This is a genomic window from Thermus sp. NMX2.A1 (assembly GCF_000511705.1).
GTDB classification, from domain to species: Bacteria; Deinococcota; Deinococci; order Deinococcales; family Thermaceae; genus Thermus; species Thermus scotoductus.
Window position 1 is genome coordinate 1 of the sequence record NZ_ATNI01000050.1, and the last position, 54,105, is coordinate 54,105.

At 64.8% G+C, this 54,105-nt stretch carries 56 protein-coding genes and 3 riboswitches (1 of these 59 only partly in view); of the genes, 27 read left to right on the plus strand and 29 right to left on the minus strand.

The annotated features are described in order from the left end of the window. Positions 1-16 precede the first annotated feature (16 nt). The gene (gene truD / locus TNMX_RS03950) at positions 17-1,072 is read left to right on the plus strand and encodes a tRNA pseudouridine(13) synthase TruD (RefSeq protein WP_038029737.1); all 1,056 of its coding nucleotides are present in this window, start codon (positions 17-19) and stop codon (positions 1,070-1,072) included. 25 nt (positions 1,073-1,097) lie between these two features. Here truD and TNMX_RS03955 read toward each other — a convergent pair whose 3' ends face one another. From TNMX_RS03955 to TNMX_RS03965, 3 genes are read right to left on the minus strand one after another with little or no spacing between them, the layout of a single operon-like run. Next, positions 1,098-1,538: a hypothetical protein gene (locus TNMX_RS03955; RefSeq protein ID WP_038029742.1), complete on the minus strand. Its 441-nt coding sequence runs from the start codon at positions 1,536-1,538 to the stop codon at positions 1,098-1,100. 21 nt (positions 1,539-1,559) lie between these two features. Continuing rightward, positions 1,560-1,925 (minus strand): alpha/beta fold hydrolase, encoded by a 366-nt coding sequence (locus TNMX_RS03960; protein ID WP_038029744.1) that lies wholly within the window; start codon positions 1,923-1,925, stop codon positions 1,560-1,562. Continuing rightward, positions 1,922-2,554: an alpha/beta fold hydrolase gene (locus tag TNMX_RS03965; RefSeq protein ID WP_038029747.1), complete on the minus strand. Its 633-nt coding sequence runs from the start codon at positions 2,552-2,554 to the stop codon at positions 1,922-1,924. The genes TNMX_RS03960 and TNMX_RS03965 overlap by 4 nt, the downstream gene beginning before the upstream one ends. A gap of 21 nt (positions 2,555-2,575) precedes the next feature. Between TNMX_RS03965 and TNMX_RS03970 the strand changes: the two genes are divergently transcribed. Next, positions 2,576-2,980 carry a hotdog fold thioesterase gene (locus TNMX_RS03970; protein WP_038029749.1) on the plus strand — a complete coding sequence of 135 codons (405 nt, stop codon included), beginning with the start codon at positions 2,576-2,578 and terminating at the stop codon, positions 2,978-2,980. On the opposite strand, the gene TNMX_RS03975 is transcribed toward TNMX_RS03970, so the two are convergent. Continuing rightward, a complete protein-coding gene (locus TNMX_RS03975) occupies positions 2,963-3,925 on the minus strand; it encodes a dipeptidase (RefSeq protein WP_038029752.1) in 963 nt (320 codons plus the stop codon). The two genes, TNMX_RS03970 and TNMX_RS03975, sit on opposite strands and share 18 nt — an antisense overlap. A 14-nt stretch (positions 3,926-3,939) precedes the next feature. On the opposite strand from TNMX_RS03975, the gene uvrC reads away from it, so the two are divergent. Genes uvrC through TNMX_RS04005 form a run of 6 tightly spaced genes read left to right on the plus strand, consistent with a single transcriptional unit; the run spans position 3,940 to position 11,271 of the window. Then, a complete protein-coding gene (gene uvrC, locus TNMX_RS03980; protein ID WP_038029756.1) occupies positions 3,940-5,718 on the plus strand; it encodes an excinuclease ABC subunit UvrC in 1,779 nt (592 codons plus the stop codon). Between the two features lie 12 nt (positions 5,719-5,730). Continuing rightward, on the plus strand, positions 5,731-7,509 hold the full coding sequence (locus tag TNMX_RS03985; protein ID WP_038029761.1) for an arginine--tRNA ligase: 1,779 nt from the start codon (positions 5,731-5,733) through the stop codon (positions 7,507-7,509). Positions 7,510-7,513: 4 nt separating this feature from the next. Next, a complete protein-coding gene (locus TNMX_RS03990; RefSeq protein ID WP_015717745.1) occupies positions 7,514-8,563 on the plus strand; it encodes a S1C family serine protease in 1,050 nt (349 codons plus the stop codon). Positions 8,564-8,583: 20 nt separating this feature from the next. After that, positions 8,584-9,192 carry a deoxynucleoside kinase gene (locus TNMX_RS03995; RefSeq protein ID WP_015717746.1) on the plus strand — a complete coding sequence of 203 codons (609 nt, stop codon included), beginning with the start codon at positions 8,584-8,586 and terminating at the stop codon, positions 9,190-9,192. A 13-nt stretch (positions 9,193-9,205) separates the two neighbouring features. Next, positions 9,206-9,814 (plus strand): deoxynucleoside kinase, encoded by a 609-nt coding sequence (locus tag TNMX_RS04000; protein WP_015717747.1) that lies wholly within the window; start codon positions 9,206-9,208, stop codon positions 9,812-9,814. Beyond that, positions 9,811-11,271, plus strand: coding sequence for a Mur ligase family protein (locus TNMX_RS04005; RefSeq protein WP_038029766.1), 1,461 nt, complete (start codon positions 9,811-9,813; stop codon positions 11,269-11,271). Before TNMX_RS04000 ends, TNMX_RS04005 begins: the two co-directional genes overlap by 4 nt. Here the strand turns inward: TNMX_RS04005 and trmFO are convergent. Continuing rightward, positions 11,248-12,561 carry a methylenetetrahydrofolate--tRNA-(uracil(54)-C(5))-methyltransferase (FADH(2)-oxidizing) TrmFO gene (trmFO, locus tag TNMX_RS04010; protein WP_038029768.1) on the minus strand — a complete coding sequence of 438 codons (1,314 nt, stop codon included), beginning with the start codon at positions 12,559-12,561 and terminating at the stop codon, positions 11,248-11,250. The two genes, TNMX_RS04005 and trmFO, sit on opposite strands and share 24 nt — an antisense overlap. Before the next feature lie 61 nt (positions 12,562-12,622). Here trmFO and TNMX_RS04015 point away from each other — a divergent pair, with 61 nt between their 5' ends. From TNMX_RS04015 to hisIE, 3 genes are read left to right on the plus strand one after another with little or no spacing between them, the layout of a single operon-like run. Continuing rightward, entirely contained in the window at positions 12,623-13,156 is a 534-nt protein-coding gene (locus TNMX_RS04015) for a Uma2 family endonuclease (RefSeq protein ID WP_038029770.1), read from the plus strand. Then, positions 13,153-13,932 carry an imidazole glycerol phosphate synthase subunit HisF gene (hisF, locus tag TNMX_RS04020; RefSeq protein WP_038029772.1) on the plus strand — a complete coding sequence of 260 codons (780 nt, stop codon included), beginning with the start codon at positions 13,153-13,155 and terminating at the stop codon, positions 13,930-13,932. The genes TNMX_RS04015 and hisF overlap by 4 nt, the downstream gene beginning before the upstream one ends. Further along, complete coding sequence (hisIE, locus tag TNMX_RS04025; RefSeq protein WP_038029774.1) at positions 13,907-14,542, plus strand: bifunctional phosphoribosyl-AMP cyclohydrolase/phosphoribosyl-ATP diphosphatase HisIE; 636 nt, start codon at positions 13,907-13,909, stop codon at positions 14,540-14,542. The genes hisF and hisIE overlap by 26 nt, the downstream gene beginning before the upstream one ends. Before the next feature lie 21 nt (positions 14,543-14,563). On the opposite strand, the gene TNMX_RS04030 is transcribed toward hisIE, so the two are convergent. Continuing rightward, positions 14,564-14,770 carry a hypothetical protein gene (locus tag TNMX_RS04030; protein ID WP_038029776.1) on the minus strand — a complete coding sequence of 69 codons (207 nt, stop codon included), beginning with the start codon at positions 14,768-14,770 and terminating at the stop codon, positions 14,564-14,566. A 34-nt stretch (positions 14,771-14,804) separates the two neighbouring features. Between TNMX_RS04030 and glpX the strand changes: the two genes are divergently transcribed. Genes glpX through TNMX_RS04045 form a run of 3 tightly spaced genes read left to right on the plus strand, consistent with a single transcriptional unit; the run spans position 14,805 to position 18,214 of the window. Next, entirely contained in the window at positions 14,805-15,773 is a 969-nt protein-coding gene (gene glpX, locus TNMX_RS04035; RefSeq protein ID WP_015717753.1) for a class II fructose-bisphosphatase, read from the plus strand. Between the two features lie 9 nt (positions 15,774-15,782). Then, positions 15,783-17,543, plus strand: coding sequence for an adenosylcobalamin-dependent ribonucleoside-diphosphate reductase (locus TNMX_RS04040; RefSeq protein WP_038029779.1), 1,761 nt, complete (start codon positions 15,783-15,785; stop codon positions 17,541-17,543). Next, positions 17,540-18,214: a DUF58 domain-containing protein gene (locus TNMX_RS04045; RefSeq protein ID WP_038029781.1), complete on the plus strand. Its 675-nt coding sequence runs from the start codon at positions 17,540-17,542 to the stop codon at positions 18,212-18,214. Before TNMX_RS04040 ends, TNMX_RS04045 begins: the two co-directional genes overlap by 4 nt. On the opposite strand, the gene TNMX_RS04050 is transcribed toward TNMX_RS04045, so the two are convergent. The 4 genes from TNMX_RS04050 to TNMX_RS04065 are packed head-to-tail and all read right to left on the minus strand — an operon-like array spanning position 18,211 to position 23,810. Further along, positions 18,211-20,073 (minus strand): aldehyde ferredoxin oxidoreductase family protein, encoded by a 1,863-nt coding sequence (locus TNMX_RS04050; protein WP_038029783.1) that lies wholly within the window; start codon positions 20,071-20,073, stop codon positions 18,211-18,213. The two genes, TNMX_RS04045 and TNMX_RS04050, sit on opposite strands and share 4 nt — an antisense overlap. A gap of 53 nt (positions 20,074-20,126) precedes the next feature. Then, positions 20,127-21,380, minus strand: a complete 1,254-nt coding sequence (locus tag TNMX_RS04055) for an ABC transporter substrate-binding protein (protein WP_015717757.1) — start codon at positions 21,378-21,380, stop codon at positions 20,127-20,129. A 53-nt stretch (positions 21,381-21,433) separates the two neighbouring features. After that, the gene (locus TNMX_RS04060) at positions 21,434-22,627 is read right to left on the minus strand and encodes a carbohydrate ABC transporter permease (protein ID WP_015717758.1); all 1,194 of its coding nucleotides are present in this window, start codon (positions 22,625-22,627) and stop codon (positions 21,434-21,436) included. Continuing rightward, positions 22,617-23,810: a carbohydrate ABC transporter permease gene (locus tag TNMX_RS04065; RefSeq protein ID WP_015717759.1), complete on the minus strand. Its 1,194-nt coding sequence runs from the start codon at positions 23,808-23,810 to the stop codon at positions 22,617-22,619. The genes TNMX_RS04060 and TNMX_RS04065 overlap by 11 nt, the downstream gene beginning before the upstream one ends. 28 nt (positions 23,811-23,838) lie before the next feature. Between TNMX_RS04065 and tsaB the strand changes: the two genes are divergently transcribed. Then, a complete protein-coding gene (gene tsaB, locus TNMX_RS04070) occupies positions 23,839-24,393 on the plus strand; it encodes a tRNA (adenosine(37)-N6)-threonylcarbamoyltransferase complex dimerization subunit type 1 TsaB (RefSeq protein ID WP_015717760.1) in 555 nt (184 codons plus the stop codon). Between the two features lie 21 nt (positions 24,394-24,414). Here tsaB and TNMX_RS04075 read toward each other — a convergent pair whose 3' ends face one another. The 6 genes from TNMX_RS04075 to TNMX_RS04105 all read right to left on the minus strand — a co-directional run bounded on the left by TNMX_RS04075 (position 24,415) and on the right by TNMX_RS04105 (position 30,759). Beyond that, complete coding sequence (locus tag TNMX_RS04075; RefSeq protein ID WP_148228663.1) at positions 24,415-26,913, minus strand: DUF4198 domain-containing protein; 2,499 nt, start codon at positions 26,911-26,913, stop codon at positions 24,415-24,417. A 9-nt stretch (positions 26,914-26,922) separates the two neighbouring features. Continuing rightward, positions 26,923-27,528 carry a hypothetical protein gene (locus TNMX_RS04080; RefSeq protein ID WP_015717762.1) on the minus strand — a complete coding sequence of 202 codons (606 nt, stop codon included), beginning with the start codon at positions 27,526-27,528 and terminating at the stop codon, positions 26,923-26,925. After that, positions 27,516-28,259: a hypothetical protein gene (locus tag TNMX_RS04085; protein WP_015717763.1), complete on the minus strand. Its 744-nt coding sequence runs from the start codon at positions 28,257-28,259 to the stop codon at positions 27,516-27,518. Before TNMX_RS04085 ends, TNMX_RS04080 begins: the two co-directional genes overlap by 13 nt. 84 nt (positions 28,260-28,343) lie before the next feature. Next, entirely contained in the window at positions 28,344-28,958 is a 615-nt protein-coding gene (locus tag TNMX_RS04090) for a hypothetical protein (RefSeq protein ID WP_038029786.1), read from the minus strand. Between the two features lie 16 nt (positions 28,959-28,974). After that, positions 28,975-29,062: riboswitch (cyclic di-GMP riboswitch) on the minus strand. A gap of 477 nt (positions 29,063-29,539) precedes the next feature. Beyond that, positions 29,540-29,625, minus strand: a riboswitch (cyclic di-GMP riboswitch). 64 nt (positions 29,626-29,689) lie between these two features. Next, a riboswitch (cyclic di-GMP riboswitch) is annotated at positions 29,690-29,773 on the minus strand. 128 nt (positions 29,774-29,901) lie between these two features. Next, a complete protein-coding gene (locus TNMX_RS04100; RefSeq protein ID WP_038029790.1) occupies positions 29,902-30,555 on the minus strand; it encodes a flavodoxin family protein in 654 nt (217 codons plus the stop codon). Positions 30,556-30,639: 84 nt separating this feature from the next. Then, positions 30,640-30,759, minus strand: a complete 120-nt coding sequence (locus TNMX_RS04105; RefSeq protein ID WP_019551073.1) for a hypothetical protein — start codon at positions 30,757-30,759, stop codon at positions 30,640-30,642. A 130-nt stretch (positions 30,760-30,889) separates the two neighbouring features. Here TNMX_RS04105 and TNMX_RS04110 point away from each other — a divergent pair, with 130 nt between their 5' ends. From TNMX_RS04110 to aspS, 5 genes are all read left to right on the plus strand, one after another. Continuing rightward, complete coding sequence (locus TNMX_RS04110) at positions 30,890-31,870, plus strand: restriction endonuclease (protein ID WP_253269366.1); 981 nt, start codon at positions 30,890-30,892, stop codon at positions 31,868-31,870. Beyond that, complete coding sequence (locus tag TNMX_RS04115) at positions 31,867-32,622, plus strand: TatD family hydrolase (protein WP_038029792.1); 756 nt, start codon at positions 31,867-31,869, stop codon at positions 32,620-32,622. Before TNMX_RS04110 ends, TNMX_RS04115 begins: the two co-directional genes overlap by 4 nt. A gap of 56 nt (positions 32,623-32,678) precedes the next feature. Beyond that, complete coding sequence (locus tag TNMX_RS04120; RefSeq protein ID WP_052037930.1) at positions 32,679-33,977, plus strand: phospholipase D-like domain-containing protein; 1,299 nt, start codon at positions 32,679-32,681, stop codon at positions 33,975-33,977. After that, the gene (locus TNMX_RS04125; protein WP_038029797.1) at positions 33,964-34,263 is read left to right on the plus strand and encodes a hypothetical protein; all 300 of its coding nucleotides are present in this window, start codon (positions 33,964-33,966) and stop codon (positions 34,261-34,263) included. The genes TNMX_RS04120 and TNMX_RS04125 overlap by 14 nt, the downstream gene beginning before the upstream one ends. Positions 34,264-34,377: 114 nt before the next feature. Next, positions 34,378-35,646 carry an aspartate--tRNA(Asn) ligase gene (aspS, locus tag TNMX_RS04130; protein ID WP_038029806.1) on the plus strand — a complete coding sequence of 423 codons (1,269 nt, stop codon included), beginning with the start codon at positions 34,378-34,380 and terminating at the stop codon, positions 35,644-35,646. A 51-nt stretch (positions 35,647-35,697) separates the two neighbouring features. Here aspS and TNMX_RS04135 read toward each other — a convergent pair whose 3' ends face one another. The 4 genes from TNMX_RS04135 to sdhC are packed head-to-tail and all read right to left on the minus strand — an operon-like array spanning position 35,698 to position 38,890. Beyond that, positions 35,698-36,396, minus strand: a complete 699-nt coding sequence (locus TNMX_RS04135; RefSeq protein ID WP_038029813.1) for a succinate dehydrogenase iron-sulfur subunit — start codon at positions 36,394-36,396, stop codon at positions 35,698-35,700. Between the two features lie 8 nt (positions 36,397-36,404). Then, a complete protein-coding gene (gene sdhA / locus TNMX_RS04140) occupies positions 36,405-38,138 on the minus strand; it encodes a succinate dehydrogenase flavoprotein subunit (protein WP_015717775.1) in 1,734 nt (577 codons plus the stop codon). A 1-nt stretch (position 38,139) separates the two neighbouring features. Continuing rightward, positions 38,140-38,535, minus strand: coding sequence for a succinate dehydrogenase hydrophobic membrane anchor subunit (locus TNMX_RS04145; protein WP_015717776.1), 396 nt, complete (start codon positions 38,533-38,535; stop codon positions 38,140-38,142). Beyond that, positions 38,525-38,890: a succinate dehydrogenase, cytochrome b556 subunit gene (gene sdhC / locus TNMX_RS04150; protein WP_015717777.1), complete on the minus strand. Its 366-nt coding sequence runs from the start codon at positions 38,888-38,890 to the stop codon at positions 38,525-38,527. Before sdhC ends, TNMX_RS04145 begins: the two co-directional genes overlap by 11 nt. 279 nt (positions 38,891-39,169) lie before the next feature. Here sdhC and speD point away from each other — a divergent pair, with 279 nt between their 5' ends. From speD to TNMX_RS04170, 4 genes are all read left to right on the plus strand, one after another. Beyond that, complete coding sequence (gene speD / locus TNMX_RS04155; protein WP_015717779.1) at positions 39,170-39,604, plus strand: adenosylmethionine decarboxylase; 435 nt, start codon at positions 39,170-39,172, stop codon at positions 39,602-39,604. Positions 39,605-39,691: 87 nt separating this feature from the next. After that, entirely contained in the window at positions 39,692-40,843 is a 1,152-nt protein-coding gene (locus TNMX_RS04160; protein ID WP_038029816.1) for an NEW3 domain-containing protein, read from the plus strand. A 1-nt stretch (position 40,844) separates the two neighbouring features. Beyond that, a complete protein-coding gene (locus tag TNMX_RS04165) occupies positions 40,845-41,768 on the plus strand; it encodes an ABC transporter ATP-binding protein (protein WP_038029819.1) in 924 nt (307 codons plus the stop codon). Then, entirely contained in the window at positions 41,758-42,714 is a 957-nt protein-coding gene (locus tag TNMX_RS04170; RefSeq protein WP_015717782.1) for an ABC transporter permease, read from the plus strand. The genes TNMX_RS04165 and TNMX_RS04170 overlap by 11 nt, the downstream gene beginning before the upstream one ends. A gap of 45 nt (positions 42,715-42,759) precedes the next feature. On the opposite strand, the gene TNMX_RS04175 is transcribed toward TNMX_RS04170, so the two are convergent. After that, complete coding sequence (locus TNMX_RS04175) at positions 42,760-43,140, minus strand: cupin domain-containing protein (RefSeq protein ID WP_015717783.1); 381 nt, start codon at positions 43,138-43,140, stop codon at positions 42,760-42,762. Further along, complete coding sequence (locus TNMX_RS04180) at positions 43,128-43,754, minus strand: phosphoribosyltransferase (RefSeq protein WP_038029823.1); 627 nt, start codon at positions 43,752-43,754, stop codon at positions 43,128-43,130. Before TNMX_RS04180 ends, TNMX_RS04175 begins: the two co-directional genes overlap by 13 nt. 87 nt (positions 43,755-43,841) lie before the next feature. Between TNMX_RS04180 and TNMX_RS04185 the strand changes: the two genes are divergently transcribed. Beyond that, positions 43,842-45,524, plus strand: a complete 1,683-nt coding sequence (locus TNMX_RS04185) for a long-chain fatty acid--CoA ligase (protein ID WP_038029826.1) — start codon at positions 43,842-43,844, stop codon at positions 45,522-45,524. A gap of 2 nt (positions 45,525-45,526) precedes the next feature. On the opposite strand, the gene TNMX_RS04190 is transcribed toward TNMX_RS04185, so the two are convergent. The 6 genes from TNMX_RS04190 to panB form a co-directional block, all read right to left on the minus strand. Next, positions 45,527-46,672, minus strand: coding sequence for a cysteine desulfurase family protein (locus TNMX_RS04190; RefSeq protein ID WP_038029829.1), 1,146 nt, complete (start codon positions 46,670-46,672; stop codon positions 45,527-45,529). A gap of 48 nt (positions 46,673-46,720) precedes the next feature. Further along, positions 46,721-47,167 (minus strand): Rrf2 family transcriptional regulator, encoded by a 447-nt coding sequence (locus TNMX_RS04195; RefSeq protein WP_038029832.1) that lies wholly within the window; start codon positions 47,165-47,167, stop codon positions 46,721-46,723. Positions 47,168-47,190: 23 nt separating this feature from the next. Continuing rightward, positions 47,191-47,997, minus strand: coding sequence for a metal ABC transporter permease (locus tag TNMX_RS04200; protein ID WP_015717788.1), 807 nt, complete (start codon positions 47,995-47,997; stop codon positions 47,191-47,193). Continuing rightward, positions 47,990-48,730: a metal ABC transporter ATP-binding protein gene (locus tag TNMX_RS04205; protein ID WP_038029835.1), complete on the minus strand. Its 741-nt coding sequence runs from the start codon at positions 48,728-48,730 to the stop codon at positions 47,990-47,992. The genes TNMX_RS04200 and TNMX_RS04205 overlap by 8 nt, the downstream gene beginning before the upstream one ends. A 145-nt stretch (positions 48,731-48,875) precedes the next feature. After that, positions 48,876-50,684, minus strand: a complete 1,809-nt coding sequence (locus TNMX_RS04210) for an ABC transporter ATP-binding protein (protein ID WP_052037932.1) — start codon at positions 50,682-50,684, stop codon at positions 48,876-48,878. Positions 50,685-50,763: 79 nt separating this feature from the next. Continuing rightward, a complete protein-coding gene (gene panB / locus TNMX_RS04215; RefSeq protein ID WP_038029837.1) occupies positions 50,764-51,549 on the minus strand; it encodes a 3-methyl-2-oxobutanoate hydroxymethyltransferase in 786 nt (261 codons plus the stop codon). A gap of 31 nt (positions 51,550-51,580) precedes the next feature. Here panB and ruvB point away from each other — a divergent pair, with 31 nt between their 5' ends. Continuing rightward, complete coding sequence (gene ruvB, locus TNMX_RS04220) at positions 51,581-52,552, plus strand: Holliday junction branch migration DNA helicase RuvB (RefSeq protein WP_038029852.1); 972 nt, start codon at positions 51,581-51,583, stop codon at positions 52,550-52,552. A 3-nt stretch (positions 52,553-52,555) separates the two neighbouring features. Beyond that, the gene (locus tag TNMX_RS04225) at positions 52,556-53,593 is read left to right on the plus strand and encodes a DUF4388 domain-containing protein (protein ID WP_038029839.1); all 1,038 of its coding nucleotides are present in this window, start codon (positions 52,556-52,558) and stop codon (positions 53,591-53,593) included. Here TNMX_RS04225 and TNMX_RS04230 read toward each other — a convergent pair. After that, on the minus strand, positions 53,590-54,105 hold the 3' end of the coding sequence (locus TNMX_RS04230) for a tetratricopeptide repeat protein (RefSeq protein WP_038029841.1). The gene runs 837 nt beyond the window's last position; the window shows 516 of its 1,353 coding nt (coding positions 838-1,353); its start codon lies off the right edge, out of view; the stop codon is at positions 53,590-53,592. The two genes, TNMX_RS04225 and TNMX_RS04230, sit on opposite strands and share 4 nt — an antisense overlap.

The following is a 54,105-nucleotide window of genomic DNA, read 5'->3' on the forward strand; positions in this document are numbered from 1 at the left end:
AAGGCAAAATAAAGGGATGGACCTGGTCTATCGCCCCGGGCGCTACCCCTACCTCACCCAGGACCTCCCCGGCGTGGGGGGGGTTATCCGCCTTCTCCCCCAGGATTTCCAGGTGGAGGAGGTGCCCGCCTACCTGCCCAGCGGGGAAGGGGAACACCTCTACTTCCTCCTGGAGAAGGAAGGCCTCACCACCCGCCAGGTGGTGGAGTTCCTGCGGGACGAGGTGGGGGTCCCGGAAAAGGAGATCGGGGTGGCGGGGCTGAAGGACAAGCGCGCTCAAACCCGCCAGTGGTTCTCCATCCCCCGCAAACACGAGGATGCCCTCTGCTTGCTGGAAAACCTTAAGGGAACCCGGCTTCTGGAAGCCAACCTGCACACCAACAAGCTGCGCACGGGCCACCTCAAGGGAAACCGCTTCCGCATTCTCATTCGCGGGGCCCACCACGTGGAACAGGCCCGGGCCATCCTGAAGACCCTCGAGGCCAAGGGCATTCCCAACTACTACGGCCCCCAGCGCTTTGGCCTCGAGGGGCAGAACCCGGTCAAGGGCTACCAGCTGGTGAAGAAGGGTAAGGGAAGGGGAAATCCCTGGCTTAAGCGCTTCCTGATTGGAAGCCTGCAAAGCCTCCTCTTCAACGACTGGGTGGCCCTAAGGATGGAAAGGGGGCTTTACGACCGGGTCATCCCCGGGGACTGGGCCAAGAAGCACGCCACCGGGGGGGAGTTTCTGGTGGAACGGGAAGAGGAGGCGGAAAGGGCCTTGAGGCTGGAAATCAGCGCCACCGGGCCCCTCTTCGGCAAGAAGTACCCGGAGGCCCAGGGGAAGGCCAGGGCCCTGGAGGACGAGATCCTGGCCCGCTATGACCTGAAGCGGGAGGAGTTCCGCGCCCGCCGGGGGGCCAGGAGGCCCATCCGCATCCCCCTTACGGAGTGGACCCTGGAGGAAACCCCGGAAGGGCTTTGGCTGACCTTCTTCCTGCCCAAGGGCAGCTACGCCACCAGCCTCCTAAGGGAGGTGATGAAGGTGGAGGTGGATGCACCGGAAGAGGAAGAAGCCCTGGGGGAGGGCTAAACCCTCCCCCAGCCCTGGGTAGCCGTTAGAAGCGGTAGCCCACCTTGAGCTGGGCCGCCAGCTTGCCAGCGGCGACACCCAGGTCCCCGCCCAGGAAAAGCGGCGCCCCTAAGGTAGCCTTGAGGTCATACTCGGCATCCGCCCGGAAGTAGAGGCTGGTGTTGCCGAACTGGAAGCCAGGGATGACCACCCCAAGCCCCACGCCCCCCTTCAAACCCTCGGCCAGGGGGTAGAGGTAGCGGAAGAGGAAGGCCCCGTTCCAGTTTCCGTTCACGTCATAACCCACGTCCAAAGCCGGCCGCACCTCCCCCACAGGGGGCTGGAAGAGCTGGCAGTGCCAGGAGGCCTCGAGGCCAAAGCCCTGGGTACCCCCCACCGCCGCCAGGGAGGGCTTTAAGTTCTCCACGGAAAACTGCGCCAAGCCTAAGCCCAATACCACCGCCAAAACACCCAGAATCCTCCGCATACAACACCTCCCATGGGCATGTTAATCCATGTTCACGGCCCTTTTCAAGCCCTCATCTAAGGCATCTCCAGAAAACACCCGATACCCCCTATCCCTAAGCACCTCACCCACCGCCTCCCCTATTCCCCGGACCAGGATGGGGGGCGAGCCCAGGTTGAGCATGACCAAAAAGCCCACCACGTACTCGGCCAGCTCCTCCGGGGCCATGGAAGGCCCACCCGTGCGCCCGTAGCCGGGGAGGTCCAAAAGGTAAAAGGTAAACCCTTGGGGAAGCACCTCGGGCCACACCTCGGCCTCCTCCGCCAGGAGGAGCACCGCTGGACCCCTGCCCAGCCGGTCAAAAACCAGGTTGAGCCCATAGAGGTGAAGGTACCCGGTTCGCCTCATAGGGCAAGGCCTCCGGGCAAGGGACGGAAAGCTTCCCCCAGGAGAAAATCCGCCACCAGGTCCACCACCTCCTCCCTAGCCTCCCAGGGCACCAGGTGACCCGCCTCCTCCAGGGTAAAGCGCAAGGCCTCCCCCTTGGCGAAGTCCGCCACCTCCCTGCCGTAAAAAGGCGGGGTAAAGGCATCCCAGGCCCCCTGGACCACCAGGATCCGGGCCTCCGTGCCCCTAAGCCAGCGGCGTTCATCGGAAAGCCCTTCCATAAGGGCCAGCCAGGCCTGCACCCCTTTCTCCGAAAGCCCTTCCCTCCAGGCGGCGAAGATCTCCTCGCTTCCCGCCGCACGGGGGCCAAAGAAAAGAGCCCGGCCCACCCGGGCAAACCCCTCCATCCCTCCCACCTCCAAACCAAAGCGGAGGGCGGCCAGCTTGGCGGAAAGAAGGGCATCCCGCCGCAGGATGGGGGAAAGGAGCACCAGGCTTCTTGCCCCCTCCTGAAAGCCCACCTTCAAGGCAGCAAGGGCCCCTTCCGCAAAGGCGATCAGGTGAAGCCCCTCCTCCGAGGGGAGGTCCAGGAAAAACTCCAGCCCCGCCGGGGGGGAAAGAAGCCCAGGAAAAAGCCGTATCTCGCCCACGCCCCCTTTATACTCCAAGGCATGGAAGGAAAAACCATTCCCCAGCGGGAAACCCTGGATGCCACCTTGGGGGTGCGCTACCTGAAGCTGGAAAAGGAGGAGGTGGTGGCCGAGCTAGAGGTGACCCCCAGGGTGCACCAGCCCTTTGGCTTCCTCCACGGGGGAGCCACGGTGGCCCTGGCGGAAAGCGTGGCCAGCGTGGGGGGATTCCTCAACTGCCCGCCAGGGCATGCCGCCTTCGGCCTGGAGATCAACTGCAACCACATCCGCAGGAAAAGCTCGGGGACCATCCGGGCCGTGGGAAGACCCCTGCACGTGGGCCGCACCACCCAGGTGTGGGAGGTAAAGGTCTACGACGAGGAGGAGAGGCTGGTGGCGGCAAGCCGTTGCACCCTGGCGGTGGTGCCCCTAGAACCAAGAACGTAACCACCGAAGCCAGTTCCTCCCCAGGAAGTCCTCGTCCCCCAAGGCCCTGAGGTCCCGGTGGCGGTCCAGACCCAAAGGAACCGCCTCGAGGCCGAATCCCCCATCCCAGTCCGTGCCCAGGCCCACCCTCTTGGGGCCCAGGAGGGCTTCCGCATGGACCTTGTGGCGGAGAAAAGCCTCCAGGGGAAGCCTGGGATCGCCCCGCTTCCAACCGGGGTCCAAGAAGGCGTTGAAGGGCACCAAGCCCAAAACCCCATCCCGCTTCCTTAGGGCCTCCATGAGCCGGTCGGAGAGGTGGCGGGGGGAGGGCATCAGGGCCCGGGCGTTGGCATGGGTGGCGCACACCGGGCCCGAGAAGACCTCCAGGGCCTGGAAGGCGGCTTCCTCCGCTAGGTGGGAGAGATCCAGGGCCATTCCCAGGCCCTCCATTTCCCGCAAAAGGGCTTTTCCCAAGTCGGTCAGGGGAGCCTCCTCGGCGTTGCCCCCTGCGTAGGCATTCCGGGTGGCCCAGGTGAGGGAAAGCATCCTGAGGCCCCTTTGCCGCAACGGAGCCAACTCCTCAGGGGAGGCGAGGGCATGGGCGCCTTCCAGGAGGAGCACCAGGCCCGGGATCCGGTCCTCCCGGTGACGGGCGAGGTGCGCCTCCAGATCCCTTCCGTGGCGGAGGATCCTCATCCATCCCTTGGCCTCCCAGGCCTCGTAGAGGGCTAGCTGGGCGTACACCTCCTCCTGCCAGTCCTCGAGGCCCCCTTCCCTGGGGTCCACGAACAAGGTGGCGAAGGCCACTGCCACCCGGGCCTCCCTAAGGCTTTCCAGGGTCACCAAGGGGGTTTCGGGATGGGGGTCCACCTCCCTAAGGCGGTCCAGGGGTAGGGAGAGGTCCCGCTCCAGGATCCGGGCGTTGTAGGCCAAATCCAGGTGGGCGTCCACCATGACGGGGTCCATAGGCAAACTCTACAATGGGGATCGTGCGGCCTTCCGAGCTTCCTCCCCTTCCCGAGGCCCCCGGGGTTTACCTGTGGAAGCAAGGGGAAGAGGTCCTCTACGTGGGCAAGGCCAAAAGCCTGAGGGCCCGGGTGCGGAGCTACTTCCACGCGGAGGGCAAGGCCAGGCGCATCGCCGAGGAGGCCACAGGCCTGGACTTCATCGCCACCCGGGACGAGGTGGAGGCCCTCCTCCTCGAGGCCAACCTCATCAAGGCCCACCGTCCCCCCTACAACGTCCTCCTCAAGGACGACAAGCACTACCCCTTCTTAAAGCTCACCCAGGAGCCCTTCCCTACCCTTTTGGTGGTGCGGCGGGTGGAGGAGGATGGGGCCAAGTACTATGGCCCCTTCCCCGAAGCCAGCGCCCTAAGGCGCATCAAGACCCTGATAGACCGCCTTTTCCCCTTGCGCAAGAACTCCGGCTACCCCATGAAAAAAAGGCGCTACCCCTGCCTGAACTACAGCATGGGCCGCTGCCTGGCCCCTTGCGTGGGCCTTGCCGACCCCAAGGCCTACCAGGAGGTGGTACGCCAGGTGGAGGCGGTGCTGGAGGGAAAGGTGGATGGGCTCCTAAGGGAGCTGGAAGCCAAGATGCGGGAAGCCGCACAGAGGTTAGAGTTTGAGCGGGCAGCGGAAATCCGGGATCAAATGGAGGCCCTAAGGGCCTTCTTCTCCACCGCCCAGCAAGCCTTTGACCCGGAGATGGGGGACCTGGACTTCCTGGGCTTGGCCCAGGCAGGGCCTTTGGCAGTGGTGCAACTGTACCAGGTGCGCTCAGGGCGGATCCTGGGACGCATCAGCCGGGTGGTGGAAAAGGAGGAAGCGAGCCCTGAGGAAATCCTCTGGGCCTTCCTGCGGGACTACTACCTGGAGGCTTCCCCCCTACCCCCCCTGATCCTGCTGCCCTTCCCCCTGGAGGACCTGGAAAGCCTAGCAGCCCTGCTTCACCGCCGCGCCGGGCGGAGGGTGGAGCTAAGGGTGCCCAAAAAGGGGGAGAAGGTAAGGCTTCTCGAGCTGGCGGAGAAGAACGCCCGCCTGGCCCTGGAAACCGAGCTCAAGCAACGGGAAAGGCGGGGGGACCACCCCGCCCTAAAGGCCCTCCAGGAGATCCTGGGGCTATCCCAAAGGCCCTATCGCCTCGAGGGGTACGACGTAAGCCACCTCCAGGGGGAGGCCCGGGTCTTTTCCATGGCCGTCCTGGAGGGGGGTAGGCCCAAGAGGGCGGAGTACCGCAGGATGCGCCTGAAGGCGGGAAACGACGACTACGCTGCCATGGAGGAAGGGGTATACCGGCGCTTCACGGGAAGCCTAAAGGACCTGCCCCTCCCCGACCTCCTCCTGATCGATGGCGGGCTAGGCCAGGTGCGGGCAGCAGCCCGGGCTTTGGAAAGGGCCGGCCTGAGCCTTCCCCTGGTGGGTTTGGCCAAGAAGGAGGAGGTCCTCATCACCCAAGAGGGCCGGGAGATCCGCCTGCCCCTAACCCACCCTGCCCTCCAGCTCCTCATCCACCTTCGGGACGAGGCCCACCAAAACGGGCTCCGCTACCACCAAAAGCGAAGGAGCCAGGAACTTTTCCAGGTGCTAAAGGGCATCCCCGGCATCGGGGAGGCGAGAAGGCGCCTTCTTTTGGAGCGCTACGGGGGGATTAAGGCCTTAAAGGAAGCACCTTTGGAAGAGCTTGCCCGCCTGCCGGGCATGAACCGCAAGGCGGCGGAGGCCCTGAAGGCCGCTTTGGAAGGGGCCCTGGGGTAAGATAACCCCCTGATGGTGCGCCGCGCCCTGGAAGAGGCCATTCACCAAGCCCTCAAGGAGATGGGCCTGGACCTCCGCCTGAAGGTGGCCAAGGCCCCCAAGGACAAGCCCGGGGACTACGGGGTTCCCCTCTTCGCCTTGGCCAAGGAGCTAAGGAAACCCCCCCAGGCCATCGCCGAGGAGCTCAAGGCCCGCCTGGCCCTTCCCCCTTTCGTGGAGGAAGTCATCCCCGTGGGGGGGTACTTGAACTTCCGCATCCGCACGAAGGATCTCCTCAAGGAGGCCCTGAGGCCCAAGGAGCCTTTTCCCAAGAGGAAAGGCCTGGTGCTCATCGAGCACACCTCGGTGAACCCCAACAAGGAGCTCCACGTGGGCCACCTGCGGAATATCGCCCTCGGGGACAGCCTGGCCCGCATCCTGGACTATGCCGGGCGGGAAGTACTGGTCCTCAACTACATTGACGACACAGGCCGCCAGGCGGCGGAAACCCTTTTCGCCCTAAGGCACTACGGCCTCACCTGGGACGGGAAGGAGAAGTACGACCACTTCGCCGGCAATGCCTACGTGCGCCTTCATCAGGATCCCGAGTACCCCAACCTGCAGGGGGGCATAGAGGAAATCCTTCACGCCCTGGAGCGGGGGGAACTCAGGGAAGACGTCAACCGCATCCTCCTGGCCCAGATGGCCACCATGAAGGCCCTGAACGCTCATTACGACCTTCTGGTCTGGGAATCCGACATCGTTCGGGCGGGGCTTCTGGAAAAAGCCCTGAGGATCCTGGAGCAGAGTCCCCACGTCTTCCGCCCCACGGAGGGCAAGTACGCGGGGGCCTTGGTCATGGACGCAAGCCCCTTCATCCCCGGGCTGGAAGACCCCTACTTCGTCCTGGTGCGCTCCGGGGGAGCCGCCACCTACTACGCCAAGGACATCGCCTTCCAGTTCTGGAAGATGGGCCTTTTGGAGGGGTTGTACTTCCAGCCCTACGAGAACCCCTACTACCCGGCCCTGAGAACCAGCGCCCCCCAGGGGGAACCCTACACCCCCAGGGCCCGGGAAACCATCAACGTCATCGACGTGCGCCAAAGCCACCCCCAGGCCCTGGTGCGGGCGGCTCTGGCCCTGGCGGGGCACCCTGAGCTGGCGGAGGGCGCCTTCCACCTGGCCTATGAAACCGTACTGCTGGAAGGTAAGCAGATGTCCGGGCGCAAGGGCCTGGCGGTGAGCGTGGATGAGGTCCTGGAGGAAGCGGAAAGGCGGGCCCTTGCCGTGATAGAGGAGAAAAACCCCGACCACCCCGCCAAGGAGGAGGCGGCCAGGATGGTAGCCCTGGGGGCCATCCGCTTTGCCATGGTGAAGACCGAGCCCAGGAAACAGATCGATTTCCGCTACGCCGAGGCCCTTTCCTTTGAAGGGGATACGGGCCCCTACGTCCAGTACGCCCACGCCAGGGCCCACAGCATCCTGCGCAAGGCCGGGGAATGGGGGGAGATAGACCTTGCCCAGGCCACCCCGTACGAGCGGGAACTGGCCTTAGCCCTCCTGGACTTTGAGGAGGCGGTGCTGGAAGCTGCCGAGGAGAAAACCCCCCATGTCCTAGCCCAGTACCTGCTGGACCTTTCCGCCAGCTGGAACGCCTACTACAACGCCAAGGAGGACGGGAGGCCCGCCACCCCGGTGCTCACGGCACCCCCGGGCCTGAGGGAACTCCGCCTTGGCCTGGTGAGGAGCCTGCAAGAAACCCTGAAGACGGGGCTTTCCCTCCTGGGTATCCCCGCCCCTGAGGTAATGTAAGGGCATGCGCCTCGTCCTCGCCGCCCTCCTCCTTTCCCTCTTGGCCCTGGGCCAGCGCCTGGTTTCCCCCGAGGAGGTGGCCCGAAGCCAGGTGATCCAAAGGGCCCTGCCCGCAGTGGTCCGGGTCCAGGGCTCCCCCACCGCCCCTGGGGAGAACCAGGTGGTGGGCACGGGGTTCTTCGTGAGTCCCTTCCGGGTGGTCACCAACTACCACGTGGTCCAGGACTTGGCCGACCTCACCGTGCGCCTGGCGGACGGGCGCACCTTTCCTGCGGAGCGCTTCGCCGTGGACCCCGGGATCGATATCGCCCTTCTCACGGTACGCGGCCTCCAGGCTCCTCGGGTGCTGGCCTTCAGCAAGACCCCCAGCACCAGCCTTCCCCTGGGCATGGGGGTGGTGCTGGTGGGGTTTCCCTTCGGCCAGGGGCCCCTGGCCTCCTACGGGATTCTCTCCGGCATAGGCCCCCTCGAGGTTCCCTCCCCCGACCCCAGCGTGGGAGCCGAGGTGGGGGAATACCTCTTCACCGATGCCCCCCTCACCGTGGGCAACTCGGGAAGCCCCCTTCTGAACCTGCAAGGGGAGGTGGTGGGGGTGGTGGCGGACGTGGTGGGAGGACCCTCGGGGGTGGGAGGAATCGGGGTGGCCATCCCGGCGGATCTCGTGGCCCAAAGCGTCCAGGACCTGGAGCGGTTCGGCATCCCCCAGCGGGGCTGGCTGGGGGCCAGCCTGGTTAGCCTGGACGAACTTCCGCCGGTGCTCCTCAGGGCGGTGGGCCTCACCACCACCCAGGGGGCCATGGTGGACCGGGTGGACCCGGGAAGCCCCGCAGCCCGGGCTGGCCTAAGGGGAGCCCAGCGGGATGCCCAGGGGAGGCTTTTGGCCCTTGGGGATGTGATCCTGGCGGTGAACGGCAAAGCGGTCAAGGACAAGGCGGAGGTGGTCCGCCTCATCGCCCGCTACCGCCCTGGGGACCGGGTGCGGCTAACGCTTTGGCGGGAAGGACGGAGGCTCGAGGTCACCCTCACCATGGTGGCCCGGCCTGCCAGCCGTTAGGCTACCTTGCGGAGGTAAGCGTGTACATCGCCATAGAAGGCCCCATCGGTGCAGGCAAAACCACCCTGGCCCGGCTTCTTGCGCAAAGGTTTGGGGCCGAGCCCCTTCTGGAGGTGGTGGAGGAAAATCCCTTCCTGTCCCTTTTCTACCAGGACCGGAAGCGCTACGCCTTCAAGACCCAGGTCTTCTTCCTCCTTTCCCGCTACCGGCAGCTTTCCCGCCTTCGGGAAAGGCCCCTCTTTGGCGGGGTGGTGGCCGACTACCTCTTTGACAAGGATGCCATCTTCGCGAGCCTCAACCTGGAGGGCCCCGAGTGGGACCTTTACTTGGACCTTTACCGGGAGCTTTCCCTGAAGCTTCCCCCGCCCGACCTCACGGTCTACCTAAGGGCCCCGGTGCTGGTGCTATTGGAACGCATCCGGAAACGGGGCAGGCCCTTTGAGGAGGGGATGGACCCCACCTACCTCGAGGCCCTCTCCGAAGCCTACGAGCGCCACTTTGCCCGCTACGCCCATCCCCTTTTGGTCCTCGAGGCGGACCAGCTGGACTACAGCCAACCCGGCCCCGACCAGGACCGGGTGGTGGCCCTGGTGAAGACCCACCTGGCCCAGGACGGCAGGACCGCCTAAAGAAGGGTCCAGCATGTATCTGGCCATCGCCGGCAACATCGGTAGCGGCAAGAGCTCCCTCACCGCTTTGCTCTCAGAGGCCTTCGGGCTGAAGCCGGTGTACGAGGCGGTGAGCGAAAACCCCTACCTGGAGGACTTCTACCGGGATATGGGGGCCTACGCCTTCCACTCCCAGGTCTTCTTCCTGGCGAGAAGGGTGCGCCAGCACCTTCTGGAGGTGAACGGGGCGAGGGCCGTGGTGCAGGACCGCACGGTCTATGAGGACGCCCTGGTCTTCGCCCAGAACCTCTACCGGGAAGGCCACTTGAAGGAGCGGGACTGGCGAACCTACCTGGACCTCTTCCAGAGCGTGTCCCCAGCCCTTAGGAAGCCCGATCTTCTCATCTACCTCCGGGCGAGCCTCCCCACCTTAAGGGAGCGGATAAAAAAGCGGGGAAGGCCCTTTGAGCAAAACCTCCCCGACCGCTACCTTCTCGGGCTCAACGCCCTCTACGAGCAACTCATCGCCTCCTGGGACCTCTCCCCCGTCTACGTGGTGGAGGCGGACCGGATAGACTTCGTGGAAAAGGCGGAGGACCGCGATAGCCTTCTTGCCGCCCTCCGCCTGTGGATCCAGCCATGACCCTCGAGGAACTCTTCGCCCCCTTTGGCCTCAAGGCCCCGCCCCTTAGGGTCTTAGGCCTCACCCTGGACTCGAGGCGGGTGGAACCCGGCTATGTCTTCGTGGCCGTGCCCGGGGTGCCCCTTCCCCACCGCAAGCCCTTGGACGGGCACGACTTTATCCCCGAAGCCCTGGCCAAGGGGGCCATCGCCGTGGTGGGGGAAAGGGAGTTAAGCCTTCCCGTGCCCTACCTGCGGGTGGGGGACGCCCGGGAGGCCTTGGCCCACCTGGCCCGCCATTTCTTCGGCGAACCCGACCGGAAACTGGCCCTCTTGGGCATCACCGGTTCCAAGGGGAAGAGCACCACGGCAAGCCTCCTTCACCACCTCCTGCAAGCCGGCGAAAAACCCGCCGCCCTCCTCTCCACCGTGGGCCTCCGCCTGGGAAAGGAGGCCCGCCCTAACATCGGCCATTTCACCACCCCCGAGGCCCCCGAGGTGTACGGGTTTTTGCGGGAAGCCGTGGAAAGGGGGCTGGAAGCTGCGGTGCTGGAGGTTTCCAGCCACGCCCTGGCCCTGAAGCGGGTGGAGGGGCTTTCCTACCGCATCGGGGTCTTCGTGAGCTTCTACCCCGACGACCACCTGGACCTGCACGGCACCGCCGAGGCCTACTTTGCCACCAAGGCCCTTTTGGTGGAGCGCTCCCACCTTGCCGTTTTAAACACCCGCCTGCCCCATCTGAAGCGCCTTCTTCCCAGGCCCCATCTTCTCTTCGGACCGGGTGGGGAGGTGTGGGGGGAGGGCTTGCGGGAAGGGGAGGAAGGCCTCCGCTTTACCCTGCATACCCCCTGGGGCTCGGGGGAAGCCTTTTTGCCCATGTTGGGGAGGTACAACCTGGATAACGCCCTGGCCGCCAGCGCCGCCGCCTTGGCCTATGGGCTCTCCCTGGAAAAGGTGCTTCAGGGCCTCGCCACCTTTAGGGGGGTGCCGGGACGGATGGAGGTGGTGCAGAAAAAGCCCTTCCGGGTGGTCATCGACTTCGCCCACACGGGAAAGAGCCTGGAGGAGGCCCTAAAGACCCTGCGGACCACCACCCGGGGAAGGCTTCTTCTGGTGGTGGGGGCTGCCGGGGAACGGGATCCGAGGAGGCGGGAGGATATCGGGCGGGTGGCGGCGAGGCTTGCCGACAAGACCTTTTTCACCGAGGAGGACCACCGCACGGAGGACCTCCAGGCCATCCTCGAGGCCCTGGCCAAGGCCGCCAGGGAGGAGGGGGGCCTTTACGAGATCATCCCCGACCGCAAGGAAGCCATCTTCCGCGCCCTTTCCGAGGCCCGGGAAGGGGATACCGTCCTCCTTGCCGGCAAGGGGCACGAGCGCACCCTGGAAAGGGGTACCCTGGCCCTGCCCTGGGACGAGAAGGCGGTGGCCCTGGAGGGGCTAAAGGCCCTGGGCCTAGGTGGAGGCGAGCATCCCTAGGGAAGCCACCCATTCCTCAAAGGCCCTGAGGCCCCTATGGTACATGGCTTCCCGCTTCTCCTTCTTGGCCATCCTTCCCTCCACCGGAGGGACCAGCCCCCAGTTGGCGTACATGGGCTGGAAGCCCTTGGGGTTGGCGGTGGCCAGGAAGCGGACCAATCCCCCCAGCATGCTCTCCTCCGGCGGGGCCACGGGTTTTAACCCCCGGTAGCGCCGGGCGGCGTTCAGGCCTGCCAGGAATCCTGTGGCGGCGCTTTCCAGGTAGCCCTCCACCCCGGCCAGCACCCCCGCGGCGAAAAGCCCTTCCTGCTCCTTAAACTCCAGGGTCTCCTGGAGTAGGAGGGGAGCGTTTAGGTAGGTATTCCGGTGCATCACCCCGTAGCGCACGATCTCGGCGTTCTCCAGGCCCGGGATCATCTGGATGAGCCGCTTTTGCTCGGGCCACTTAAGACCGGTCTGGAACCCCACCAGGCTCCACATCCGCCCCGCCTTGTCCTCCTGGCGAAGCTGCACCACGGCGAAGGGTTCCTTGCCGGTCCTTGGGTCCTTGAGCCCCACGGGCTTCATGGGGCCAAAGAGGAGGGTTTGGTAGCCCCTTCGGGCCAGCTCCTCCACGGGCACGCAGGCCTCAAAGAACTCCCGCTTCTCCCACTCGTGGGGGGTGTGCTCCTCCGCCTCGAGGAGGGCCTGGTAGAACCGCCGGTACTCCTCCTCGGTCAGGGGGCAGTTGAGGTAGTCCGCCTCCTGGCCGTAGCGCCCGGCCCGGAAGCATGTTTCCAGGTCAATGCTCTCGTACAGGACGATGGGGCTTGCCGCATCAAAGTAGCTCAGGAAGTGGTCGCCAAACCGGTGCCGTATAGCCTCGGAGAGGGCGTCGGAGGTAAGAGGCCCCGTGGCCAGGATGGCGAGGCCCTCAGGAACCTCCGCCACCTCCTCCCGCACCACCTCCACCAGGGGATGCCGGGAAAGCCTCTCCGTGATGTACTGGCTAAACTCCTCCCGGTCCACGGCCAAGGCCCCTCCCGCAGGCACCCGGGCCTTAGTGGCTGCCTCCATGACCAGGCTTCCCGCCCGGCGCATCTCCGCCTGCAGTAGCCCCTTGGCGTTCGCAGGCCCTTCGCCCCCCAACGAGTTAGAACAGACGATCTCCGCCAGCCTTTCTGTGGCGTGGGCCGGGGTCATGCGCTTGGGGCGCATCTCATAAAGGCGCACGGGAACCCCAAGCCGCGCCAGGGTCCAGGCGGCCTCGCTTCCCGCCAAGCCTCCGCCCACCACCGTCACCCGTTCCATCCCTTAGATGGTACCACCTGGGCTGGTTTGGGAAAAGGGCGAGGGCGGGTAGAATGACCCTATGGCGGTGCGGCACCGGTTCAAGGTGGAGGAGGTTTCGGCCCTTTCGGCCATGCTGCCGGAAACCCGCCTGGAGCTTTTGGAAGGCGAGGTCTACGAGATGGCGCCCATTTCCAGCGAGCATGCGGGTCTGTTGGACTGGCTGTTGCAGGCTCTGGCCAGCCGCACCCTGGGCCAAGCCCATATCCGGGTGCAAAGCCCCCTTTACCTCTCCCCGGAAAACCTACCCCTCCCTGACCTCCTCCTCCTTAAGCCCCGGGAGGACTTCTACACCCAAAGCCACCCTACCCCCAAGGAGGTCCTCCTTCTGGTGGAGGTGGGTTTTTCCACCTACGCCTTTGACCGGGGGGTAAAGCTGCCCCTTTACGCCCGCCATGGGGTGCCGGAAGTCTGGCTTTGGGGGCCGGAAGGCCTCGAGGTCCACCGAGAACCCCAGGAAACCACCTACCGCCACCGCTTCCTGGTGGAAAGAGGTGAAAGGATCGCCCCTCTTCTCCTCCCCAGGGCAGAAATCCTCTGGACCCCTCCCCTATGAGCCTAGCCAAGCGCATCATCCCCTGCCTGGACGTCCACGCGGGCCGCGTGGTGAAGGGGGTGAACTTCGTCAACCTCCGCGATGCGGGCGACCCCGTGGAAGCCGCCCAGGCCTACGACGAGGCCGGGGCCGACGAGCTGGTCTTTTTGGACATTTCCGCCACCCACGAGGAGCGGGCCATCCTCCTGGAGGTGGTGGCCCAGGTGGCGGAAAGGGTCTTCATCCCCTTAACCGTGGGGGGAGGCGTCCGCTCCTTGGAGGATGCCCGTAGGCTTCTTCTGGCCGGGGCCGACAAGGTGAGCGTGAACTCGGCCGCGGTGAAGCGCCCCGAACTCATCCAGGAGCTTTCGGACCACTTCGGCTCCCAGGCGGTGGTCCTGGCCATTGACGCCCGCTGGAAGGGGGACTTCCCCGAGGTCTACATCGCCGGCGGACGCATCCCCACGGGGCTTCACGCGGTGGAATGGGCCCTTAGGGGGGTAGAGCTTGGCGCCGGGGAGATCCTTCTCACCAGCATGGATAAGGACGGCACCAAAGAAGGCTACGACCTCAGGCTCACCCGCATGGTGGCCGAGGCAGTGAGCGTGCCGGTGATCGCAAGCGGAGGGGCGGGGAAAAAGGAGCATTTCCTCGAGGCCTTCCTGGCCGGGGCCGACGCCGCTTTGGCCGCCAGCGTCTTCCACTTCGGTGAGATCCCCATACCCGAACTCAAGCGATTCCTGGCCGAACAGGGCTTGGAGGTGCGCTTAGATGGACCTATCCCAAGTGAAGTTTGATGAACAGGGCCTAGTGCCCGTGGTGGTACAGGATGCCAAAACGGGCGAGGTCCTGACCCTGGCCTACGCCAACCGGGAAGCCCTGGAGGAAACCCTCAGGACAAGGCGGAGCACCTTCTATAGCCGGAGCCGAAAGACCCTGTGGCGCAAGGGGGAAACCTCGGGGAACATCCAGGAGGTGGTGGAGGTCCTCCTGGACTGCGATGGGGATGCGGTGGTCTACCGGGTCCTTCCCCACGGCCCCGCCTGCCACACGGGGGAGCGAAGCTGCTTCCACCGCCCCCTCCTTCCGGGTGAGCCCTCCCTGGGTTTTGTCCTTTCCCAGGTTTTTTCCACCATCCAGGAACGCCTAAAGACCCTCCCCGAGGGAAGCTACGTGGCCAAGCTTCACCAGGCGGGCCTGGACCGGATCCTGAAGAAGATTGGGGAGGAGGCCGGGGAAGTCATCATCGCCGCCAAGAATCAAAGCCCTGAGGAGGTGCGCTGGGAAGCCACGGATCTTCTCTTCCACCTCCTCATCGTGCTGGCGGAACTAGGGCTCACCCCAGAGGACCTGGCCAGGACCCTCTGGGAGCGGCACCGGCCCCCAGGCGGCCCTGGGCCCAGCTAAGCACCCCCTTTCCCCCTGGCCTTAGCGCCGCCTCCCCCGGGCGGGAGCGCTCAGCCAGAGCCTTCCTTCCAGAAGGACCACCCTCCCAAAAAGGCGGAGCCATCCCAGGAGGTAGGCGGTGAAGCCCTTCTGCCGCAAGCGCCGGAGATAGCGCCTCCTTAGGCGGAGGAAGCGCTTTTGGGTGGCCTTTCGGTAAAGCCAGGGGCCGTCGGGCACCAAGGCGGTCATGCTTCCAGCTTAGCCCAACCCTTATGATGGAAACATGGAAATAGAGCGCCGACTGGTCCTCGAGGTGGTGCGGGTAACCGAACAGGCCGCCCTGGCAGCAAGCCGCCTGGCGGGCAAGGGGGATAAGGAAGCCGTGGACGAGGCGGGCACCCAGGCCATGCGCCGGGTCCTGAACGAGCTTCCTATAAAAGGCACGGTGGTCATCGGCGAAGGGGAGATGGACGAGGCCCCCATGCTGTACATCGGGGAGGTCCTGGGCCAAGGGGGCGTGGAGGTGGACATCGCCGTGGACCCCGTGGAGGGCACCACCACCGCCGCCAAGGGCCTGCCCAACGCCGTGACCGTGATCGCCATCAGCGAGAAGGGCGGCCTCTTCCACGCCCCCGACATGTACATGGAAAAGCTCATCGTTCCCCCCCCGGCCGCGGGGCTTGTGGATCTTTCCTGGCCGGTTTCCGCCAACCTGAAGGCCTTAGCCCTGGCGCTCCAGCGCTCCGTGGAGGACCTGGTGGTGGTGGTCCTGGACCGCCCCCGCCACGAACGCCTCATCCGGGAGATCCGGGAGGCAGGGGCCCGGGTGAAGCTGATCTCCGATGGGGACGTGATCGCCGCCTTGGCCGCCGCCATCCGGGGCACGGGGGTGCATGCGGTGATGGGGATTGGCGGGGCCCCTGAAGGCGTATTGGCCGCCGCCGCTTTAAAGTGCCTGGGCGGGGAGATCCAGGCCCGGTTCACCCCGCAAAACGAGGAGGAACGAGCCCGGCTCAAGGCGATGGGAGGGGACGAAAACCGCATCTACCGCACCGAGGACCTGGCCCCGGGAAGGGAGATCGTCTTCGCCGCCACCGGCATCACCGACGGGGATATCCTCCAGGGAGTGCGCTTCTTCGGGGGCGGGGCCAGGACCCATTCCATCGTTCTGGGCCACGCCACCCGCACCGTTCGGTTCATAGACTCTATTCATCTTTTTGAAACCGGAGCCCGGGTGACCATTCGGGTTTAGACTAAGGGCGTGCCCCGCTGGTACGCCCGGGAAGAAGCCCTAAGGCTTGCCCTGGATTTCTTCCAGGGCGATGAGCTTAGGGCCTCCGTGTTCCTCCACCGCTACGCCCTAAAGGACCCGGAAGGCAGGCTCCTGGAAGCCACCCCAGAGGAGATGTGGCAGCGGCTCGTCCAAGGAGTCACCCGGGTGGAAAAGGGAGCCACGCAGGAGTTCTCCTGGCTCTTCTCCGACTTTCGCTTTGTCCCCGGGGGACGGATCCTCTTCGGCCTGGGGAACTGGCGCCGGTCCACCCTGTTCAACTGCTACTACATCCCCATCCGGGAGGACTCGGTGAAGGGGATTACCCGCTTCCTGGACGAGGCCGCCCGCACCTTCGCCTACGGGGGCGGGGTGGGGAGCAATGCGGATGCCTTGAGGCCCAAGGGGGCTAAGGTGGGCAACGCAGGCATGGAGAGTTCGGGGGCGGTGAGCTTCATGGAGCTCTTCTCCACCCTGGCGGGGGTCATGGGGGCCAGCGGGGGCCGGCGGGGTGCCTTGATGCTCACCTTCTCCGACACCCATCCCGACCTCCTGGACTTCCTCCAGGTCAAAACCGACCCCGAGCGAAGCCGGGTGCGCCACGCCAACATCTCCCTAAGGGCCACGGACGCTTTTTTACAAGCCGCCTTGGCCGACGAACCCTGGACGCTTTCCTTCACCACACCCCGGGAGCACATAACCCGGACCATCCGGGCCAAGGAAGCCTGGGACCTCCTGGTGGAGGCCGCCTGGCAAAGCGCCGAACCCGGCCTCCTCTTCTGGGACCGGGTGCGCACCTGGGCCACGGCCCAGTACGGGGGGATGGAGGTGGAAGGGGTCAACGTTTGCGGGGAGGTTCCCATGGAACCCTATGGGGCCTGCAACCTGGGAAGCCTTAACCTGGTGGCCTTCGTACAGGAGCCCTTTACGGACAGGGCCCGGCTGGACTATGCGGGCCTCGAGGAGGCCACCCGTTTGGCCGTGCGCTTTTTGGACGCGGTGGTGGACCTGGGAAAGAACCGCCACCCCTTGAGGGCCCAACGGGAAGCCTCCTTAAGAAGCCGGCGCGTTGGCCTTGGGATCATGGGACTGGCGGACACCCTGGCCATGCTGGGACTGCCCTATGGTGCGGAGGAAAGCTTAACGTTTGCGGAAGAGGTCATGCGCCGCATCAAGGAAGCCGCCTACTGGGAAAGCACCCGCCTGGCAAGGCAAAGGGGTTCCTTCCCAGCCTTTGACCCAAAGGAGCACATAAAAAGCCCCTTCATCCAGTCCCTGCCCGAAGCCCTCATCCAGGCGGTAGAAAAGGGCCTGAGGAACGCTGCCCTTCTTTCCATCGCCCCCACCGGCTCCATCTCCATCCTGGCCGGGGTGACCAGCGGCATAGAACCCATCTTCGCCCTCACCTACCTGCGCCACGCCGGGGGACAGGTGTTTTTGGCGGAACATCCCCTCTTGAAGCGGTACCGCAGGGAACGAGGAGGCGAGGTGCCGGACTGGCCCACGGCCCATACCGTGGATCCTTTCCAGAGGGTACGCCTCCAGGCCACCTTACAACGCCACGTGGACCAAAGCATCTCCTCTACGGTGAACCTCCCCCGGGAAACCCCCAAGGAGGTGGTGGAAAACCTCTTCCTCACCGCTTGGAAGGAGGGGTGCAAGGGCATCACCGTCTTCCGGGAGGGAAGCCGGGAGGAAGTCATCGAACCCCTGCCCCCGGTGGGGGTCTGCACCTTCTGCCAGACGGCATGACCCGCTACCGCATCGCCACCCGGCCCTACCTTCCCTACCCGGGGGAGCGCCTGGCCCGCAGGAAGGGCCTGGGAGGCGAGTTTTACGAGCTCCGCCCCTATGCCCCTGGGGACGAAATAAGGCGGGTCCACTGGCGGGCTTACGCCAAGACGGGAAGGCTCTACACCCGCCTGGAAACCACACCCGAGCGAAGCCGCTTCCGCATCTACCTGGACGAAAGCGAAAGCATGCGCCTCTTCGGCAAGCTGGCCTACGGGGAGGAGGTGGCGAGGCTCCTCCTGGGGATCGCCCGCCAGGAGGACGCCCTAGCCCGGCTGGAACGGGGCAGACCGGAAGCCCTTCGCCCGGGCCGGGGCACCCTGGTCCTCATCACCGATGGGCTAGACCCCTTGCCCTGGCCCAGGATCCTTCCGAAACGGGTGGTCTTGGTCCAGGTCCTGGCGCCCATGGAGCTGGCCCCGCCCCTCGAGGAAGCCTTCCTCAAGGACGTGGAAACCGGGGAAACCCTCCCCGTGGGCCCGGAGGAGGTAAGGGCGTACCAAAAGGCCCTCGAGGGGCACCTAAAAGCCCTCCGCCTCCTCGCCCTTCTTCGGGGCCGCTACGCCCTTTTGAAGGTGGGAGAACCTCCCCTTCCCGCCCTCCTCCGCCAGGGGGTGGTGGAGCCCCTTTAGTACGCCTGGGTAAACTCCTCAAGCCCCAGGGCCCCTAGCCTTCCGGGGTCCACGCTTCCCTTCTCCCACCCCGCAAGCCGCCAGTAGGTGCGCACGCCCTCCTGGAAGGCCTCCTTGCCCAAATAGGCCTCTGGACTGCCCTTGCGGAAGGGATGGAAGAAGCGCTCGGGCAGGCGGTCCTCCTCCGGACCGATCCCCTCCCGTAGGTTGAAAAGCCGGGTGAGCTGAAGCGTCCTCTCCCCTACCTCCAGCATCTCCTTAGGGGAAAGCCGCCAGCCTGTGGTGGCGTAGATGGCCTCCTGCCACTCCTCTGGAGTCCAGGGCACAAAGTCGCACATCACCAGGCTGTTCACGAAGCCCCGCTCCCGGGTCTTGGTCCAGAGCATGCGGATTTTGGCCTCGGAAAGGTCCTCTGGGGGAAGGGGCGCAAAGTCTTCCCCATAGAAGCGAAGCTCCTTTAGGGCCTTTCCCTCCTTGGCGAAGGCGGTGTCGTGCAGGTTGTGGTTGTGGTCGGCTCCCGTTGGGCTCACCGCATACCCCACCCCCAGGGCCCGCTTGTACCGGGGGTCATGCATGGGCACCTCCTGGCCCTTCACCTGCATGGCCAGCTCCGGATGGCCGATGGCCTCCGAAAGCCGCCTGGACCCCAAGGCCAAGAGCTCCCCAAGCCGCCCTTCCCTCCGGGCCAGCTTCTCTATGGCAGCGATCAAGGCGTCCCCGTTGCCGAAGCGGAGCCCCAGACCCTCGTCGCCCAGGTAGCCCTTCTCCACTGCCTCCATGGCCGTGGCGATGGTCACCCCCACCCCGATCACGTCCAGACCGTACTGATTGCAAAGGGTGTTAGCCTTGGTGACCGCATAGGGATCCGTGACCCCGCAGGTGGAGCCCAAGGCCCCAAGCCCCTCGTACTCCGGCCCCCCGTACTCGGGGCGCACGTCGTACTTGCCGGTGCCCTCGATCCGCACCACCTGCTTGCAACGGATGGCGCAGGCGTAGCAGGTATCCCGACCGATGCGGATGCCCAGGGCATCCAGGCTGGTGCCGTCCAAGGCCTCTGCTCCTTCCAGGAAACCATCTAGAAAGTTGTGGCTGGGAAGAACCCCCCGGAGATTGAAGGGCTTCACCGTGCCCACGGTACCCATGGTGACCAGGCCCGCGGCCCTTTCCATGCGCTCCCCCGCCATACGCCGGGCCAGGGTGGAGAGGAGGGCGGGATCGTGATAAGTCGGACGGGTATCCTTTCTGGCCCGGGCGGAGACCGCCTTCAGGCGTTTGGCCCCCATCACCGCCCCCAGGCCCCCTCGCCCGGCGAAGTGGGCCAGGTCGTGGATCACGTTGGCGGTGAGAACTTGGTTCTCCCCAGCGATGCCGATCTGGGCCACGCGGGTGCTGGGCCCATGCACCGCCTTGAGGAGGGCTTCCACCTCCAGGGGATCCTTACCCCAAAGATGGGAAGCAGGGTGAAGGACTACCTCGCCACCCTCCACGTGAAGGTATACGGGTTCCCCCGCCTGCCCCAGGACCACCAGGGCGTCCAGGCCAGCGTTCTTCATCTCGGCGCCGAAGAACCCCCCGGCCTCCGCATCCCCATACCCTCCGGTGAGGGGGCTTTTGGCGGCCACGGTGTTGCGGCCCGACCCCGAGATGGGGGTGCCGGTGAGGATGCCGGGGGCAAAGATAAGGGCGTTTTCCGGGCCCAGGGGATCCGCTCCCTTGGGCACATGCTTCAAAAGGAGGTAAGCGGAAAAGGCCCTACCCCCAAGCAAGCTTCGCCAGAACGCCTCGCCGTAGCTCTCATACCAGATCCGTCCCGTGGAGAGGTCCACGAAGGCCACGCGGTCGTGATAGCCCTTGGGCATAGCTAAAGTTTAACCCCTGGGGCCAAGGCCCCAGGGGTTAACCCCGGGTTGGGTTAGCGGGTCTTCCCCGCCGAAAGGTCCTCGGCCAGCTTCTGGGCCTTGTCCAGGGCGGACTTGGGATCCGCCTTGTTCAAAATGGCCTCCTTGATGGCCTGGCCCAGGATGTCAAAGCGGATCTGCTCCCACTCCGCCAAAGCCGGTTCAAACTTGGCGTAGCGGCTTTGGCGCACGATGGTGGCGAAGTCGGGGTTCTCGGTAGCGTAGGTCTGGTAGACCGCATCCTTCAGGGCTCCCTCGGTCACCGGCACGTACCCGGTGGCGGTGGCGAAGACCGCCTGGGCCCTGGGGGAGAGGACAAACTGCAGGAAGTCCTTGGCCACCGCCTGCTCCTCCTTGCTGGCCTGGCGGAAGACCACCAGGTTGGTGCCCTGGACCAGGCCAAAGCCTGCCTGGCCGGAGGTGCGGCCCGGTAGGGTGGCCACCCCCAGGTCAAACTTGGCTCCCTGGCGGTAATAGGTGTAGCCGGCGGAGGTATCCACGCTGAAGGCGTAGGGGCCGGAGCCCAGGTTCTGGTTGATGTACCCGGAGGTGATGGCCTTGGCCCACCCTTCCTTCACCCCGTTTTGCAGGAGGGTGAGGGCCTCTACCGCCTCCTTGGAGTTCAGGACCAGCTTGCCGTTTTTCAGGTAGCTTCCTCCCAGGTTGAAGAAGAAGTAGGCGAAGGTGGAGGCATCCGGCTGGAACCAGTAGACAGGTCCTCCTTCCGCCTGGGAAAGCTTCTTGCTTAAGGCCACGAACTCCTCGAGGGTAGCCGGCACCTTGGCCCCGTGCTTCTTGAGGAGGTCCTTGTTGTAATAGAGGACCTGGATGCTCTTGTTGAAGGGCACCCCGTACACCACCCCCCCGAAGCGCACGGCGTTCAGGAAGGCCAGGTTGACCCCCTGAAGCTTCACCCCCAAGGACTCAATGGGCAGAAGGGCCTTGGCCTCGAGGTACAAGGCAATGTTGTTCTCGTAGGCCTGGGCCATGGCGGGCACCTTCCCTGCGGCGAAGGCTGCCTTGATCTTGGTGGAAAGATCCCGGTACCCCCCTTGGGGCACGGGACGCACGCACCGGCCCTGCTGGGTCTTGTTGAACTCCACCACCAGGTTCTCCAGGGCGGCCTTGGGCGCCCCGCCGGTGAAGCCGTGCCAGAGCTCCGCCACCACCTTGGCCTTGGCGCACTGCTCCTTGATAACGTCCTCGGGCTTGGCCTGCTGGGCCAGCGCTAGCCCCAAAACCGCCGCCAGTAAAAGCGCTTTCCGCATACGCAAAACCTCCAGGGAAAGTATACTCCCTGCCCTGTCAAGCCAAGGTCAGCCTACTTAAGCCCCGAGCGGGCAATCCCCTGGATGAACTGGCGCTGGGCGAAGAAGTAGCCCAGGATCACGGGGAGGATCACGAAGGTGCTGGCCGCCATCAAAGCCCCGTAGTCCGACCCCGCCTCGGAAACAAAGGCCTGCAAGCCCAGCTGCACCGTGCGCATCTCCGGGCTTTGGGTGACGATGAGGGGCCAAAGGAGGGCGTTGTAGGCCCCCAGGAAGGTGAAGATCCCGTAGGACACCAGCCCGGGAAGGCTTAAGGGCAGGGCGATACGGAAAAGCTGGGTCAGGTACCCCGCCCCGTCTATGCGGGCGGCATCAAAAAGATCCTGGGGCAAGGAAAGGTAGAACTGCCGAAGGAGAAAGATGCCAAACACCGAGGCCAGCCAGGGCACGATAAGGGCGTAGTAGGTGTCCAGCCAGCCCAGCCTGGCCAGAAGCACGTAGTTGGGGATGAGGAGCACCTCCCCCGGCACCATCATGGTGGCCAGGATGAGCACGAACACCGCCTCCTTGCCGGGAAAGGGAATGCGGGCCAGGGCAAAGGCCGCCAGGGCCGCCAGGAAAAGCCCCACCGCCACCTGGGTCAAGGCGGTGAAGAAGCTATTGAAGAAGTAGCGCCCCCAGGGAGCCGCATGCCAGGCTTCCAGGTAGTTGTGGAGCACGTAGCCCAAGGCCCCGGGCACCGCATTCACCCACTCCAGCCGCCAGTACTCCCCCTGGGAGCGGATGGCGTCGGGGGGCAAGGGTGCCTCCAGAGGGACTTCCTTGGGCCAGAGCACCACCAGGGGCAAAAAGCGGAAGGCTTCCTCCGTGGCGTTGGTCAGCCGCACCCGCCAAGCCCCTTCCCGATACACCACCTCCACCCGGGTACCATCCGCCCGAGGGTCAAAGAAGGCCCCGGGGGTGCGGGGTACCAAGGCCCTGGGCGGATGCCCTTCCCTCCCAGGGAAAACCAGTTCCACGCTCCTTCCAGGTGCCAAGCCCCCCCATAGGGGGCTATCCCCCAGCCGGGCTGCCTTGAGCCAGTTCGCCGGCTTCATGCGCTCGGGAACCCAGATGGGCTTGGCCTGCAGGGCCTCCTGGGGGCTTTTCAGGCTGGTGGCCAGCATCCAGTAGAAGGGAAAGGCCATGACGAGCCCCCCCAGGAGGAGGAGCAGGTGCACGAACAGGACACCGGGCCTAAATCTCATAGTTCACCCGCCTCTCCAAAACCCGCCTTTGAATCAGGGTGAGGACCAGGATGAGGAGAAAGGTCACCATGGCGATGGCGCTGGCGTAGGAGAAATCCGAGTCGCGGAAACCCTTGTTGTAGAGGTAGAAAGCCAGGGTAAGGGTATCCTGCAACACCCCGCCCGTGGGGGTCAGGACGTAAACCTGGGTGAACACCTGGAAGGCCCCAATGAGCCCCAGGGTGAAGAGAAAGAAGGTGGTGGGGGAAAGAAGGGGCCAGGTGATGAGCCGGTGCTTCTGCCAAAAGCTCGCCCCATCCAGCTCCGCCGCCTCGTAATACTCCTTGGGAATGGCCTGAAGCCCGGCCAGGAGGATCACCACCTGGTATCCCAGAAAGTGCCACACGCTCATGACCATGATGGCCACAAAGGCCAGGCTGGGCCCCGCCCAAAAACCCTGGGGCTGAACTCCCAGGGGCTCGAGGAGAAGGGCGAAGACACCCTTGGGCGTGTTCAGCCAGTCGAGACCCGGGGTGCGAAGAAGCCAGTTGAGAAAACCGAACTCCGGGTGGTAGATCCAGCGCCACACCGCCGCCGCCGCCGTGAGGGCGGTGATGTAGGGGAGGAAGTAAAGGGTGCGGTAGAACCCCAGGAAGGCCACCTGGGTGTTCAGGAGGATGGCCACCCCTGTGGCCAGGAGAAGACCCACCGGCACGGTAAAGACCACGTACCAGAAGGTGTTCCCCAAGGCCTTCCAGAAAAGAGGGTCCTGGAGGAGGATGCGGTAGTTCTCCAAGCCAGCGAAGGCCGCGGGGCGCAGGAAGTTAACCCGTTCAAAGAGGCTCAGGTAAAAGGCGTAAAAGGTGGGGAAAACATGCCAGACCAAAAGGAGGGCTAAGGCCGGCCAAACCAAGGCCCAGCCGTAGAGGGCTGCCTGCTCCTTTTCCCTCAGGCCCCGGCCAAACAAGAGGGCGAACAAGAGAGGAGCCAGAAAGGCCAGGGGTGGGAGCCAGTACGCAAAAAGCCCAAGCCCCAAAAGGGCATGGTGCCGACCGAAACGAAGCCCCCACAGGACGAGAAGGGCGTAAAGCCCAAGCCCCGCCCCCACCCAGGCCCCTGGGAGAAAGCCGAGCCGGGAAGCGTACACACCCAGGGCAAGGAGCGCCCCCAAGGAAAGAAGGGCATGAAGGGGAAAGGTCCGCATCCCGTGCCGGAGTATATAGGATGGAAGGGTGTGGACCCTCACCCTGGACACCGCCACTCCCTACCTTTCCTTGGGCCTTTTCCGCGGGGAAGAGGGAGTGGGCCGGGTGGTGCGGCTGGGCCGTAAGCACGAGGAAGCCCTGTTCGGCTTACTGGACGAGCTCTTAAGGGAAGTGGGCGTGGAGCGGGAGGAGATCGGCACCCTGGTCCTGGGGGAAGGCCCGGGTTCCTACACGGGCCTTCGCATCGCTTTGGCAGCCGGCATGGGCATCGCTTTAGCCCATGGAGCCAAGGTGTTTGGGGTAAGCTCCCTCCTTGCCGCCTGCTGGCCCTTTTTGGAGGAAGGTGGGCCTCCCCTAACCGCCCTTTTCACCGCCAGAAACGGGCTCTACTATGGGGCCACCTATGCCAGGCGTGAGGGGAAAACCCTTGTGCTCGAGCCCCCCAGGAAGCTCAAAGCCCAGGAGGTCTCAAGGGCCCAGCTCCCGGGTAGCCACCTTCTCCTGGACGTCCCCCCAGATCCCAGGGCCCTTTACGAGCTTCTGCCCTTTGCCAGGGATGGGGTGGAGCCCTTGTACCTTTGAGGCTTCTCTTGCCAGTGAACCTCAAGGCAGGAAGATTCGGAATCTCTTTTCCACCAGTTTCTGCCCCTGCCGGGCCACCACCTTGAACACCAAGGCCCGCCTGGTACCCAGGGGCTCCGCCAGCCCGGCCAGCTTCTCGTCCACCAGGAGGCGGGTTCCATAGGTTCTTTCCCCCACCAAAGCCAGGGCTAAGCCTTCCCCCGTGGGAAGGAGGAGGGAAACCCCTTCTGCGGGGAATCTGACCCGCACCTTTATCTCCACTTCCTCCCCCGGGGAAGCCCTTGCGGGGACCACCTCCACCTCGAGGAGTTCCCGGCCTTCATCCAGGGGAAGGAGAAGCTCCCGGGAAAACCCCTCTCCCTGAAGCCTCAGGACCAGGGTCTTCTCCGCCTCCCAGGGAACCTGGAAGGTGAAACGGAGGGTTCCATCGGCCTGCGGAGTGCCCGCAAGGGTCTTACCATCCCAGGCAAGCCAGAGGTTGCCCCTGACCCCTCCCACCTCCAGGCGCACCTCCTCCCCGGGGGCAGGCTTCGGCGGGAAGAAGCGGATAAAGCGGAAGGCGGCCTCCTCCAAGACCTCCACGGGCCTTTTCTGGAAGGTCAGGACCAGGGACTTCTCCTCCAGGGCCTTTAGGAGAACCTCCCCATCCCCTTCCCTCGCCTGGTATCCCGGGAGGGCCTGGGGATACACCCGGTAAACCCCGGGGGGCAGGACCGCCTGAGCCCCACAGGCCACCTGGGCCACCATCCCCGCCGCCAGATAGGCTCCCCTCCCTCCCTCACCCTCGCAAACCAGGCGCAGGGCCGAAGCCGGGGGCAACTCCAGGCGCAAAGGAGCCCGTCCATCCGCTTCCACCTCCAGGGGAAAGGCCAGGGTTCCCGGAGGCGGAAGGATGCGCACCCTTCCCCCCTCCCGGGGCAGGTAGATGCGGAAGCGCCCTTCCCCATCGGTCAGGGTGGACATCCCGGGGACCACCACCCGGGCCGAGGCCACGGGTTTCCCCTCCAGAAGCACCTGCCCCTCCAGGGGAAGCCGGTCGTAGCCACCCAGGGCCAGGGTTACCTCCTGGGGAACCCCCAGGCTGAAGGCGTACCGTCCCTCCAGGCCCAGGCGGGTGCTACCGGGAGTCCACCATCCCTCCAGGCGGAGCCCGTAAGGTCCCTCCTCCCACGTCCAGGTTCCCATCAGGCTTCCATCCAGGGGGAAAAGCCCCAGCTTCCCCTGAAGGCCAAAACTCATGGACCCAAGCCGGTACGATAGGCCAGCCCCGAGCGCCCTCTCCTGGCCCAGGCTGGCCGAAAGCTGAAGGCGAAGGGCAGGGTCCAGGGGCCACGAAAGATTTCCTGCAAGCATCCCTCCATAGGGGTCCAGAGCCCCCTCCAGCCGGTAGGTACCCTCACCCAGGCTTCCCCAGTGGCTCCCCCGAAGGGAAAGGGCGGGGAAAAGGGTTCCCTCCAAGCTGAACCCCGGGATGCTTCCACCCAGGAGCAAGCCTCCTTCCCAGGCCAGGAAGTAGGCGGGCTCCCCCGTCCGCTCCAGGCGGAAAAAGGGAGCCTGGCAACCGGTTCCTTCTCCCAGGGTGCACCCTCCCTGGAGGGAAAGGCCGAAGGAGGCGTAGGAAAGGCGGAAGCGCTCCGGCCTGACCTCCAGGCGGTAGGTATCCCCCGCCTCCCTCCATTCCCCCTCCAGGGACCAGGGATAGGCCACGGCCAGGTACAGGGGGCCCTCCCGGTAGGCAAGCCCCAGGGAGGGCAGGGTGCTCAAGACGAGGCCGAAGGACCCGAGGTCCAGCCTGAGACGCCCGGAAAGCCGCTGGCCCTCCCCTTCCGCCCGCAGGCTCACCCCCACCCCCTGAGCCAGAGGACCCTCCAGGGCTAAGGCCCCATAGGGCCCAGGGTATCCCAGGGTCAGCCTCCCCTCGAGGCGGTAGGGGGAAGGACCTCCCCCCTGGCCCTCCATCCGCACCAGGTACCGCTCCCTTCGCTCCCCGTAGGCGAGGACGAGGACCAGGTTTCCCCCTTCCCCCGGGGCAAGGGAAAGGACTTTCTCCTCTCCAGGTGCCAGATCCACTTCCTGAAGGGGAAGGAAAACCGGGCTCTCCGGGGCCGAAGACAGGGAAACCCTTAAGGGAACATTGCCCCGGTTTTCCAGCCTGAGGGTGAGGGTGCCCTCGGCTCTGGCCGGTACCTGGGCCACCAGGCGCTCCACCCTGGGCACCTCCACCTCCTGGCAGAGGGTGGCCTCTCCGAATACCAGGCACACCGGGTAAACCCCCGGGGAGAGGGTGAAGGGTACCTCCAGCACCACCAGGGCGAGGCCTTCCCCCTTGTCGGGAAGGAGGAGGGGGCGGAAGGGCTCCACCTGCCAGGAAAGGGTACCCCTCACCCCGCTGTAGACCAGGGTGAAGGCCTCCCCGGGATGGACCACGGTCCTCCCCAGGGCCAGGCTCCCCATAAATCCCAACAAGACTAGAGCGGAAACCAGGCGGGTGGCGGTGGGAGGGAATAGAGGCGGGCGCATCCCAGAGATTCAGTTGTTGCGCAACCTGTAGGTGAAGGTCAGGGTTCCCGAAACGGGAGGGTCCGGCAAGAAGGCATCCAGGGGATCCATGCGGAGCAGGATGTAAATCCAAAGGACCGCCGTGGTGTTGCGGGGGATGCTGGCAAGACCCCGGTTATCGGGGATGGCCCCAAGGGGGGTGGGGCTTGGAACATGGTTGATCACCCCGGTCCCGGAAACCACCTGGACCATCACGTAGACCCGGGTGTTGGGATCCAGGGGCGGAGGAAGGGAACCGCTGATGCCGGTCAGGCGGAAGCAATGGGTATTCCCGGCTCCGCAAAGAGCACCCCCACCGCCACCGCCCCCAGTGGTGATCGTGCACTCCAGCCGGTAGGGCTGGCTACCTCCCAGCACCTGGGTGGGCAGGAACATAAGAGGCCCGGCATCGAACAGGTGAAGGTACCCTCCCAGGTTGGCCACGGGGTAGCCTGCCTGGAAGCTGAGGGAGCCTGGGGCGCTAAAGTCGAAGCGCACCTCGCTGGCATCGCAGGATACCTGGGCAAGACCCAGGGCGAAGAGAAAAGGGACAAGGGCTAGGGTACGGGTCAGCCCATTAGGGGCTATCTTGTCCATTTCCCCTCCGAAGCGTAGCGCCCATAGGGGCTTTCCAGGATGACCACCACCCTGTACTCTCCAGGAGGAAGGGGCTCTGGGGGCTCAAACTCAAGCCTCCTGGCTCCCCCAGGCCATACGGGAAGCTCCTCCACGGAAAAGCTGGCGACCCTTTTCCCCTCGGGGGAGAAGACTTCCACCTTTCCGCTCACCCGCTGGAGGACGTTTCCCGGGTTCTCCAAAAGGACCGGTAAAGACCGGCCTTCCCCACCCACCGTGGCCCTCAAAGCCGGGCGTTCGGTTCCTCGGAGGGTGACGTAGAGGGCCAAGCCGATCTCCGGCCTTATCTGAAGCCGCACGCCACCCTTGTCCTGAATCCTCAGACCTCCGCTGAAGATCACCAGGCAGGCCAGGGTTCCCTCACCTTCTGGAGACTTTCCCTCCACCCGCACCTCGAGGGACCCTCCCGGGGGAAGAGTAAAGGCCGTGGGGATTACCCTAAGCTCCGCACAAAGCCCCCCGGACAAGGGAAGCTCCTCCACCGAGCCGTCCTCCTTCACCTGAAAGGAAGCGAGGCGCACGGTAACAGCCTCTTCCCTGGGGCCCTCATTCCTCAGGGTAGTCGTCAGGGAAAAGGCCTCCCCGGGCATAGCGGCAAGCTCCACCCGGGCGGGGGAAAGGGTCAGGTAGGCCCCCTGGGCCAGGGCCGGTAGGACTGTAAGGATAGCGAGTAGGATCCAAGGCCTCCGCATGGTTCTCCACCAGCATACCTCCCCAGCGCAAAACCCCTGGGGACCTCTATGCGGGCCTCCCAGGGGTTTTGCCCAACGCCCCCCTTACGGAGAAGTCAGGGTGTAGGTGATGGTGATCTGCTGGTCATAGCCAGCAAGGGGGATGTCATCGTTAATGTCCATGGTGAGGAGGTAGTAGAGCTTGTAGACCGACTTGCCCTGCCCCCCGGCACCTGCGCTAATGAGGGTGGACACGCTGGTAATGGGCGTGGGGACGGTAGTCCAAGAACCGCCCTTCCCACTTACCTTCTCGGCAAAGACCTTCACCCGGCTGTTGCTTAAGGGAGCACCGAGGGTGCCCGAAATGGAATCGACGCTCACCGTCCACTGGGCCCGGTTAGAGCGAATGGTCATGGTGCCGTAGTCCGCTCCTCCGGTCCCCTCCACGCTGGTGGGGGCGAAGTCCTGGGTGCCGGCAGCGGTATCGATGAAGGTATCGTAAGCCGCCTTGGAAGCCTTGGTGTAGGAGGTGCTACCCACGGTCACGGTTTCCGTACCGGTGAGAGAAGGATTGTTGAAGTCAAAAACGAAGTCGGTGGCGTTCAGCTGCAACGACAGGATGGAAGGGATGGTCACCTTGACCGTGTGGCTGGCCGTGGTCTGCGCCAGAGCCAGACCTGCCATAAGCATGAGGGCCATCAGGGCTACCAGCTTGCGCATATCCTAACCTCCCAAAAGGATTAGGGGCCGGTTGCGCCACTGGCTCCCCCCCGCTCCTTGGCGCCCATCTGGGAGATCGGGGGTTCCTCGCCTCCCCTCAAGGCCTATATTAATGGCCCATGTGAAAACCCTGTGAAAGAATGTTCATCCACCCCCAACCCTCACCCACACTTCCCAGGTGGCACCCGCGGGAACCTGCAAGGTAACCTCCTCCCGACCCCTCCCTTCCAGGAGGAAGGAACTTACCTCGGAAGATGGATTCTCCAAAAGCGGCACCAGCCAAAGCCGCCACCGGGTATTGGAAACGATCCGGAGCCTGTAGCTACCAGGCCCCAATGTAAGCCTGCCTTGAGGCAAGGCCTCCATCCTTAGACCAAGTTCCACCACCTCCAAACGGAGGATGACGGGAATCCGAATCCCCACCTCATGTTGAGCTTGCAAGGGGGCATCTCCCGCAAGGCCGGGCTGGAAAGCCCATAACACCCCCATCAACCCCAGCCCTATGAGCAACCTACGCATAACCACCTCCCACCGCTAGTCCGGGGAAGAGGTGGCGCAAAAAGCCGCAAGAGGACAAAGGATCGACGTTCGGCCGGTTGCGCCACTGGCTCCCCGTGTCCCTTGGCGCCCATCTTGGGTTCCACGGTTCATCGCCTCCGAACGCCCTAAAAACCTTAGGGCCAGGCTTGGGCGCCTGGCCGGCAAGGGTTTGGCTACAAAGGAAAGACCTTCTAACCCTCAGCCGGTTGCGCCACTGGCTCCACCTGCCCCAGGCGCCCAACTACAGGGCAGGCTTCTTCGCCTCCGAGGTACCTTGTGGGGAGCCTACGCTCCCTAACTTCAGGATAGCACAAACGGGGGGAAATGGCCCCTAAAAAACCTGTCCACCCTTCAGGCGGAGGACCCTCACCTGGGTTTCTTGCCTCCCACTCCCAGCACCCACTCAATCCGCTGCCACTCCTGGCAACCGGGGTAGACGGTACTGGTAACTGGGAAGGGGTTCCCGGAAAGCGGTTCCCCTAAGCTTTTCCGCCATCAGCACCAGGTTCTCCCCGGCAATGCGGGCATCCTCCATGAGCTCGGTGTTCCCCTTGAGGCTCACGGCACCCCGGTGATGGGCGTAGACCAACCCCAGGGGCGCCAGGACAAACCCCATGTAGGAAAGGGGCAGGAGCATCTGCGAAAGCGCCTGGCTGGCCCCTTCCTCCTCGGCTACCGCCAACAGGACCATGGGCTTGCCCAGGTTTAAGAGGCCCTGGTTCTCCATGGAGGTCATGCGCTCCAAAAGGGCCTTCATCCGGGCGGAAACGCTAAACCAGTAGACCGGCGTGGCGAAAACCACCGCGTCCGCCTGGACGAGCTTGTCCGCTATCTTACCGAAGCCATCCCAGGGTCCCTGCACGCAGGTGTCCGGGCCGCAGGAAGTAGGGTCTTGGGAGTAGTTCCCCACGCAAAAGGGAAAGGGGTACCGCACCAGGTCCAGGCGCTCGGTGGCGGCTCCCCGGCGCCTGGCGGCTTCCAGAACCTCGCCCAACAACTCTGCCGTAAACCCGTCCGTCCGTGCCGATGCGTTGACGCCGAGCACGCGTAAACTCATAAATATCACCCACGCACTAAACCTCATTTAGCATAGCACGCGCACTCCAAGGCCGCCAAGGTCCGGCCACAAACTCCCCATCCCCTAGGCCAGGACGGGGTAGCCCTTAAGCTCCATCACCGGCCCCTCGAGGGGCCACGCCAGCACATACGTGCAGCCCAAGGGGCTTTTCCAGCGGTCCAGGGAAACGAAGTGTAGCCCCACCCCCACCCGTGGAGGGCACAAGCAGTCAACAAGCGGCAAAGCCACTGCATGGGTCCAATCCACACAACCGGGCCGGTAGACCAGGGTGGGGAACTTCCCATGCTAGATTAAAGACATGGCCCTTTGGCTGGTGCGGGCGGGGAAGAGAGGGGAAACCGAGGCCTTTTGCCTCGAAAACAAGGTAGCCGCCGTAGGCTGGGACGAGGTTCCTGACCTCACCTCGTTGGACAACCGCGCGACGCTTCTGCAGCACTTGAGCACGATATATTCAGAAAAGTCCAGAAATGCCCTTATCAACTGGGCCAGCGAGTTATGGGCCTTTGCCAAAGAGATGAAGGAAGGAGACTTGGTGGCCCTCCCTTCCAAGCGAGAGCCAAAAATTCACTTCGGAACGGTGACCGGACCCTATCGCTACGTACCTGATAACCCACCCGGGGCCAAGCATACACGCCCAGTCCAATGGTTGAAGACTATCCCACGAGCGGCTCTGGACCAGGATCTACTCTACTCCCTGGGTTCCTCTCTGACCGTGGCCCAAATACAAAGGAATAATGCAGAAGAACGGGTTCGCGACCTATTAGTAAATGGGGGAGATGTAAAGAACGGAAATGGGACAGAAAAACTAAACCTCGAGGAGCTTGCCCGGGACGCCATCCGGGATTACCTTAACCGCCGCTTCAAGGGGCATGCCCTGGCAAGGTTGGTGGAGGGTATTCTCCAAGCCCAGGGTTACCGCACCTTCCTCTCGCCCACCGGTCCCGATGGCGGGGTGGACATCCTGGCGGGCTCCGGGCCTTTGGGCTTTGAATCCCCCCGTATTGCCGTTCAGGTGAAGTCCGGGGATGCCCCCATAGGCACCAAGGAACTCAACGAGCTCCGAGGTGCTATGAAGAAGTTTGGGGCCAACTATGGCCTATTCGTGAGCTGGGGTGGCTTTAAGGAAACGGCCAAAAAGGAGAAGCCCACCAGTTACTTTGAAATCCGCCTGTGGGACTCCGAAGACCTGATCCTGCACCTCCTGGAGAGCTACGAACGCCTGCCTGAGGAGCTTAAGGCCGAACTTCCCCTTAAGCGCATCTGGATCCTGGTAGAGGACGAAGAAAGCACATGACCGACACCCACGCCCACCTGGATTTCCTGGAAGAAGCCGAGCTGGAAGACGCCAAAGCCCACTTTCCGGAACTCAGGGCCATCCTCACCCTGGGGGTGGACCCAACCCGCTGGGAAAGGACACTGGCCCTGGCCCAGGAAAATGTGTACGCCGCGGTGGGCCTCCACCCCACCTCGGCCCATCTGCTCTCCCCCGAGGTGGAAGAGGCTTTAAGGTATTACGCCCGTCACCCCCGGGTGCGAGCCGTTGGGGAAAGCGGCCTGGACTATTACTGGACCCCCGAAACCAAGCCCGCCCAGCTCAAGGCCCTGGAGTTCCAAGCGACCCTGGCCGAGGAGTTCGGGCTACCTTTGGTGCTCCACGTGCGGAGCAAGGATGGGCAAGCGGAGGAAGACCTGGCCGCCTGGCTCCTCGCCCACCGACCCCAAAGGGTGGTCCTCCATGCCTTTGGCGGGCACCCGGCCCTCGAGGCAGCGGGCCTCGAGGTGGGAGCCTACTTCAGCTTCGCAGGCCCCCTCACCTACAAGAAAAACCAGGCCCTCCGGGAAGCCGCCCAAAGGCTTCCCCTGGACAAGCTCCTGGTGGAAACCGACACCCCCTTCCTGCCCCCAGAACCCCACCGGGGAAAGCGCAACCTTCCCCACTACGTGCGCCACACCCTGAATAGGCTTGCGGAGGTGCGGGGAATGACCTTGGAGGAAATAGAATCCATCACCGACCAGAACGCGGAAACCTGCTTCCGCTGGACATAGCCCACCCCCTCTGTTTGCAAGCTTCCTGACCCCCATGGGTCAGAATGAAAGGCGGTATGAGAAAGCTCTTTTTACTTCTCTTCCTCCTCCTAACCGCCTTGGCCGCCCCCAAGTTGGTGGTGGAGCCGGACGATGGGGTCAAGCCGCTACTGGACCTCATCGCCTCGGCCCGGGAGGAGATCCTGGTGAAGATGTACCTCTGGACCCCAAGCCGCCTGGACGTGGTGGAAGCCCTGGGGGAGGCCGTGGCCCGGGGGGTAAAGGTGCGGGTGCTCCTGGAACGGGAACCCGCTGGGGGACGAGTGGACCTAACCGTCTTCCAGGCCCTAAAGGAACGGGGGGTGGAGGTTAAGCTCACCACCCCCTTCCGCTTCGTCTTCGTCCACGAAAAAAGCCTGGTGGTGGACCGGAAGCGGGCCTGGGTGGGTACCATGAACCTCACGGGAAGCTCCTTTACCGCCAACCGGGAGTACGCCCTCATCCTGGACGATCCCAGGCAGGTGGCGGAGGTGGTGAAGGTCTTTGAAGCGGACTGGGAGGGGAAAAGGCTGGACCTATCCCAGGCCCTTCTCGTCTGGGCCCCAAGCCGCATCCTGGGCGGGGTCAAGGAGGGCAACGCCCGGGAAACCCTCCTCGCCCTGATCCGTGGGGCCAAGAGGGAGGTTTTCCTGGAGCACCAGGCCATGGCCGATCCCGAGGTGGTGGCCGCCCTCAAGGAAGCCTTGGCCAGAGGGGTCCGGGTCCGCCTGGTGGGAAGCCCGCAGGAGCCCGGGGACACCTACTTCCTGGCAGGAGCGGAGGAGCTAAGGCGGGCCGGGGCGGATCTCCGCTTCCTACCCGATCCCTACGTGCACGCCAAAGCCCTGGTGGTGGACGGGGAGGTGGCCCTCGTGGGAAGCCTGAACCTGAGCGCCAACTCCTTGAACGCCAACCGGGAGCTTTCCGTACGCTTCACCCGCAGGGAAGCCCCCGAGGCCTTCGCCAGGCTCCTTTCCGTGATGGAAAGGGACTTCCAAGCAGGGCTTACCGAAAACCCCTTTGCCCTACCGCCCCTGGAAGGGGTCATTCCCTGGCAAGATGCCCCTAAGTACTTTGGCCGTATAGCCACGGTGGAAGGGGTGATTCAGCAGGTGGAAGACCGGGGCACCGTGGCCTTCCTCCGGTTCGGACCCGGGGAAAGCGACCTGAGGCTGGTGGTCTTCCCAAGGAGCTACGCCCTCTTCCGGCAACCCTTCCCCCAAAGCTACCTGGGCAAGAAGGTAAGGGCCAGGGGGCGCATCGTGCTTTACGCCGGCTACTACGAGATCGTCCTGGAGGATCCCTCGGCCCTCGAGGTGCTGGATGGAAGCCCTTAAGGCCCTAGGCTACGAGATAAGCCCCATAGAAGGGGGCTTCTACGGGGAGAAGCGCCGAGGGGGCGTGGTCTACCAGGTCTTCTACTCCGAGGCGGGGGACGTGCGCCTAAGGCGCCTCCGCTTCCTGAGGGAAGAGGCAAAGCCCTTGAACCTGGCCGGGGTGGAAGGGGAGTGGGCAGCCCGGTACCAGGTGGAGGAGAACTTCTTCGCTGTGGCGGACCCTCAGGACCTCCCCAGCATGGTCCTGGCCTTTGAGCGCCTTGACCTAGGGGGAGAAACCCCCTAAACTCAAGGGCAATATGCGTCTGCCCCAGGGTAATGACGCCTAGACGGGGGGCAAGGCCATCCGGCCCCCCCGGTCCCCCATGGCCGGGGGGGTCAAACCTTAAGAGGAGGGAGCATGCGGGTTCTGGTACGGGACTTGAAGAAGCATGTGGGCGAAGAGGTGGAGCTTTTGGGCTTTCTCCACTGGCGGCGGGACCTGGGCAAGGTGCAGTTCTTATTGCTACGGGACCGAAGCGGCATCGTGCAGGTGGTGACCGGAGGGCAGAAACTCCCCTTGCCGGAAAGCAGCCTGCGGGTAAGGGGCCAGGTGGTGGAAAACCCCAAGGCCCCAGGGGGCCTCGAGGTGCAGGCAAAGGAAATAGAGATCCTCTCCCCTGCCCTGGAGCCCACCCCGGTGGAGATCCCCAAGGAGGAATGGCGGGCAAGCCCCGACACCCTTCTGGAATACCGCTACGTCACCCTAAGGGGGGAGAAGGCCCGCGCTCCCCTCAGGGTGCAGGCAGCCCTGGTGCGGGGTTTTAGGCGGTACCTAGACCGGCAGGATTTCACGGAGATCTTCACCCCCAAGGTGGTGCGGGCGGGGGCCGAGGGAGGCTCAGGGCTTTTCGGGGTGGACTACTTCGAGTACCGGGCCTACCTGGCCCAGTCCCCCCAGCTTTACAAGCAGATCATGGTGGGGGTGTTTGAGCGCGTTTACGAGGTGGCCCCGGTCTGGCGCATGGAGGAGCACAACACCAGCCGCCACCTGAACGAGTACCTCTCCCTGGACGTGGAAATGGGGTTCATCGGGGGGGAGGAGGACCTCATGCGGCTTGAGGAAAACCTCCTTCAGGAGATGCTGGAGGAAGCCCTTTCCAGCGCCGGAAACGAGATCCGGCTTTTGGAAGCCGATTGGCCCTCCTTCCCCAAGGAAATCCCCCGTCTGACCCATGCCGAGGCCAGGAGAATCCTGAAGGAAGAACTGGGCTACCCCGTAGGCCAGGACCTTTCCGAGGAAGCAGAGCGCCTCCTCGGCCAGTACGCCAAGGAGCGGTGGGGTTCGGACTGGCTTTTCATCACCCATTACCCCCGAAGCCTTAGGCCCTTCTACACCTACCCCGAGGACAACGGCACCACCAGGAGCTTTGACCTCCTCTTCCGGGGCCTGGAGATCACCTCCGGAGGCCAGAGGATCCACCGCTACCCAGACCTGGTGGAAAGCCTAAAGGCCAAGGGTATGGACCTCGAGGGCTTTAAGGGCTACCTGGAGGTCTTCAAGTACGGCATGCCTCCCCACGGGGGTTTCGCCATCGGGGCGGAAAGGCTCACGCAAAAGCTTCTCGGCCTTCCCAACGTGCGCTACGCCCGGGCCTTCCCCAGGGACCGGCACCGGCTCACCCCCTGATGCCACCCCACCCTGGCCTCGCCAGGGTGGGGCACCAGGAGAGGATTGCTTCTAGAAGCGGTCAAAGAGGATGGCCCGCTTGACCTCCTCTATGAGCTGGGTTACGGGGATATCCCGGGGGCAGGCCTCGGTGCAGTTGTAGGCGGTGCGGCAGCGCCAAACCCCGCCCCCCGAGCCCAGGGCCTTGAACCGCTCCCGCTTTCCCCGGTCGCGGGAGTCGAAGATGAACCGGTGGGCCTGCACGATGGCGGCAGGACCCAGATACGTCCCGTTTACCCAGAAGACAGGACAGCTGGTGGTGCAGCTGGCGCAGAGGATGCACTTGGTGCCGTGGTCAAACCGCTCCCGTTCCTCAGGGCTTTGCAGGCGCTCCCGGGCCGGCGGAGGCTCGTCGTTGATGAGGTAGGGCTTCACCGCCCGGTAGGCGGCGAAGAAGGGCTCCATGTCCACGATGAGGTCCTTCTCCACCGGCAGACCCCGGATGGGTTCCACGGTGATCACGTTCCCCAGGTCCTTCACCAGGGTCTTGCAGGCCAGGCGGTTTCTGCCGTTGATGAGCATGGCGTCGGAGCCGCAGATGCCGTGCCCACAGCTCCGGCGGAAGGCCAGGGTGCCGTCCTGGTCCCACTTCACCTTGTGGAGGAGGTCCAAAACCCGGTCCCAAGGTTCGGCCTCCACCTGGTAGGTGTGCCAGGTGGGCTTCTGGTCCTTGGCGGGGTCAAAGCGAAGGATCTTCAGGGTTACCTGCATGGCGCCTCCTAGTAGGTGCGGGCCTTGGGCTCAAAGCGGCCCAGGACCACGGGCTTGTAGCGGAAGGTCACCTTGCCGTCGGCCACCTTGTAGGCCAGGGTGTGCTTGAGCCAGTTGGCATCGTCCCGCTCGGGGTAGTCCTCCCGGGCATGGGCCCCGCGGGACTCGGTGCGGTTCAAAGCGGAGTGCACCAGGGCCTCGGAAACCTCGAGGAGATACCCAAGCTCCAGGGCCTCCACCAGCTCGGTGTTGTAGGCATCCCCCTTGTCGTCAATGGAGATGTTCCGGTAGCGGTCCATGAGCTCCTTCAGGATCTCCACCTGCTTGGCCAAGAGCTCCCCGGTGCGGAAGACGGAGGCGTTGTCCATCATGGTTTGCTGGAGCTCGGCCCGGAGCGCCGCCACCTTCTCCTTGCCCGTGGAGTTCTTGATGCGCTCAATGCGCTCGCGGCTTTCGCCCAGGTGCTCCTCGGTAAGCTCGTGGTAGTCGGCATCCTTGGCGAAGCGGGCTGCATGGATCCCGGCGCGCCGGCCAAAGACCACCAGATCCCCCAAGGAGTTGGTCCCCAGGCGGTTGGCCCCGTGCAGGCTCACGCAAGCCGCTTCCCCGGCAGCGTAAAGCCCGGGCACCACGGTGTTGTTCTCGTCCCGGATGACCTGGCCCCAGAGGGTGGTGGGAATCCCCCCCATGGCGTAGTGGGCGGTGGGCATCACCGGCACCGGCTCCTTCAAGGGGTCCACCCCCAGGTAGATGCGGCTGAACTCGGTGATGTCGGGAAGCTTCTTCTCGATGACCTCGGGAGGCAGGTGGGTGAGGTCCAGGAGCACGTGGTCCTTCTTGGGGCCCACCCCCCGGCCCTCCCGCACCTCCAGGTACATGGCCCGGGAAACCATGTCCCTGGGAGCCAGGTCCTTGATGGTGGGGGCGTAGCGCTCCATGAAGCGCTCCCCCAGGGCGTTCCTCAGGATGCCCCCCTCCCCCCTGGCCCCCTCGGTGAGGAGGATGCCCAGGGGGTAAAGCCCCGTGGGGTGGAACTGGTAGAACTCCATGTCCTCGAGGGGAAGCCCCTTGCGGTAGAGGATGGCCTGCAGGTCCCCGGTGAGGGTGTAGGCGTTGGAGGTCACCTTGTAGATGCGGCCAAAGCCCCCCGAGGCGATGACGATGGCCTTGGCCTGGAAGAGGTGAAGCTCCCCCGTGGCCAGCTCGTAGGCCACCAGACCCTTGGCCACCCCGTCCTCAACGATGACATCGGTGACGTGGAACTCGTTGTAGAAGGTGATGTTGTGCTTCACGCACTGCTGGTAAAGGGTCTGGAGGATCATGTGCCCGGTGCGGTCGGCGGCGTGGGCCGCTCGGTGCACCGGGGCCTTGCCCCAGTCCTTGGTGTGGCCGCCAAAGCGGCGCTGGGCGATCTTGCCGTTTGGGAGCCGGTCAAAGGGAAGGCCCATGTGCTCCAGCTCCAGGACCGCCTCGATCACCTCCTTGGCAAAGACCTCGGCGGCATCCTGGTCGGTGAGGTAGTCCCCTCCCTTCACCGTGTCGAACATGTGCCACTCCCAGTGGTCCTCCTCCACGTTGCCCAAGGCCGCCCCTATCCCTCCCTGGGCCGCCCCCGTGTGGCTTCGCGTGGGGTAGAGCTTGGTGACCACCGCCACGTCCGCACCTTCCCTGGCCGCATAGAGGGCCGTAGCCAGGCCCGCTCCACCTGCGCCTACCACGATGACCTCGTGTCTGTGCGCCATACTAGTTCACCCCGAAATCGTGATTGAGAAGGGAAAGGCTCCCCAGGAAGAAAAGAAAGGCGATGAGGCTGTAGAGCACCACCTTGGTCCAGAAGCGCCTGGACGGGTTCCGAATCCAGTCGTCCAGCACATACCTAAGCCCGTTGGCCCCGTGCAAGAGGCCCAAGGCCAGGATCAAAAGGTCGTAGATCTTCCAGGTGGTCTGGGAAAGTCTCTTGGCCACGTACTCGTAGTCAATGCTGTTGAGGTCGGTGATGACGGCGTTCATCCACATGTGGCCGATGAGCAGGAAGACCAACACCACCCCGGAGATGCGCATGAAGACCCACCAGTAAAGCTCCAGGTTGGTGCTGGCCTCGAGGCGGGCTTCCTCATAACGCTTGGACTTAATCGCCATGGCTACCTCCCAGGATGCCCCCTCCGATCTTCAAAAGGAAGGGAAGGTAGAAGATCACGAAAAGAACCCAGACCCCGTACCAAAGCTGCCGCTGGTAACGCACCCCCCAGGCGGTGAAGTCCATGAGGATGATCCTGAGCCCGTTGAACCCGTGGTAAAGCACCCCGGCGATGAGAAGAAGAAGCCCTATCTGGAAAACCGGCTGGTGGTAGAACTTCATGAGGGCGTTGGACACCTCCGGGCCCCACATGGCGCTTGCGATGTTGGCCACGTGGAGCATGAGGAAGACCAGAATGCCCAGGCCCGAGATCCGGTGCAGGTAAAACGCCCACTGCCCTTCTCTTCCCCTGTACATGGCACCTCCTTGCCGGGGATATCATACCACCTTTCTTAAGGAAACCACCGTCTGGGGCTTATTTCCTCCCCATCCATACCCCATCCCCGTATAAGAGGCGCATGGAAGGGAGCTTCCCTCCACCTCCCCTTCCCCCCTTCCCCGGGGCCACCCCCAGGGGGAGCAAAAGGGGGTTTTCCCGCCAGGGGACAAGGTATTGACAGGGGGGGGAGGGGGGGGCATAATGGGGGGCGTGCCGCGGGGGGATACCCCGGGGGGCACGGGAAGGAGGTGGTCAGGATGGAACTCTTTGGATTCGGACCGCATCTGATGGTGGACGGCTACGACGCCAATCCCGAAAAGCTCCGGGACGCCGAGCTGGTGCGCCGCGTCCTGGACGAGCTCCCCGAGGAGATGGAGATGACCAAGGTGCTTCCCCCCTTCGTCTACAGCTACGGCCCCGAGGGGGAGGACGGGGTGACCGGGGTGGTGATCATCGCCGAAAGCCACATCGCCATCCACACCTTCCCCAAAAAGCGCTTCCTTTCCATCGACATCTTCTCCTGCAAGGCCTTTGACATGGCCCAGGTGCTGAGGAAGCTCACCGCGGTTTTCGAGATCGGCCGCTACGAAACCTACATGATCAACCGGGGCAAGGAGTTTCCCAAGGACCCCGAGCTGGCCCGGAAGATTGTCCTGGGGGAGCGGGAGTACCTCGAGGCCCGGGTGAGCTAGGAAAACTGCCCCCCTTTCCCGGGCTTGCCCCGGGGTTTTCATTTTGGACTCATCCTTCCTCTCTAGCTTATAGGAGGAGGCTTAGGTATGGTGCGCAAGCTACTCACCCTGGTTCTTCTGGGATTCGGCGTGGCCTTAGCCCAAGCCCAGGGCTTTCGCGGTCTTTCCCTAGGCACCTCCTATCCGGAGATCGGGGTGCAACCCGGGGAAAGCGTCAACCTGACCCTCACCCTCAAGAACTATGGCCTTCCCCCCGGGGTGGTGCGGGTCCAGGTGGCCGAGGCCCCGCAAGGCTGGCAGGCAAGCCTCATCGGCGGGGGTCGCCTGGTGCGGGCGGTCTACCTGGCCCCCGACGGGGAGGCTACCCTTACCCTTCGCCTCCAGCCTCCCAAGGAGGTGAAGCCCGGCACCTACCGCTTCCTGGTGCGGGCTGAGGGGCTTGGCCATACCGCCAGCCTTCCCATCGGCCTGGTGGTGGGGCAGGGCCTGCCCCAGAGGCTTAGCCTCGAGGCGGAGCTCCCCATCCTCAAGGGTCCTCCCACCAGCTCCTTCCGCTACCGGGTGACCCTGAAAAACGAGTCCGACCGCGACCTATTGGTCTCCCTGGAGTACGAAGCCCCCAAGGGTTGGCAGGTGACCTTCACCCCCGCCTTCTCCAGCCAGCAGGTGACCAGCCTCCCCATCAAGGCGGGGGAGAGCAAGGACCTGGACGTGGAGGTTTCCCTGCCCAAGGACACCAAGGCGGACACCTACGGCCTCACCTTGAGGGCAGTCGCCGGGGAAGCCAAGGCGGAACTGGCCTTGACCCTCGAGGTCACGGGCCGGCCCGAGGTGCGCTTCACCACCAAGGAGGGGCGGCTTTCCGGACAGGTGGTGGCGGGCCGGGAAAACGCGGTGAAGCTTGTGGTGAAGAACGAGGGTAGCGCCCCGGCCAAGAACCTGTCCTTCAGCGCCATGGAGCCCTCGGGCTGGGAGGTGAAGTTTGAGCCGGATAAGCTGGACGCCCTGGACCCCGGCCAGGAGCAGGAGGTAACCGCCCGCATCAAGCCCTCCCCCAAGGCGGTGACGGGGGACTATATGGTGACCCTCAGCCTTTCCGGGTCCGATGGCCTTTCCGAGAGCCTGGATTACCGGGCCACCGTGGTGCGCTCCAGCCTCTGGGGCCTGGTGGGGGTGGGCATCATGGCCGTGGCCCTTCTGGTCCTGGGCTTCGCCGTGAACCGCTTCGGCCGGAGGTAGCATGGCGGTCATCGAAACCCATGGCCTCACCAAGCGCTACGGGCGGGTGGTGGCCGTGGAGGACCTGAACCTGGAGGTGCAGGAAGGGGAGGTCTTCGGCCTCCTGGGGCCTAACGGCTCGGGGAAGACCACCACCATCCTCATGCTCCTGGGCCTCACCGAGCCCACCCGGGGCGAGGCCCGGGTTCTGGGATTGGATCCCATGCGGGAACCCTTGAAGGTGAAGAGCCAGGTGGGCTACCTCCCCGACCAGGTGGGGTTTTACGGGGAGCTCACCGCCTGGGAGAACCTGCGCTACACCACCCGCCTTTTGGGCCTCCCCGAGGCCGAGGCCAGGGCCCGCATAGAGGAGGTGCTCAAGCGCATGGGCCTGTGGGAGGTGCGGGACCGGCGGGTTTCCGCCTTCAGCCGGGGGATGCGGCAGCGCCTCGGGCTTGCGGAGGTGCTTTTGAAGAGGCCTAAGGTGGCCATCCTGGACGAGCCCACCCTGGGCCTGGACCCCGAGGCCGCCCGGGAGTTTCTGGAGCTCATCAAGGGCCTAAAGGCGGAGGGCATCACCATCCTCCTATCCAGCCACCTCCTGCACCAGGTCCAGGAGGTCTGCGACCGGGTGGGGCTTTTCCATAAAGGGCACCTCGCCCTTTTGGGCACCGTGGAGGAGTTGGCGCAAAGGGTCTTAGGGGGTGGGTACGAGATCCTGGTGGAGGCCAGCCCGGGCCTCGAGGAGGCCTTCCGCCGCCTGGAAGGCGTGGCCCGGGTGGCAGCGGAGGGAGGGCGGTACCGGATTCTCTCCAGCCGGGACCTCCGGCCGGAGCTGGCCCGGATAGCCGTGGAGCAGGGCGAGCTTCTAAGCCTCTCCCTCCGCCGTCCCAGCCTGGACGAGGTCTACGCCCACTACTTCAAGGAGGTGGCCCATGCGGCGTGAAGGCTCCCCCTGGACCGGGCTTTGGGCGGTCTTCTTCAAGGAGATGGCCGACCATCTCACGGGCTTGAGGATGCGCATTCTGGAGGGGTTGATCCTCCTTTCCGCCCTGGCCGCCGTGTACACCGGCACCCAGACCCTGCGCCAGACCGTGGGGGAGGACCCTTACCTCTACCTGAAGCTCCTCACCACCGCCCAGGACCCCCTGCCCTCCTTCGTGGGCTTCCTCTCCTTCTTCGTACCCCTGGCGGCCATTGCCTTGGCCTTCGATGCGGTGAACGGGGAGTACGCCAGGGGAACGCTTTCCCGTATCCTCTCCCAGCCCATCTACCGGGACGCCCTCCTCTTCGGCAAGTTCCTGGCGGGGCTCGGCACCCTGGCCGTGCTCCTCACCGCCCTCTTCCTCCTGGTGGTGGGCCTCGGCCTCTTCACCCTGGGAGTACCCCCCGGAGGCGAGGAGATGGCCCGGGCCTTCCTCTTCCTCTTGGCCACCTTGGCCTATGCGGGCTTCTGGCTGGCCTTGGGCCTCCTCTTCTCCGTCCTCTTTCGCCAGCCGGCCACCGCCGCCCTAGCCGCCATTGGGGTCTGGCTCTTCTTCGCCGTCTTCTTCCCCATCCTCACCGACCTGGCGGCAAGCGCCCTTCTCCTTCAGGCCGACCCCTTTGACCCGGAAAGCCAGCTCAGGCAGGCCAACCTGGCCCTTTGGATCTCCCGCCTCTCCCCCAACACCCTCTACGCGGAAACCCTCACCGCTGTGCTTAACCCGGCGGTGCGCTCCTTGGGCCCCATCCTCATCACCCAGCTGGAGGGAGCGGTGCTGGGAACCCCCCTTCCCCTCTCCCAAAGCCTCCTCCTGATCTGGCCCCAGCTGACCGGCCTCATGGCCCTGGTGATCCTCCTCTTCACCCTGGCCTACGTGGCCTTCCAGCGGCAAGAGGTGCGCGCCTAGAAAACCCCGCTGGGGCTAAGCACCCCAGCGGGGACCCCGGAAACCCTAGTCCTCCAGCCACTCGGTGGCGTAGGCGTTGGTCTTGGGGATGACGCAGAGGAACTCCACCGGCTCATCCCCTTCGTTCACATAGGCATGGGGCGTGTCCGGGGGGATGTAGACCGCCTGCCCAGCCGCCACCTCCCTCACCTCGTCGCCCAGGTAGATCTTCATGCGCCCGGAGAGCACGTACTGCTCGTGCTCGATGCTGGGGTGCTTGTGCTTGGGAATCCTTCCCCCCGGAAGGATGGTGAACTTGCGGGTGATGAAGTGGGGGGCTCCATCCTCAGGGCCGATGAGCACCTGGATAAAGGCCTTCTCCCCCCGCTCCACGGGACGGGCCTCCACGCTGGCCCCCTGCTTGACCACGGGCTTCATGCCGACCATTGTAGCAAAAGGCCCTCCACTTCCTCATCGGTGACCTCGCCGAAGTCCATGAAGTAGGCCCCCACGGCGGCGAAGTCCGGTGGGGTGGAGAGCACCACCACCTCGGCTTGATCCTTCAGCCTCTCCACCGCATCCGGGCTGGCCACGGGCACCGCCACCACCACCCGCCGGGGTTTTTCCGAGAGGACCACGGCCAAGGCCGCCTCCATGGTGGAACCGGTGGCGATGCCGTCGTCCACCAGCACCACATCCCGGCCCGCAAGGGGCACCTTTGGCCTCACCTTCCGGTAGCGCTCGGCCCGCTTGCGGATCACGTCCTTCTGCCTGGCCGCTTCCCGCTCCAGGTAGCTTTGGTCGGCGTACTGGAGGGCATAGGGCTTCAAGACCATGCCCCCCTTTTCCCCCACCGCCCCCAGGGCGAACTCCGGATTTCCCGGAGCCCCCACCTTGCGCACCAGGACCACATCCAGCTCCCCCCCCAGGCCTTTGGCCACCTCATCCGCCACCACCACCCCGCCTCGAGGGATGCCCAAAACCACAGGGCGTTCTAGACCCAAGGGCTTCAGGGCTTCCACCAGAAGAGCCCCAGCGTGCCTGCGGTCGCGGAAGCGCATAGGAAACCTCCCTATCCATGCTACACCGGTCCATGGTCTTGAACGCGGTATAAAGTTTTTGGTAACCTGGGCCCCAAGGAGGTCAGTATGGACCACGTAGGCTCTAGACCCTGGCTCGCCCACTACGATCCTGGAGTTCCCCCAGAGGTGGAGGTTCCCCCCATCCCCTTGTGGCGCTTCCTGGAAAATAGCGCAAGCCGTTACGCCCAACACGTGGCTCTGGATTTTCTGGGCAAGACCCTTACCTATGCGGAGCTATGGGAGAAATCCCGGCGCTTCGCCGAGGGGCTTAAGGCCCTGGGGGTGAAGCCTGGCGACCGGGTGGCCATCATGCTCCCCAACACCCCCCAGTTCGTCATCGCCTTCTACGGCACCCTTCTGGCGGGGGGCGTGGGAGTCAACGTGAACCCCCTCTACACCCCAAGGGAGCTAAGGCACCAGCTCAAGGACTCGGGGGCGGAAACCCTGGTCATCCTGGACCACCTCCTGCCCCGCTTCCTGGAGGTGGAGGGGGAAACCCCGGTGAAGCGCACCGTGGTCACGGGCGTCAAGGACTTCCTCCCCTTCCCCAAAAACCTCCTTTACCCCTTAAAGGCGAAGCGGGACAAGCTCCCCCTGGGCTTTCCCAAACGGGAAGGATTCCACGCCTTCCTGGACCTCCTGAAGCATCCCCCCGCCACCCCCCATCCCGCTGATCCTGAGGACCTGGCCCTTCTGCAGTACACAGGGGGCACCACAGGCATCTCCAAGGGCGCCATGCTCACCCACCGGAACCTGGTGGCCAACGTCCTGCAGATCGACGCCTGGGATTCCACCTCCAAGGAACTCCTGGGTAAAGGGGTGATGCTGGGAGCTTTGCCCTTTTTCCACGTCTACGGCATGACCGTGGCCATGAACTACGGCATCTACTCCGGTTACAAGATCGTCCTCCTGCCCAGGCCGGAGATCCACGCCATCGTGGAGGCCATTGAAAAGCACCAGGTCACCCACTTCCCCGGGGTGCCCACCCTCTACGTGGCCTTCAACAACTTCCCGGGAATCGAGAAACGGAACGTAAAGAGCATCCGCATCTGCCTCTCCGGAGCCGCTCCCCTACCGGTGGAAGTGGCCAAGCGCTTTGAGGAGATCACCGGGGCCCGGCTCATCGAGGGCTACGGCCTCTCCGAGGCAAGCCCCGTGACCCACTCCAACCCTGTCCAGGGGGAGATCAAAAAGGGCTCCATCGGTATGCCCCTGCCCAGCGTGGACGCCAAGGTGGTGGACGAGGAGGGCAAGGAAGTCCCCATCGGAGAGGTGGGCGAACTCGTCGTCAAAGGCCCCAACATCATGAAGGGCTACTGGAACCGCCCCGAGGAAACCCAAAAGGCCCTCAAGGACGGCTGGCTCTTCACCGGGGACATGGCCCGTATGGACCAGGACGGCTACTTCTACATCGTGGACCGCAAAAAGGACATGATCATCGCCGGTGGCTACAACATCTACCCCCGCGAGGTGGAAGAGGTCCTCTACCAGCACGAAGCCGTCCAGGAAGCCGCCGTGGTGGGCGTACCCGACCCCTACCGTGGAGAAACCGTGGCCGCCTTCCTCGTCCTCAAGGAAGGGTATAAGGGCAAGGTCACGGAAAAGGACATCGAAGCCTTCTGCCGGCAAAACCTCGCCGCCTACAAGGTCCCCCGCATCATCCAGTTCCGGGACAGCCTGCCCAAAACCAGCGTGGGGAAGATCCTCAGGCGGGAACTCCGCGAGGAGTTTGCCAAAAGGCAGCCTTAGCTTTAGGCCCGCGCCCGGGCCACCGCTTCCCTGAAAACCTCCACCGCCCGGTCCACCTCGGCCTCCGTGGTGTAGCGTCCCAGGGAAAAGCGCAAGGAGGCCCGGGCTTCCCTTGGGGAGCGTCCGATGGCCAGGAGGACATGGGAGGGCTCGAGGCTCCCCGCCGAACAGGCCGAGCCCGAGGAAACCGCCACCCCCATGAGGTCCATGGCGAGAAGCAAGGCCTCCCCATCCGCACCCTTCACCGTCACGTTGACCAGCTTGGGCAGGCGGCGCTCGGGATGACCGTTGAGCTCCACCCCTTCCACGGAAAGCAAGCCCGCCTCGAGGCGCTGCCTCAAGGCGAGAAGCCGGGAGGACTCCTCCGGCAAGAGCCTTAAGGCCTTCTCCAGGGCCACCGCCATTCCATGGGCCAGGACTGGGCTTTGCGTGCCCCCCCGTCTTCCCCCCTCCTGCTTGCCCGGCACCAGGGGGAAGAGGTCCACCCCCTGGCGCACCAAAAGGGCTCCAATCCCCTTCGGCCCATAGAACTTGTGGGCGCTTAGGGAAACCAGGTCCGCTCCCACCTCATCCACCCGGAAAGGGACCTGGCCCACGGCCTGCACGGCATCGGTGTGGAAAAGGGCCCCGTGGGCGTGGCCGATCTCGGCCATTTCCCGGATGGGGTAGAGGGTGCCGAGCTCGTTGTTGGCGGCCATGACGCTCACCAGGATGGTGTCGGGCCTCAGGGCCTCCTGCACCTGCTCCGGGTAGACCATCCCAAAGCGGTCGGGCCTGAGCCGGGTCACGGCAAAACCCAGGCGCTCAAGGAGCCGCAAGGCCCCCAGGACCGCGGAGTGCTCCACCTCCGTGCTCACCACATGCCCCTTCCCCTTGGCCAAGGCCACCCCCAAGAGGGCCAGGGCATCCGCCTCGGAACCCGAACCGGTAAAGACCACCTCTCTGGGGCGCACCCCCAGGAGGCTTGCGATCCGCTCCCGGGCTCCCTCCAGCACCCTTCTGGCTTCCTGGCCAAAGCGGTGGATGCTGCTCGGGTTGCCGAAGATTCCCTCCACCTCGCGCATGGCCTGCTGGACCTCGGGGTCCAGGGGCGTGGTGGCCGCGTAGTCCAGATAGACCAAAGCCAAGGTTTCCTCCTTGCCCTCCATTCCCTTTGCCAGGGACAAGCCCTGGCAGCCCTTCCTAAGACCCCATGCCTAGCCTGCGGGCTGGAGCTGGATCAAGCGCTTGGCCTCGATGAGCTTCCGCTCCTCGATGAGGTCCTTCAAGGTGGTGGTCCCCAGGACCTGGCGCATGGCCAGATCCACCCGCTTCCAGAGGAGCTCGGTGGAGCACTGCCCCACCTTGGCGCAGGACTCCGGGTCCTCGATGCAGGAAACCGGGGCCAGGCTGCCCTCGAGGGCCTCCACCACCTCAAGGGCCGTCACCCTCTCGGGGGGGCGGGCCAGGCGGTAGCCCCCCCTGGCCCCCCGCACGGAGCGGATGAACCCGGAGCGCCTAAGCTGGGCGGCGATCTGCTCCAGGTAGTGCTGGCTGATGCCCTGAGCCTCCGCCACCTCCTTAAGGGGCACCGCCTCCGGGGCCTTGAGGCCGATCTCCACCAGGGCCCTGAGGCCGTATTGGGCCTTCGTGGACACCCACATGCCCCCAGTATAGCGCAAAGGCTTTATTTCCTCACGGAAAATACGGTTTTCACGAAGGCCAGGCCAAACAAGGCCGCCTGCAGAAGCACGATGCTGGCCCCGCTGGGCCAGTCCAGGAGGAAGGAGAGGAAAAGGCCAAGCAGCGTGGAAAAGGAGGCCAGGAGGAGGGAAAGAAGGGTGAGCCCGGCAAAGGTGCGGCTCAAGAGCCTGGCCGCCGCCCCGGGGATCACCAAAAAGGCCGCCACCAGAATAATCCCAACCACCTTCACCGCCAGCACCAGGCTCACGGCAAGGAAGCCGGAAAGGAGGTAGTCGTGGAGAACCACCGGCACCCGGTCGGAAAGGGCCAGTTCCCGGTCAAAGGTGGCGTAGGCCAAGGGCCCCCACAGGGGAAGGAGGAAGAGGGCCAGGAAGAGGAGGAGGACCATGGCCCAAAGGTCCGCGGGCCCCACCGCCAGAAGGGAGCCGAAGAGGTAGCCCATGGCGTCCCCCACATACCCCCGGGCCTTGGAGAGGAAGACCGCCCCCAGGGCCACGGAGAGGGCGAAGAAGACCCCGATGGCGGTGTCCTCGGAAAGCTCGGTCTTCTCCTTCACAAGGGTGATGGCCATGGCCACCAGAAAGGTGAAGGGCAGGGCAAACCAAAGGGGCTCCCCCCTTAGGAAAAGCCCCAAGGCCACCCCGGCGAAGGCGGCGTGGGCAAGCCCATCCCCCAGGAAGGAAAGCCGCCTTTGCACCACGAAGGGGGAGAGCAATCCGGAAAGAAGGCTCACCAAAAGCCCTGCGAGGAGGGCCCTCTGGAAAAAGGGATAACCCAGGGCGTCAAGCATGCCCACCCCCCAGGTACAGCCCGTGGGCATGGCCCAGGTGTCCAAAGGCCTGGCGCAGGCACTCCTCGGTGAGGGCCCGCTCCGGCGGACCAAACCCCACCACCCTGCGGTTCATCACCAGGACGTGGCTGGCATGGTGGGCGGCCTCCCAGTCGTGGGTGATCATCAGCACCGTGGCCCCCGATTCCTCCTGGTAGGCCTCCAGGTACCGGTAGAGGTCCACCTCCCCCACCCGGTCCACCCCGGTGGCGGGCTCATCCAAAAGGAGGATCCTCGGCCGGCGGATGAGGGCCCGAGCCAGGTAGACCCGTTGGAGCTGCCCCCCGGAAAGCCGGCCCAAGGGGCGGAAAGCCAGTGCCTCCGCCCCCACCCGCCTTAAGGCGGAAAGGGCTTCCTCCCTTTCCCGGGGGGACAGGCGGAAGGGCCAGCGCCGCCTCAGACCCGTGGCCACCAGTTCCAGGGAAAGCGCCGGGAAGGAGCGGTCAAAGGTCTTGATCTGGGGTACATAGCCGAACCACAGGGGATCGGTTTCCCTCAAGGAACGCCCCAAAACCCGGACCTCGCCCCGGAAGGGAACAAGGCCCAGGATGGCCTTCAAAAAGGTGCTCTTCCCCGCCCCGTTGGGGCCCACGATGGCCACGAAGGCTCCCTCTGGCACCTTCAGGCTGACGCCCTCCAGGGCCCTGAACTCCCCAAAGCGCACGGACAGGTCTCGGACCTCGAGGGCCAACACACAATAACGGTAATCCATTTTCAACAAGCCCGTCAAGCCCACCGGGAAACGCCTGGAAGAACCCGCCCTGAAGAACGCTCCCACAGGCTTTCCAGCCCGCCGACGGCACCGGTGGCCTGGCTTTGTTTTGGGGGCAGCCCGTCCTTTAAGCCCCTACCCCAGAACCCAAGGCATCCCCATCGGACCGGTAGAGCCCGGCCTGCAAGCGCCAGAGCTCCGCATAGACCCCAGCCCGCCCCAGGAGCTCCTCGTGGGTTCCTTCCTCCACCAGGCGCCCCTTTTGCAGGACCAGGATCCGGTCCGCCATCTGCACGGAGCCCAGGCGGTGCGTGATGAGGAGGACGGTCCTGCCGCGGGAAAGCTCGGCAAACCGCCGGTAGAGATGGGCCTCCTCCTTGGGGTCCAGGGAGGCCGTGGGCTCATCCAGCACGAGAAGTTCGCCCCCACGAAAAAAAGCACGGGAGAGGGCCACGCGCTGCCACTCGCCTAAGGAGAGCTCCGTGCCCCCGAAGGCCTTGGAGAGCAGGGCCTCCGGTCCGAGCCGCTCCAGGAGTTCCAAGGCCCCTCCCGCCCTGGCCGCCTCCCACAGGCGTCCCTCATCAGAAAGGGCCTCCAAGTCCCCTAAGGCGATGTTCTCCCGCAGGGTAAGGGCATAGCGGCCATAGTCCTGGAAGACCGCGGAAACCAGGCGGCGCCAGGCGTCAAGGTCCAGCTCCCTGAGGTCCACCCCGTCCACCAGGATGCGGCCCTCCGTGGGGTCATAGAAGCGGAGAAGGAGCTTGACCAAGGTGGTCTTGCCCGCACCGTTTTCCCCCACCAGGGCCAGCTGCTCCCCCCGCCGGATGGTGAAGGAGACGCCCTCGAGGGCCCGCCGGCCCCCGGGGTAGACGAAGCCCACGTTTTCAAAGCGAATCTCCTCGAAACCTTGCACCGCCTTGGAAGCAGTCTGAGCCAAGGCGGGAGGTAAGGCCAGAAAGGCCTCAAGCCGCTCAAAGTAGAGGAGGCTTTCGTACAGCATCCCCCCATCCTGGATCAGGCCGTAGAGGTTCTGCTGCAAGGTCCCCACCGACTGCAGGAGGAGCACCAGGCTGCCGAGCCCTGAAGCCCCCAAAAGAGCCTGCCGCAACCCCAAGTACAGGGCCAGGGCGGTGGCCAGGGTGCTTCCCAGCACCAAACCGCTGGCCCCCAGGGCCTGCCGTCCCCGGGCCCGCCACAAGGCCCGGTGCAACCGCCAAAAGGCCTCCAGATACCGCCCCCGGAAGAAGGGCAACAGGCCATAAAGCCGGACCTCCTTGGCTCCTTCCGGGCTCAGAAGGGCCTCGGCGAAGTAGCGCATCCGCCGGGCCTCGGGCGCCCCAAAGAGAAGGGCTTCCCACACCCCCTTTTGCAACCGAAAGGTGAGGAGGGCCTGGGGTAGGCTACCCACAAGCAACAGCAGGGGGAATACCGGGGCCAGGCTGAAGAGCAACCCCAATACCCCCGCCACCGTGATCCCCTGGCGGAAGGCGTTGCCGAGAAAAACCAGCAGGTTTAGGGGCTGGTACGGTGCCTGGTCCCGCAGCACCTGAAGCTCGTCGTGGAAGCTGGGGTTCTCAAAGGGCGTCAGGTCGGGAAGGCCCGCAGCCTTTTCCATCAGCAAGAGGTGCACCCTGGCCGTGAGCTTTTCGTTGACCGCCCCCTGCAGAAAGGCCACCCAGGGCACCAGCAGAAAATCCAGGGCGAAGGCCAGGGCAAGCCCTGCCAGGGGCCAGAACAGGTCCGTAAGGGATCCCCTTCCCAGTTCCCGCGCCAGGCCGTCCACCAGAGTGCGGGTGAGACCCAGCACCGCAACCGGAAGGAGCCCGCCCAGGGCGAGAAGGCCCAAAAGCAAGGCCGCCTCCCGCGGGGCCGCCTGGAACACCTGGCGTAGGGCAAGGAGGAGCCTGCGGATCAAAGATCCGGGGTGCGAGGGCATAGGCCCTTCCATACCCAAAGCGCCCTCCTCCAAAAGTATAGACCTTCTCCAAAAGCCTGAGTGAGAGGAAACCCTGCCCCTAGAAGCTGTGCTCGTCAGAGGGGAACACGCCCTCCCGCACCTCCTGCACGTACTGGGATAGGGCCTCGAGGAAGAGCCTTTCCCCCTCCAGATACCGCTTCACGAACCGGGGCTTGAACTCCCCGTAAAGCCCCACCACGTCGTGGAAGACCAGAATCTGGGCGTCCGTGTGGGAGCCGGCTCCGATGCCCACGGTGTGGATGGATAGCCGTTCCGTGATCTCCCTGGCCAGGTCCTTGGGCACCATCTCCAGCACCACCCCGTAAGCCCCCGCCCCCTCGAGGGCCATGGCCCCTTTTAGAATGCGCTCGGCCTCCTCGGGGCGCCTCCCCTGCAGCCTGTAGCCCCCAAGCTGGCTCGCCGTCTGGGGGGTGAGGCCCACGTGGCCCAGGACCGGCACCCCCGCCCGGCTGAGCCCGAAGACGATCTCCGCCACCTCCTCCCCACCCTCCAGCTTCACCGCATCCGCCCCGCCTTCCTTGAGAAGCCGCTCGGCGGCGAAAAGGGCCCGGTCCAGGGTGGCATAGGAGAGATAGGGCAGGTCCGCCACCAAGAAGGTGTCCGGGGCCCCCCGCCGGGCCGCCTTGGTGTGGTGGAGCATCTCCTCCAGGCTCACGGGAACCGTGGAGGAATAGCCCAGCACCACCATGCCCAGGGAATCCCCCACCAGGATGGCGTCCACCCCAGCCCGCTCAGCTAGGCGGGCCGTGGGGTAGTCGTAGGCGGTGAGGTAAACGAGCCTCTGGCCCTTGGCGTGACGGAACTCCTTAACCGTCCGGCGCATGGGAATAAGGCTATCATGAAAGGGCGTGGAAGTGCACCCGGACCTCGCCCTAAGGCCCAGGACCCTGGACGAGTACATCGGCCAGGAGAGGTTGAAGAAGAAGCTGAGGGTGTACCTCGAGGCGGCCAAGGCCCGGGGGGAGCCCCTAGAGCACCTCCTCCTCTTCGGGCCCCCGGGCCTGGGCAAGACCACCCTGGCCCACGTGATCGCCTACGAGCTTGGGGTGAACCTGCGCGTCACCTCGGGGCCCGCCATAGAGAAACCCGGCGATCTGGCCGCCATCCTGGCCAACTCCCTAGAGGAAGGGGACATCCTCTTCATCGACGAGATCCACCGGCTAAGCCGCCAGGCGGAGGAGCACCTCTACCCGGCCATGGAGGACTTCAAGATGGACATCGTCATCGGCCAGGGGCCGGCGGCCCGCACCATCCGCCTGGAGCTTCCCCTCTTCACCCTGATCGGGGCCACCACCCGCCCGGGCCTCATCACCGCCCCCTTGCGGAGCCGCTTCGGCATCGTGGAGCACCTGGAGTACTACTCCCTGGAGGAGCTGGCCGAAGGGGTCAGGCGGGATGCGAGGCTTCTAGGGGTGGCCATTACCGAGGAGGCCGCCCTGGAGATCGCCAAAAGAAGCCGGGGCACCATGCGCGTGGCCAAACGGCTTTTCCGGCGGGTGCGGGACTTTGCCCAGGTGGCAGGGGAGGAAACCATCACCCAGGAAAGGACCCTGGAAGCCCTAAACGCCTTGGGCCTGGATGAGCTGGGCCTGGAGAAACGGGACCGGGAGATCCTGGAAACCCTGATCCTGCGCTTCGGAGGCGGCCCGGTGGGCCTGCAGACCCTGGCCACCGCCGTCTCCGAGGATCCAGGTACCCTGGAAGAAGTCCACGAACCTTACCTCATCCAGCAGGGGCTCCTGAAGCGCACCCCCCGGGGCCGGGTGGCCACGGAACGGGCCTACCGCCACCTGGGCTATCCCCCTCCCGTGGAACCCCTTCTCTAGGCCATGGTACGGGCCACCCTGGAAGAACTGGACCTGGCGGAACTCCTGAGGGTCCTGGCCGACCACCAGAAAAGCGCCGTGGTGACCTTCCGGGGGCGCCTTTACGGCCGGGTCCATCTCCTAAAGGGGCGCATCCTCTACGCCCGCACCGAACCCGGGCCCCACCTGGGGGAGTACCTGGTGCGCCTTGGCCACCTTTCCCTGGAGGAAGTTCAGGAGTTGGTGGAGCGCCAGGGGCGGGAAAACCCTGGCACTCCCTTGGGGGCCCTGGCCCTGGAGCTGGGCCTCATCGGGGAAGAGGAGCTAAGGGAGGCCCTCGAGGCCCAGGTCCTGGAGGCCCTGGCCACCCTGCTGGGGGAGAAGGAAGGGGAGATCCTGGCCGAGCCCTTCGAGGAGGGAAGCCAGGTGGCCTTGCCGGAAACCCTGGAAACCAAGGCCACCCTTCTGGAAGCCGCCCGGCGCCTGGACGAGTGGCGCCAAGGCCAGGTGGACCCCGACGAGGTCTTCCACCTGGTGGAGGATCCCACCCGCCACCCCCTCACCCCCGAGGCCTGGACGGTGTTGGAACTCTTGGACGGGGTGCGCCGGGCGAGAGGCGTGGCCCTGCTATCCGGCCTTCCGGAAGAGCAGGTTTACCACATCCTCTTTGAGCTGAAAAGCCGGGGGCTGATCCGCCCTTCCACCCTGCTTGCGGACGACCCCCTGGTCCTGGTGCTGGCGGAAAGCGGGGTGGTGCGGCGGCTTCTCCTCTACCTCCTGGAGGCCCACCGCTACCGGGTGCAGCTTCCCCTGGACCTGAAGATGGCCCTGCGCCTTCTCAAGGAAAGGCCCAAGGCCATCATCCTCCAGGGGGAAAGGACCTTAGAAATGGCCCGAAAACTCCGGGCCCACCCCGAGGGCAAGCTGGCCTCCCTGTACGTGGTGAGCGAAACCCCCCCGGGGCTTCTCTTCCGTCCCCTCAGGGTTTTGCATCTTCCCAAACCCTTAAAGGCCCAGGAGGTGCTTAAGGCCCTGGCCCCCTTAAGGCGGAGCGGAACCTAGTTGGGCCGCCTCCCCTCCCGCAGGATGGCCTCCGCCCGCTCCCGGTAGGAGAGCAAGGCCTGGCGCCATTCATCGGCGGGATGGACATGGGGCAGCACCGCCTCCGCACGGGCCAGGATCTCCTCAGGAGAGCGGTAGCCCAGCTGGACCAGAGTGTCCACCACCATCTCCTGGGCCCCCACCCACTCCCGGCTTCCCTCCTCGGAAACCTCCGCCGCCTTACGGTAGTGGGCCAAAGCTTCTTCCAGGTGCATCAGGTCGTAGGCGATATGGCCCAGGATGAGCTCCCCTGCCGCCTCCGCCCCCTGGCGCATGGCTCTATGGGCCATTTCCTCCGCCTCCTGGTACCGCCCCTGCCGGTACAAAGCCTCAGCCAGGTCCGCCAGGGCCTGGGCCCGGTAGGGGTAGCCCTCTTCCCGCAAAAGGGCCTCCAGGTACTCCTCCGCCTCCAGGTAGGCCCCCTGGTCCAAGGCCGCCACCGCCATCTCGTGGAGAACGTATCCCTTCTCCAG

Excerpts from the sequence above, each read along its gene's own strand:
- hisF (WP_038029772.1), top strand. The coding sequence starts at position 13,153 with ATGAGCCTAGCCAAGCGCATCATCCCCTGCCTGGACGTCCACGCGGGC.
- TNMX_RS04000 (WP_015717747.1), top strand. The coding sequence starts at position 9,206 with ATGTATCTGGCCATCGCCGGCAACATCGGTAGCGGCAAGAGCTCCCTC.
- TNMX_RS04195 (WP_038029832.1), bottom strand. The coding sequence starts at position 47,167 with ATGTGGGTGTCCACGAAGGCCCAATACGGCCTCAGGGCCCTGGTGGAG.
- TNMX_RS04030 (WP_038029776.1), bottom strand. The coding sequence starts at position 14,770 with ATGACCGCCTTGGTGCCCGACGGCCCCTGGCTTTACCGAAAGGCCACC.
- TNMX_RS04200 (WP_015717788.1), bottom strand. The coding sequence starts at position 47,997 with ATGCTTGACGCCCTGGGTTATCCCTTTTTCCAGAGGGCCCTCCTCGCA.
- glpX (WP_015717753.1), top strand. The coding sequence starts at position 14,805 with ATGGAAATAGAGCGCCGACTGGTCCTCGAGGTGGTGCGGGTAACCGAA.
- TNMX_RS04060 (WP_015717758.1), bottom strand. The coding sequence starts at position 22,627 with ATGAGATTTAGGCCCGGTGTCCTGTTCGTGCACCTGCTCCTCCTCCTG.
- TNMX_RS03990 (WP_015717745.1), top strand. The coding sequence starts at position 7,514 with ATGCGCCTCGTCCTCGCCGCCCTCCTCCTTTCCCTCTTGGCCCTGGGC.
- TNMX_RS04170 (WP_015717782.1), top strand. The coding sequence starts at position 41,758 with ATGCGGCGTGAAGGCTCCCCCTGGACCGGGCTTTGGGCGGTCTTCTTC.
- truD (WP_038029737.1), top strand. The coding sequence starts at position 17 with ATGGACCTGGTCTATCGCCCCGGGCGCTACCCCTACCTCACCCAGGAC.
- TNMX_RS04145 (WP_015717776.1), bottom strand. The coding sequence starts at position 38,535 with ATGGCGATTAAGTCCAAGCGTTATGAGGAAGCCCGCCTCGAGGCCAGC.
- TNMX_RS04050 (WP_038029783.1), bottom strand. The coding sequence starts at position 20,073 with ATGCCCAAGGGCTATCACGACCGCGTGGCCTTCGTGGACCTCTCCACG.
- TNMX_RS04225 (WP_038029839.1), top strand. The coding sequence starts at position 52,556 with ATGGTACGGGCCACCCTGGAAGAACTGGACCTGGCGGAACTCCTGAGG.
- TNMX_RS04120 (WP_052037930.1), top strand. The coding sequence starts at position 32,679 with ATGAGAAAGCTCTTTTTACTTCTCTTCCTCCTCCTAACCGCCTTGGCC.
- trmFO (WP_038029768.1), bottom strand. The coding sequence starts at position 12,561 with ATGGAACGGGTGACGGTGGTGGGCGGAGGCTTGGCGGGAAGCGAGGCC.
- TNMX_RS03960 (WP_038029744.1), bottom strand. The coding sequence starts at position 1,925 with ATGAGGCGAACCGGGTACCTTCACCTCTATGGGCTCAACCTGGTTTTT.
- TNMX_RS04055 (WP_015717757.1), bottom strand. The coding sequence starts at position 21,380 with ATGCGGAAAGCGCTTTTACTGGCGGCGGTTTTGGGGCTAGCGCTGGCC.
- TNMX_RS03970 (WP_038029749.1), top strand. The coding sequence starts at position 2,576 with ATGGAAGGAAAAACCATTCCCCAGCGGGAAACCCTGGATGCCACCTTG.
- TNMX_RS04125 (WP_038029797.1), top strand. The coding sequence starts at position 33,964 with ATGGAAGCCCTTAAGGCCCTAGGCTACGAGATAAGCCCCATAGAAGGG.
- TNMX_RS04065 (WP_015717759.1), bottom strand. The coding sequence starts at position 23,810 with ATGCGGACCTTTCCCCTTCATGCCCTTCTTTCCTTGGGGGCGCTCCTT.
- TNMX_RS04185 (WP_038029826.1), top strand. The coding sequence starts at position 43,842 with ATGGACCACGTAGGCTCTAGACCCTGGCTCGCCCACTACGATCCTGGA.
- TNMX_RS04175 (WP_015717783.1), bottom strand. The coding sequence starts at position 43,140 with ATGGTCGGCATGAAGCCCGTGGTCAAGCAGGGGGCCAGCGTGGAGGCC.
- TNMX_RS04160 (WP_038029816.1), top strand. The coding sequence starts at position 39,692 with ATGGTGCGCAAGCTACTCACCCTGGTTCTTCTGGGATTCGGCGTGGCC.
- TNMX_RS03975 (WP_038029752.1), bottom strand. The coding sequence starts at position 3,925 with ATGGACCCCGTCATGGTGGACGCCCACCTGGATTTGGCCTACAACGCC.
- sdhC (WP_015717777.1), bottom strand. The coding sequence starts at position 38,890 with ATGTACAGGGGAAGAGAAGGGCAGTGGGCGTTTTACCTGCACCGGATC.
- panB (WP_038029837.1), bottom strand. The coding sequence starts at position 51,549 with ATGCGCCGGACGGTTAAGGAGTTCCGTCACGCCAAGGGCCAGAGGCTC.
- TNMX_RS04005 (WP_038029766.1), top strand. The coding sequence starts at position 9,811 with ATGACCCTCGAGGAACTCTTCGCCCCCTTTGGCCTCAAGGCCCCGCCC.
- TNMX_RS04100 (WP_038029790.1), bottom strand. The coding sequence starts at position 30,555 with ATGAGTTTACGCGTGCTCGGCGTCAACGCATCGGCACGGACGGACGGG.
- hisIE (WP_038029774.1), top strand. The coding sequence starts at position 13,907 with ATGGACCTATCCCAAGTGAAGTTTGATGAACAGGGCCTAGTGCCCGTG.
- TNMX_RS04045 (WP_038029781.1), top strand. The coding sequence starts at position 17,540 with ATGACCCGCTACCGCATCGCCACCCGGCCCTACCTTCCCTACCCGGGG.
- TNMX_RS04015 (WP_038029770.1), top strand. The coding sequence starts at position 12,623 with ATGGCGGTGCGGCACCGGTTCAAGGTGGAGGAGGTTTCGGCCCTTTCG.
- TNMX_RS04115 (WP_038029792.1), top strand. The coding sequence starts at position 31,867 with ATGACCGACACCCACGCCCACCTGGATTTCCTGGAAGAAGCCGAGCTG.
- TNMX_RS04180 (WP_038029823.1), bottom strand. The coding sequence starts at position 43,754 with ATGCGCTTCCGCGACCGCAGGCACGCTGGGGCTCTTCTGGTGGAAGCC.
- TNMX_RS04075 (WP_148228663.1), bottom strand. The coding sequence starts at position 26,913 with ATGCGCCCGCCTCTATTCCCTCCCACCGCCACCCGCCTGGTTTCCGCT.
- TNMX_RS03985 (WP_038029761.1), top strand. The coding sequence starts at position 5,731 with ATGGTGCGCCGCGCCCTGGAAGAGGCCATTCACCAAGCCCTCAAGGAG.
- TNMX_RS04090 (WP_038029786.1), bottom strand. The coding sequence starts at position 28,958 with ATGCGCAAGCTGGTAGCCCTGATGGCCCTCATGCTTATGGCAGGTCTG.
- sdhA (WP_015717775.1), bottom strand. The coding sequence starts at position 38,138 with ATGGCGCACAGACACGAGGTCATCGTGGTAGGCGCAGGTGGAGCGGGC.
- speD (WP_015717779.1), top strand. The coding sequence starts at position 39,170 with ATGGAACTCTTTGGATTCGGACCGCATCTGATGGTGGACGGCTACGAC.
- TNMX_RS03955 (WP_038029742.1), bottom strand. The coding sequence starts at position 1,538 with ATGCGGAGGATTCTGGGTGTTTTGGCGGTGGTATTGGGCTTAGGCTTG.
- TNMX_RS04085 (WP_015717763.1), bottom strand. The coding sequence starts at position 28,259 with ATGCGGAGGCCTTGGATCCTACTCGCTATCCTTACAGTCCTACCGGCC.
- TNMX_RS04080 (WP_015717762.1), bottom strand. The coding sequence starts at position 27,528 with ATGGACAAGATAGCCCCTAATGGGCTGACCCGTACCCTAGCCCTTGTC.
- TNMX_RS04210 (WP_052037932.1), bottom strand. The coding sequence starts at position 50,684 with ATGCCCTCGCACCCCGGATCTTTGATCCGCAGGCTCCTCCTTGCCCTA.
- uvrC (WP_038029756.1), top strand. The coding sequence starts at position 3,940 with ATGGGGATCGTGCGGCCTTCCGAGCTTCCTCCCCTTCCCGAGGCCCCC.
- aspS (WP_038029806.1), top strand. The coding sequence starts at position 34,378 with ATGCGGGTTCTGGTACGGGACTTGAAGAAGCATGTGGGCGAAGAGGTG.
- TNMX_RS04165 (WP_038029819.1), top strand. The coding sequence starts at position 40,845 with ATGGCGGTCATCGAAACCCATGGCCTCACCAAGCGCTACGGGCGGGTG.
- TNMX_RS04190 (WP_038029829.1), bottom strand. The coding sequence starts at position 46,672 with ATGGAGGGCAAGGAGGAAACCTTGGCTTTGGTCTATCTGGACTACGCG.
- TNMX_RS04135 (WP_038029813.1), bottom strand. The coding sequence starts at position 36,396 with ATGCAGGTAACCCTGAAGATCCTTCGCTTTGACCCCGCCAAGGACCAG.